The organism is Psychrobacter glacincola (genome assembly GCF_904846075.1).
Lineage (GTDB): Bacteria > Pseudomonadota > Gammaproteobacteria > Pseudomonadales > Moraxellaceae > Psychrobacter > Psychrobacter glacincola_C.
In genome coordinates this window covers 1,094,849-1,152,519 of the sequence record NZ_CAJGZH010000002.1, presented here as the reverse complement: position 1 = coordinate 1,152,519, position 57,671 = coordinate 1,094,849, and the positions used below count along the sequence as shown (strand labels likewise).

The window sequence follows — 57,671 nt, the reverse complement described above, 5'->3', positions numbered from 1 at the left end:
TGCCTATTTATTAAACCAGCTCAAGCGCTGGTTTTTTATTGGCGTAATTTTACTGAAAAATCTCGTCCAAGATTTTGACCTAATAAATCGGACAGTCACATTCTTAACATCTTACGAACACTTCTTTATAACTTGTAAAACTACTCGTTGTACATTTTGCTATGATAAATCCCACTTAAGAAAAAACACAAATACATAGCCTATTGTTAAGTTATACGACAGTATTGGATTTCATAAAATCGTTGATGAAGTTGTTCAATTTAACCAGATGCGTTTATAAAAATGACTATTCTTGGTTTATGTGTTTCTAAGTTTTCAGATGTTTAAGCGATCAATTTTTAAATCAATAAAATAGTTTAATAAATAAGGATAACAATCATGGCAGATATTACTACTATAAATCCAGCAACGGGTGAAGCGATCAAAGAATACAATTACATGAGTAATGATGAGGTGAACAATATTGTTGAATCCTCGCACCAAGCATTTACTGAGTGGCGTAAAACCAGCCATGAAGCGCGCGCAAAAGTTATCAATTCTATCGGTGAGACATTGGTCAAGTACAAAGAAGAGTTGTCTAAACTCATGACTGAGGAGCGTGGTAAGCTCTATAGTCAGAGTTTGCAAGAAATAGATTTGTGTAAAGCAATTTGTGACTATACAGCAGAAAAAGGGGTGGCTGCACTTGCTGACGATGAGCGTGATATTGAAGGCTTGAAAAAAGGTATTGTGACCTATCAGCCTATCGGTGTCATCTATGGCATGCAGCCATGGAACTTTCCTGCTTACCAAGTATTCCGTTATACCATCGCAAATTTGATGGCAGGTAATAGTATTTTACTCAAGCACGCGTCAAACGTGACTGGTTCAGGCTTGTTAATCGAAAAAATCTTCCATGAGTCAGAGTTACCAAACGATTTGTTCCGTACGATTTTAATCGATCACGACCAATCAGAAGCATTAATCGGTCATGACAAAGTGCGCGGTGTCACACTGACAGGTAGCGACGGCGCTGGTAGCATTGTGGGTCAGCAAGCAGCAAAAGCCATTAAAAAGGTGGTGCTAGAATTAGGCTCAAACGATGCCTTTATTGTCTTAGAAGATGCTGATGTAGAGTTAGCGGTAGAAACTTGTACCCAAGCGCGTCTCATTAATAATGGTGAAACTTGTGTCGCCGCTAAGCGCTTTATCGTCGTTGATAGCTTATACGATGATTTCCGTGAACGCATTGTCAAAAAATTTGCAGATGCTAAATCTGGTGATCCGATGGATGATGCCTCTGATCTTGGTCCATTAGCCCGCAAAGATTTACAAGAAAAATTGCATGAGCAAGTAGAAGACAGTGTGGCAAAAGGCGCAACGATTGCTGTTGGTGGTCAATTGCCAGAAGGTAAAGGCAGTTTTTATCCAGCAACTATCTTGGAGAATGTCGAAAAAGGCCAACCTGCCTATGATGACGAATTATTTGGTCCTGTCGCCTCATTAATACGAGCCAAAGACCAAGATGATGCATTACGCATTGCCAATGACAGTCGCTACGGTTTGGGCGGTGCCATCTTCTCTAAAGACGAAGACAAAGCCATTCGCCTAGCGCGTGAAGAGTTTGATACGGGCATGGTCTACATCAATGGTTACGGTCTTGCAAATCCAGCGTTGCCATTTGGTGGAGTGAAAAACTCAGGTCATGGTCGCGAGCATGGCGGTTTTGGTATCAAAGAATTTGTAAATATTAAAGGGCTACATGTTCATAAAAGTCAATAATAGCTGACGTCTTCGGGATTAATATGCTTTAGAAGATTTTAAAGGTAGCTATTAGAAAGCCCAGTCATTCATTGAGTGACTGGGCTTTTTTATGCGAAGAGTTTAAGTTTGACAGTTGGTGCCTGATAATTTGTGACTGTCGCTGTTTACTCAGTCGTTCAAATATAGTTTTAACGGTAGCGTTGGTAAAGACATACTTTGTTGATTGGCTGCTTGAGCATGGTCTAGCGAGAGTGCGCCTTCGGCCAATAATAAAATCGTCCAAGGGAGCAATTGATGCTCAAGCTTTTGCACGCGTGCTTGCAAGCTATCGGCAGTGTCTCTTTGATGTATCTCTAACAGCGCTTGGGTCAAAACAGTACCCGCGTCGAGCTCAGCGGTGACGACATGAATACTACAGCCATGATGTCGCTCACCTGCTTGTATCGCACGCTGGTGGGTATCGAGGCCTTTATAGATAGGTAGTAAAGAGGGGTGCAGATTAATCATCGGCGTTGGTGCATTATCGATAAAATCTGCACTCAAGACACGCATAAAACCAGCTAATACAATGAGATCTGGTTGCCATAAGGCTAGTTGGCTGCTGGCATGAGTCTCAAAAGTCTTGATTCCCATGCGTTTGCCGCTAGCAACATGTGACAATATTGCCACAGGAATGTCAGCGTCTTTTGCACGGGTGATGGCATAAGCATCCTCACGGTTACTAATGACGCCAACAATCTCAATCGGCAGTGCGCCAGCTTGCATGGCATCGATTAATACTTGCAAGTTGCTACCACTACCAGAGACCAAGACAGCAATGCGCAAAGGCTTGTTGGCGTAACTGGTGTTATTGGCTAGCATTAACGGTACACCACTGCATCCGCTTCGCGCTTCACCATTTCGCCTAGCTGCCATGCTTTTTCGCCAGCATCATTCAATGTATTGATAGCCGCTTCAGCTTTATCTTTAGGCACGACAATGACAAAACCAACGCCGCAGTTAAAGGTGCGGTACATCTCGCTTTGCTCGATATTTCCTTGGGTTTGTAACCAAGTGAATAGCTCTGAGAACTGCCAGCTAGTTGTATCAATGCTAGCAGCTAAATTCTCTGGTAATACACGTGGTAAATTATCGGTTAAGCCGCCACCGGTGATGTGTGACATTGCATGTAATGCTGAGCTACCAAGAGTATCTTGTAGCGCTTTAATCGCTTTAACATAGATGCGAGTAGGAGCCATTAACGCGTCTTGGATAGGCTGACCATCTAATTGCTCATCGCTGCTCGTCATATCAATGCCGCTGACTTCGAGGACTTTACGTACCAATGAATAACCGTTTGAGTGTGCACCACTTGAGGCAAGAGCGATCAATACATCGCCTTCCGCGACGTTTTCGCCAGTGATGACTTCTGCTTCTTCGACCACACCGACACAAAAGCCTGCCAAGTCATAATCGTCGTCTTGATACATACCTGGCATCTCAGCCGTCTCACCGCCGATCAGCGCACAATTTGATAGCTTACAGCCTTCGCCAATACCTGTGACCACAGTCGCTGCTACATCAATATCAAGCTTGCCAGTCGCATAGTAATCTAAGAAAAATAATGGCTCTGCACCGCAAACCAATAAATCGTTGACGCACATGGCGACCAAGTCAATGCCGATAGTGTCATGACGATTCAGCTGTAATGCCAGCTTGAGCTTAGTACCGACGCCGTCAGTGCCCGACACGAGTAGAGGAGAGGTGTAACCAGTTGGTATACGACAAAGCGCTCCAAAGCCGCCAAGTCCGCCCACAACCTCAGGACGAGAGGTGGCTTTTGCCACTGATTTAATACGTTGTACCAACGCATCGCCAGCATCAATATCAACACCAGCATCTTTGTAGCTTAAAGAAGGCTTGTTACTCATGGTCATCTCACAAATTTTATAGGGAATGAAGGTCTGTCAGTAGAAAATCGAGTTGGTCGTGTTAATTCTGAATATAGTGCGCGCATTATACCCAAAAATGACCCTTACTCGCAAAGCAACTTGCGGATATTTGGCGGATATTTCACGAAGACTGACTTTAAGTGGTAAATAAAAAGTTAAGAAACAAAAAATGACGGATTTTTTGCTGTACTCTGCGATAATGGAACGCTAAATTTATTGTCGATAACAGTTCGCTATTATACTTTTGTTGTACGATAAGACGTATCATTTCTTTCAATTATACCTCCATCTTAAATCAGCCTATCATAGGATTCCTTGTCATGATGAACCAACCAATAGATCCTTTTTTTCGGCGCTTATTTATTGTCGTTGCGATGGTGGTGGGTATAATATTACTGTATTTGATGATGCCAGTCATTATACCGTTTGTCTTTGCTTTCGTACTGGCTTACTTGTTCAATCCGCTGGTCAAACGCTTATCGAAGTATATCAAACGCTGGATGGCGATTATCATTGTCTACTCCACCATCACTTTAGGAATGGTGCTACTGCTTTGGTGGTTGATACCGACCTTGTGGCATCAGTTGCAAGCGGCGTGGGAGTATCTGCCTAAGGTCTTAACTTGGTATAATGAAGTCGTACGTGAATGGTTCGTTAACAACAGTCGTATCAATCTGCCAGAGTTGGAGTCTAAAGGGTTTTCTGAGACATTGGTTGAATACATGCAGACCAATTATAAGTTTGAAGATGCCAGTACCATGATGAACCAAATATTGGTGTCGAGCATGAACTTTATCAATAATGCTGGACTCATTGTGCTAGTGCCGATTCTTACCTTTTATTTTTTGTTCAATTGGGATCAGCGTCTGCAGATATGGAAGCTGGCAATTCCCGCTGCGTATAGCAAAAAAGTCATTCAGATTGCTCGAGAGTGTGACCTTGCATTGATGGCATTTATCAAAGGTCAGCTATTGGTAATGGTATTATTGGGTGCTATTTATGCGGTGCAATTACAGCTTATTGGGCTTGAGCTTGGGCTTATTATTGGTATGGTTGCCGGTATTGCCAGCTTTGTTCCTTATTTGGGTTTTGGCATTGGTTTTATCGCTGCCATTATCGCATGCCTGTTCCAGTTTGGGCTAAATTGGACGTATTTGTCGCTGATTGTCGGAGCGTTTTTAGTTGGGCAAGCCGCAGAAGGTTATATTCTACAGCCGTTACTATTGGGTGATAAGATAGGTCTATCGCCGCTTTGGGTGATTTTTGCAGTATTGGCAGGCGCAAGCTTATTGGGTTTCGTTGGTATGCTAATTGCTTTGCCAGTGTCTGCCGTGCTTAATGTACTGTTTCGCCATTTATACATCTACTATCGTTCGACTGATTTTTATAAGGGTCGTAAGCAATTGGCTTTGTTTGAGAAGAGATAAGTATTTTATCGTTAGAGTAACGAGGTCATCATAATTGGATAGTAAAATTGATGACGGATAATAAATAGTGATTGATAAGGCTTAATAGGTAAAAGACTTGTCAGTCATTTTGCAAATATGTTATATATAGGCGCAGTATTGACAGTATCAGCCGTTATCCAGTTGGTCGTTAACAAGATGACTTTTGATTAGGTTATTCTCAGATATATTCCTGATTAAAACAACGAGATGCTAACGCAGCAAGTTTATATCAGGTAGTATAAGAGTACCTCGAAGACAGTTATTAATAATTTATCCTTTTATTTATTGCATTACGCAAAACGAGTTGATGATTCATGGCAGAAGCACAGCTAAGTCTCAATCTGGACATTAAGCATGATGCAAGTCTAAGTGACTTCGCCGGTCCTGGTTGGATGTCGATTATTGATGCAGTGCGGCAACTACATGTCGGCCTGATCGGTCAGCTGTACCTATTTGGCAGTCCTGCTACGGGCAAGTCGCACTTATTATCCGCTATCTGTGAGTCATTTATTGAGATGGACAAGTCAGCGATTTGTTTGTCACTCAATGAATTGATTCATACCGATGTGCACGTCCTCTCCTCTCTAGAAAACTTCGATCTAATCGCGATCGATGATCTAGAGGTGCTGGAGCAAAGCAGTCAATGGCAAGAAGCCTTATTTCATTTGATTAATCGCAGTCGTGAAGGTCAGCGTCAATTGTTGTTTGCAGCCAATAAGCCTGCTGGTGATTTGCCCTTTCAATTGAGGGATTTGCTGACTCGTTTGGCACAAGCACCTACGTTTAAAGTACCCAATGGTCATGACTTAGCTGACCGTCAGGCGTTATTACAATCTATCTTGCGTCGACGTGGTTGGCAGTTTGATGATCGAATTATTGATTATTTGCTTACTGAAGGACCACATCGCATCGGTGCGATGATGGAAGTACTCAATTATATTCAGCCGATGTTTTCGAACCTTGGGCGTAGCAATATATCCAAAGCCGTCATCACTGACGCATTGCGTACCATTGATGAGCAGACACTAGCAGCAGAGCTTGCTGATATTGCGCAAGAGACACAAGTAGATAATGATTCAGCGGAACAAGATCAACATACGATGCCACTCGATTTTTAGCATTAAAAACTAAAGTCTTTTATCCAAAGCGCTTTTACTATTGCCAAAACGTTTTCACTATTAATGGAATCACTTATGAAATCCAATGCTTCTTTGCTAAAAAAACTGACCATCAGCACGTTGCTTATTGGTGCAGGCTCTGTCTCTATGCTGTCGCATGCTGAAGTAACGCTACTGGTTGATGACCATATCAAAGTCACGGCTATCAATGGGCAAGAAGTGCAGCAGAGCGCTTTTCAACCATTGACTAAAAAGTTTACGCTTCAGCCGGGTCAACATGCGATTACTGCGAAGTATGATCGCTTATATGACTTGCGCCGTGATGAGCATGACTATTTACGTTCGGGTAATGTGAGCGTGACGGCAGAATTGGCGGACAATCAAACCTATCGTCTGACCATGCCGAATCAGCCAGAAGAGTATGCAGCAGCTAAAGAATATGCCAAACGTCCGATACTGGCAGTAGAGAAAAACAATACTGTGGTTGCAAGTCAGCAAGGTATCGCTGGTAATCAAGGTGGATTGTTGTCAGGTTTAGGCAAGGCGTTCGGCGGTGTGTTTGGCGGGGCAGATGATGCAGAGCTACAGAATCAGCGTGCGATTGCCGCATTAGATCAACCAAGTGTGAATACGGGTACGGTAGCGACTACTAAGCAAACCACTAGCGTGAATTCATCTGCTAATACCTTAGATCAATTTATGCAAATTTGGTTACAAGCCACGCCTGCTGAGCGCGAAAAAATGCGTCAATGGATGCAAAAGTAAGGTTTCATTAGCAACAGCAAGCACAAAAAAAGCACCTAAAGTAGGTGCTTTTTTATGATCTAGATTTTAGTGATGTACTGTTTTTTTAGCAATGATTAACCCAAAAAGGCGTTATACATCCAGATGAGCTTTTCTTGCTCTTGTACATAGGCATCTACGAGGTCAGCTGTCCCTTGATCTTCACTGTCTGCTGCTAGAGCAGATACTTTACGCTGCTCTGTAATTAAAGCTTGTAAACCAGTTACCACACCTTTCACACAAGCATTGCCATCTTTGACATTTTTATCTTCTTGAATGCTAGTATGCTGAGTAAAATCGCTATAAGCATGCAGCGGTGTGCCGCCCAAAGTTAAGATACGCTCAGCAATTTCATCAATTTGTAACTGTAGCGCGGTATACAGTTCTTCAAACTTTGGATGCAAAGTGAAAAAATGCTCACCTTTTACATTCCAGTGATAGCCACGGACGTTTAAATAAAAGACGTGATAAGTTGACAATAAATTGTTTAGTTGTGCAATGACTTCGCTCATGTCAGCTTTTTCTAGACCGATTTGATTAGTAGCGTTACTCATAATATTATCCTTATAGTTTGAGTGTTGAGATAAAACATTAAGTGAAGAAGATGAGAAGTGTAGCAACTCGTGTGCTGCATTACTATGCTCTTTAATATATTAACGCTTTTCAGCCTTAAAAAGTAACAATCTTAGAAAATAGTATGATAAAACTGCCATATAGAATGGCCTCAGCTTAAGCTAAAATCATAACTATACATTCATATAATTTAGAGCAGTTATCACCTTGCTTTTGATAGCTATTATAATAGCAGAGCACCATCGATAAGTTAATTTCAATAAATTTATAATTATGATTGGTTTTGTAAAAAGCATTTTTTATTGCTCATTTCTTTATCGCTCATATAGTAAGCGATAAAGAAGTCTTCTACTATTTTATGCTGGCGGCTGTAAGTTTTCAGGGTTTAAACCTTTAACGGGGATAACTTCTTGCAAATGCTGACGTACCGTATCGATCGGAAACTTCTGTGCTTCTAAGCGCTTTGGCACAATTTGGCTGCCTTGTTGACCTTTCATCTCAAACATCATAAAGATATAGTCGTCCGTCTCATCCCAGCTTTTGACAGCTGACCATGGAATGACGGCTTGCTGGGTCGTGCCTGCTCGCATTTGCATGCCGCGCATTTGGTTGTTATTAAATGTGTCAGGCTGATTCACTGGCATCGCCATGACGAGGCCATGCTTTTGTACGCCCAATTTCATCTGACGCATCTCGTCTGGCATTTCTTGGTCAGCCACCTGCTTGTCAAACTCTCTTTTCACATACCATTTAAAGCCAAGGGTACGAACCAGTAAATAAATGACGACTGAAACTAGCATCAGCCAAAAGATAATGGTTGAGTAGCCGGTGACAAAAACCAACCCTGCGATCGCTAGTACCACGGTTACCGCCATAATGATCCATTCTTTCATTTTGATACTTTTTAGACCGAAAGAAGGGCTAGCACTGGCAAATAGCTCGTATTGTGCTTGGTGAAATTCTGCCTCAGTTAGGTTTAAGGCGACAGGTTGTAGCGTATAGGGGTACAAGGCCATAAAGGTTTCTCAAATACTTGTATTGAAAGTGTTGGGTTTAAATCGACAAAACGTAGCAGCTACGTCGTACTTGGCTAGAAGTCGAATAAAAGGTATGCGCTTATCTTACCGAAAAGTACCCCTAAATGAAACATATAAGCCGCTCTGTTCGTTGATAGAGGTGATATTAATGGTTTTAATAAAGATGGGCGAGGCTTATTGAGGTAAGCTGAACTTTGAGAGATGCATTTAAAGTAAATGTAACTGGCTACAGATAATGAAAGTAATAAATGAAAATTCAATCAGCAGAGGTCAAAACATGGTCAAATCTGCTGTGTCTTGGTATTATAGCGGCTATCACTTATTTTGATAAAATCAGCACCTTTAAAAATAACACTTTCGAACCTCTTCCTCACTTCTAGCGTTACAGGCAACTATTATGATTGATCCAAAACTCTTACGCGGCGATTTAAGCGATTTACAACAGCAACTGGCCACTCGTGGTTATGCACTTGATATAGATTTTTGGCAAACAGTTGAGTCAGAACGTAAATCTTTGCAGATCAAAACCGAAGAGTTGCAGTCGAGCCGTAATGCGGGTGCTAAGCAAGTGGGTGCTTTGAAAAAATCAGGCGAAGATGCCAGTGAGCTATTGGCTGAGATGCAGAATGTCAGTGGTGAGATTAAAACAGCCGAAGACGAGCTGCGCACTCTACAAGAGCGTATCAACAAAGCTGCTATGCAAATTCCAAATATTCCAGCAGCCGATGTGCCAGTGGGTACGTCAGAAGATGATAACGTAGAAGTGCGCAAGTGGGGCACGCCTCGTACTTTTGACTTCGAGATTCAAGATCACACTTATATTGGCGAGACACTTGGTATGCTCGACTTTGAAGCCGCGACTAAGCTGACTGGCAGCCGCTTTAATGTACTAAAAGGACAATTAGCACAGATGCATCGCGCGTTGATTCAATTTATGCTCAATACCCATACCATGAAGTACGGCTATCTTGAGACCTATGTGCCTTATATTGTGAATTCAGACAGCCTCAAAGGTACGGGGCAGCTGCCAAAGTTTGAAGATGATTTATTTAAGCTGAAAAATCACACAAACAATGAAGACATGGACTTCTATCTCATTCCTACTGCTGAAGTGCCAATGACCAATTTGGTACGTGGCGAGCGTTTGGACATCAGTGAATTACCGCTTAAGTTTACTGCGCATACGCCTTGTTTCCGTAGTGAGGCGGGCTCTCATGGGCGTGATACTCGTGGTCTGATCCGTCAGCATCAGTTTGAAAAAGTCGAGATGGTTAACATCGCTACCGCTGAGCAATCTGATGACTTACTAGAGGCAATGACAGGGCAGGCTGAATACATCTTGCAGCAGCTTAATCTACCATATCGCACCGTGCAGTTATGTACGGGTGATATGGGCTTCGCCGCGCAAAAAACTTATGACATCGAAGTATGGTTACCGAGCCAAGATACCTACCGTGAAATCTCAAGCTGCTCTAACTGCGGTGATTTCCAAGCGCGCCGTATGGGAACACGTGTCAAAGATGGTAAACAAACCAGCTTGGCTCATACGCTAAACGGTTCAGGTTTGGCCGTTGGTCGTACGCTATTGGCAGTCATGGAAAACCATCAAAATGCTGATGGTAGTATCACCATTCCAGAAGTATTGCGTCCGTTTATGGGCGGTGCTGAGACTATTTCAGTTTAATATCTATATTGCTTGTACTAGCTGTGAGTTACTAAGATGACTCACAGCTTTTTAATATAGGGTAGTTTGATAAAACTGATATGAATAATTATTAAACACAAACGATTCTGTCATACCATTTCTTAGCTAGCCCTATAGCAAATATGTTAATATTGCACTTTGATTTTATAGTCTATAACTTGGGGGCGCATTTGGCGTCCTTATGCTTATACTCCTTTGAGTAAACTCTCCTCTTAGCCCAATACTAGGACACTCTATGCCAGCTCCAATTAGCGAACGTAAATTAGCCAATGCCATCCGTGTACTGTCGTTTGATGCGGTTCAAAAAGCCAACTCTGGACATCCAGGCGCGCCAATGGGTATGGCTGATATTGCCGAAGTTTTGTGGCGCAAGTTTCTGAAGCACAACCCAACCGATCCACAATGGCACAACCGTGATCGCTTTGTCTTATCGAACGGCCATGGCTCAATGCTTATTTACTCATTGCTACATTTATCTGGCTATGACGTCAGCGTTGATGATCTGAAAGGTTTCCGTCAGTTGCATTCAAGAACCCCAGGCCATCCTGAGCTTGGCTATACACCTGGTGTCGAAACAACTACTGGTCCACTAGGACAAGGTATTGCTAATGCCGTTGGTTTTGCTATCGCTGAAAAAACCTTAGCCGCACAGTTCAATCGTGATGGCCACAACATCGTTGACCATAATACCTATGCATTCTTAGGCGATGGTTGCTTGATGGAAGGTATCAGTCATGAAGTGTGCTCACTGGCTGGCACGTTAGGTCTTGGCAAGTTAGTGTTCTTCTATGATGACAATGGCATCTCTATCGATGGTAATGTCGAAGGCTGGTTCACTGATGATACGCAAGCGCGCTTTGAGTCATACGGCTGGCAAGTTATCAAAGTAGATGGTCATGATGCGGATGCGATCACGCAGGCAACTGAACAAGCGCTTAAAGAAACTACCAAACCAAGTCTTCTGATTTGTAAAACCACAATCGGTGCTGGTAGTCCAAACAAGCAAGGCTTAGCGGCTAGCCATGGTGCGCCACTTGGTGATGACGAAATTGTCTTGACCCGTGATGCGCTATCTTGGAAGCATGCTCCATTTGAATTAGATGACGAAATCTATGAAGCGTGGGATGCTAAAGCCAAAGGCGACGTACAACAGAAAAACTGGGAAGCTGACTTTGACGCGTATAAAAAAGCCTATCCTGAACTGGCGTCTGAGCTATTACGCCGTTTAAATGGTGACTTGCCAGCTGACTTTGATAGCCAAGCACAAGCTTATATTCAGCAAACGCAAGAAGCAGGTGGTGATGTTGCCAGTCGTAAAGCCAGTCAAAATGCGATTAATACCTTACAGCCATTATTGCCAGAATTGCTAGGCGGTTCAGCGGATTTAGCTGGCTCAAACCTGACGCTATTCAAAGGCGCGAAAGGCATCGAAAAAGATGCTGACGGCAACTATATCTATTACGGCGTACGTGAGTTCGGTATGACTGCGATTGCCAATGGTATTGCATTGCATGGCGGCTTTATCCCTTACGTCGCGACTTTCTTAATGTTTATGGAATACGCACGTAACGCGGTACGCATGGGTGCACTCATGAAGCAGCGTGTGATTCATGTCTATACTCATGACTCAATTGGTTTAGGTGAAGATGGCCCGACGCACCAGCCAGTTGAGCAGTTGACTAGCTTACGTACTACGCCAAATCTACGCACATGGCGTCCTTGTGATGCGACCGAATCTGCCAGTGCTTGGGTTGAGGCCATTAAGTCTGAACATAATCCATCAGCATTGATTTTTAGTCGTCAAAGCTTGCCACATCAAGCCCGTGATAGCGAGCAAGTAGCGAACATCACGAAAGGTGGTTATGTACTTGCAAAAGAGCAAGGCGAGCTACAAGCCATCATCATCGCTACTGGTTCAGAAGTTGGCCTAGCGATGGAAGCGTATGAAGCACTAAGCGCAAATGCTGTTGGCGTACGTGTCGTTTCTATGCCATGTGCAGAGATTTTCGTTGAGCAAGATGCTAGCTATCGTGAAGCGGTATTGCCTGCCAATATCCGTGCTCGTGTAGCAGTCGAAGCCGCGCATGTAGATTACTGGTATAAGTTCGTTGGTCTAGATGGCAAAGTCATCGGTATGACCACTTATGGCGAATCTGCTCCTGCAGACCAGTTATACAAAGAGTTTGGTATTACGACTGATGCTGTGGTTGAAGCGGTGAATAGTTTGGTGTAATCCGTTAAAAAAGTTATAAATAAAAAAGCTGCTAGAGAAATCTGGTGGCTTTTTTTATTGGCTAAATAATCAGTGTATTCATAGTGGTATTTAGTCCATAATTAAAAAAAACAGAGTACGGAATAATTATGAACTGGGATTTGTTGAGTATTTTTATCACGGTCGGCTTGGCGCATTTTCTTGCACTATTGAGTCCTGGACCAGATTTTGTATTGATCGTAAAGAGTGCGATTAAGAACGACAGTAAAGACGCAATAGGGGTTGCGCTCGGTATCACCTTTGCTAATGCAGTGTACATTGGTCTATGTCTAATTGGTGTTGGCTCAATTTTAGCCGCCTCTGCACCTATTATGATTACGCTAAAAATCATTGGTGGGTTGTTTTTAATGTACCTTGGGATACAGGCGTTACGCGCACGAAAAGATGCGTATGACCAATTTCAGGTAGCCCAATCAGCCCATTCAAATATACCTAAGACAACTTTTTTAAAGGAATTTACTGCAGGGTTTTTGTCTGGAATATTTAATCCTAAAAATCTACTCTTTTATCTCAGTTTATTCACTGTAGTGTTGACACCAGAAATAAGTTTTGTGTTCAAATTGGGCTTAGGTGTTTGGATGACTGTTGTGGTATTCGCATGGGACACTGCCGTCATATTTCTATTGTCGACTCGCAAAGTACGCGCTAAATTTACCCAAGTTGCTTATTACATCGATAAAGTTACAGGGGCGTTGCTTGGCGTCATTGGTTTAACTATCGTCAGAACAGCAATTGTAGATCGGTAATTTTAACCAAAAGTAATTAGTATATTGATATTGAACGTTATTTATTTTTTCATAACCACTTTCAAGAAAAAAACCATGTCCCTCAAATCCACTTTCAAAGGCTTTCTAGGCGAGACCGTTATCAATGTCGCCATGTGGCTAAAACTTGAAAAAGATGTCTATCACCGATTAAACGGTATTACCTTGCCACGAGCTAATGGTGGCAGTACCCAAATCGATCATATCATCGTTTCTGTATACGGCATCTTTGTGATTGAAACCAAAAATTATAAAGGCTGGATATATGGTAGCGAGAAGCAAAAGCAGTGGACGCAAGCTTTCCCAAATGGAAGTAAGTTTAAATTTCAGAACCCATTGCGTCAAAACTACTTGCACATTAAGACGCTCGCGGATCTATTAGGCTTGGAGCTGAGCTACTTCCATTCGATGATTGCTTTTATCGGGAAGTGTGAGCTAAAAACTCGTGATGAGTTGCCCGAACACGTATTGACAGGTGGGATGGTCTCTTATGTGAAGAAGAAACAAGATGAGATACTGACTGAAGACGAGGTCAAGTCTATCGTTGAGCAGATTAATAGCAACAGATTCAGCAAATCTTGGCGCACCAATAGAGAGCATAAAGCCTATCTAAAAGACAAGCATAGCCTCTCAAACAAACAGCCTAGCAGTAACTCCACTGATAAAACAATTGCTAAAACTGCCAGTAAGCCTACACTCGAGCCAGTAATAAAAGAAACCGCTAAACGAGCCACGCTGAAAAGCCGAGAAGTGCTGCAATGGTCTGGTCAAACTGAAATTGAATCTAGCGATTTACCAATTGATAGTTTTAGTACTCAGCAGACAAATACACCATATGATATGGCTAATAAAGTGTTTCTTACACCGTTTGAGGTTGTAGAGTCTGAGCTATTGCGCAATGACCTTAAAACTAATGAGCGTGAGACGAGCAAGTCTAGTGCAACCAATCATACAGTTGTTCCAGAGCAAGTACCTACCTGTCCAAAATGTCATGGAGAAATGGTTGAACGTGTTGCAAAAAAAGGCCTGAATCAAGGTCAGGCCTTTTTTGGTTGTAGCAAATTTCCTAAATGTTGGGGCGTGGTAAATATTGATTAGTCGTTAATGGTCTTATCCATAGATTTCTTCTAAACGTAAACAAGCAACCAATCGACCGTCCCACTCTCGCAGTTGCGGCTCTATCTCGCTGCATTGCTGCTTGGCATATGGGCAGCGTTTGTGCAGGGCGCAGCCACTTGGTGGATTGAGCGGGCTTGGTAGCTCACCTTGTAGCGTTAAATCGTTCTTATGACCATTTACTGTCGGTGCAGCAGCCAACAGAGCGATGGTATATGGGTGTTTTGGCGCATTATAAATCGCTTCTTTCGGGCCGTGTTCGACAGCCTGACCTAAATACATGACCATCACATCATCAGCGACGTGGCGTACGACAGATAAGTTGTGCGAGATAAAGACGTAAGCAGTATGATACTCATCCTGTAAATCCATAAATAGATTCAAGACTTGTGCCTGAATGGATACATCGAGCGCAGAAGTTGGCTCATCAGCGACGACAATTTTAGGATTGAGCATCATGGCGCGGGCGAGGGCAATACGTTGGCGCTGACCCCCTGAAAACATATGTGGATAGCGGCCAGCATGTTCGGGGCGCAGACCAACATTTCGCATCATCTCATTGATTTTGTCACGCTTGTCGTCTTTAGAAAGTTTGGTATGGATATCCAATGGTTCAGTCAATTGATAGCCGATGGTATGACGCGGATTGAGGCTGCCATAAGGATTTTGAAAGACCATTTGGATTTCGGTACGTAGCTCTTTGAGCGCTTTTCTGCTATAGCCAGTGGTGCCTTCATCGTTGATAAATAGCTCGCCATCAGTAGGCTCTTCAATCAGTGTCAACTGGCGGGCAAGGGTAGACTTACCGCAGCCTGACTCACCAACGACGGCCAGCGTCTTGCCAGCCTCAAGCTCGAATGAGATACCATTGAGTGCTTTGACATATGCTTTTGCTTTACCCAACCCTTGGGATACTGGGTAGTGTTTATGTAGATTGTCTGCTTTTAGGACCACTTTATTACTCATACTTGGGACTCCAAAGTAGCAGGGTGAGGGGTAGAAATGCGAGTAGGTGAGCTTGGTAGGTCAGCGTGAATACAGCGCACTTTGCCATTGGGCGTATCTAAAATGGGCGGTGGAACCTCACAAGCGGCTTCTTTATACGGACAACGAGGAGACAATAAGCAACCACTCGGGCGATCGTATTGGCTGGGTACGACACCGGGTAAGCTGTTCAGACGGTCTTGACCGATAGCCAGCTCTGGAATGGCTTGCAGCAAGGCCTCCGTATAAGGGTGAGCAGGCTTTTGAAAAATCTCCGGCACGGTACTGGTTTCGACCACTTGTCCGGCATACATGACCGCGACATCACGCGAGTTTTGCGCGACCAAACCCAAGTCGTGGGTAATCAGTATCATCGCCATTTGTTTTTCGCGTTGCAATCGGCTTAGCAAGTCCATGATTTGCGCTTGTACTGTGACATCGAGCGCGGTGGTAGGTTCATCGGCGATGAGTAGTTTGGGCTCACAAGCAATTGCCATCGCAATCATAACTCGTTGACTCATACCGCCTGATAGCTGATGCGGATAAACCTTGAGTCGATTTTTGGCATCGGGCATCTCGACCAGCTCTAACAGCTCTAGGATACGCGCCTGTACGGCTGAGCCACGCAAGCCTAGATGCTTACGTAATACTTCGCCCAGTTGCATCTCAACCGTGAAGCTTGGATTTAGACAAGACATGGCATTTTGAAAGATCATTGAGATGTCTTTGCCAATGATGCCGCGTTTTTCTTTGGCTGACATACTGAGCATGTCTTTATCATCGAACATAACGCGCTTGGAACGGACAGTTGCAGAGGGTGGTAGTAGCCCCATCAGTGCCATCATCGTAACTGACTTACCCGAGCCAGATTCACCCACGACAGCGATGACCTCACCTTGTGTAATCTTTAACGACACATCATCGACTGCACGAAAAGCGCGCACACCTTGCCCGAAAGTCACTGAAAGATTTTCAATATCTAACAGCAATGGTGATTCTTTTTTTGATGCGTCATTCATAGAAGTGTGAGTGATAGGCGTTTTAATTAATGGTTCAGTCATCTTAGGTCACCTGCTTTAATTTGGGATCTAGCGCATCGCGTAGGCCATCACCAGTCAAGTTAATCGACAATGCGGCTAAGAAAATAGCGACACCGGGCCAAATCGCTAGCCAAACATTACTTTGAATATATTGACGCGCCGTACCAAGCATTGCACCCCATTCAGCATCGGGTGGCTGAACACCAAAGCCTAAGAAACCAATCGCACCTGCTTCTAAAATAGCAGAAGAGAAAATCATCGTCGCCTGCACGATGAGCGGGGCCATACAGTTGGGCAAAATAGTGATAAACAATAAGCGCAACACGCCAGCACCCATCACTTGCGAAGCGATAAAGTATTCACGCTGTAGCTCTACCATCGCGGTAGCACGAGTCAAACGAATAAAAGGTGGCGTACAGACCAGTGCAATCGTAATGATCGTATTGGTCATAGAAGGACCTAGGATAGCGGCAATGATGATGGCTAATAGTAAGCTCGGATAAGACATCAAAATATCATTGGCCAGCATGACCGCTTTGCCCCAAACCTTGGGCCAAAATGCAGCACTAAGTCCCAATGAAACACCGACTAACATGGCAAGAGTCGTCGCGCTCAGACCGATAAATAGAGAATAACGCGCGCCATACATTACCCGAGACAAGGTGTCTCGTCCAGCATCATCCGTGCCTAGCCAAAACATGGTATTGCCGCCATCCAGAAAGGCAGGCGGCAACTGCTCTTGACCAGTAAATAACTCGTAAGGGTCATGGGGCGCAATGGCAGGCGCAAGGATGGCAATAATGACCATCAATGCCAGTACAATAAAACCAAGCACCGCGCCTTTATTTCGGCAGAATGTCGATAAAAATAGCTGCCAAGATGACGGCGGTGTGGCGGCCATAAGATTGACATCAGAGGGAAGAACAGAAGGCTTCATGAGCAGTTCCTATAGTGGCTAACGCGTTACAAGTATGTAGAGTTCCATTTCTAGCAATCATTTAAAATGTGCTAAAACTCACTCAAGACCGTACAAACACCAATAACCACTATTTATAATATGAGTATTTATCAATGTTAAATTAAGAAGTATGTCGAATACGCGGATTAATAAGACCATACAAAATATCAATAAATAAACTAACCAAAATCAGGGCGGTGGCGACCAATAAAATACCGTTTTGCACAATAGGATAATCACGAGTGAAAAACCCATCGAGCAGCCAATTACCAACACCTGGCCAACTAAAGATAGTCTCAGTGATAATAGCCCCCGCGAGCAAGGTCGCCATCTGTAAGCCAATTACAGTCACCACAGTAATCAAGGCATTGCGCATGACGTGTACCAATATCACGCGGCGCGGCGATAGGCCTTTGGCGCGCGCTGTACGCACGTAGTCCTCATCTAACACCTCTAGCATCGCCGAGCGTGTCATCCGTGCAATCATTGCGAGTGGTATGGTCGATAAGGCAATAGACGGTAGGATAAAGTGTTTCACCACATCCCAAAATGCGCCAGGTTCTCCTGATGTTAAAGAGCCAAGTAGCCATGATCCATATAAAGGTTTGACGTCTAAAAACTGCGCGACAGATATGACACCAGCGACGGGCAACAGGCCGAGATAATGGGCGAATATACCAGTCAGGATAGGCCCCAATAAATAGATGGGCATAGAGTAGCCAGCCAGCGCCCCTGACATTAAAGTGTAGTCAATCCATGTACCACGTCGTAGCGCGGCAAAGATACCTAAGCTCACACCGACAACACTGGCAATGACAATGGCACACAAAGCCAGCTCTAAGGTTGGTACAAAATGAGCAAAGAAGTCTTGTAATACCGGAGTACGAGTACGAAAGGATTGACCAAAATCACCGGTCAATATTCCGGTTAAGTAATCCCAATATTGGACAATGAGGGGTTTGTCTAAGCCAAGTCTTTCTAACGCTCGAGCATGTAGCTCCGGATCGACCATACGCTCACCCATCATAATCTCGACGGCATCTCCAGGGACGAGCCGAATTAGGGTAAATGTCGATAGCGTTAAGCCAAGATAGACAGGAATTAGAATGGCAATGCGACGCAAAATATAAAGTAGCATGGGCTGCTCAATTCAATAGTTGTGGTTCATCGTTTTAGATCGATGAGTAGAATGTTGGCAGAGATGAGAGAGTCGGTGACAAAATGCTTAAAAAGTGCTTAATAAGGTGCTTAACTCATATAAATACGGCTGGAGCAGAGTGTCTGACCCAGCCGAATATAAATTAAACAATCATGCATGTCTTACCGGACGTCATCAGCTCAGGTTATTCAACCTTTACACCATCGAAGCGTATTGAGCCAAGCGGACTAATTTTATAATCGACGACGTTTGGTGCGGTGAATACCGTGACCACCGAATGCGCCATTGTCGTCCAAGGCAATTGCTCTTTGAATATCTGCTGAGCTTGTACATAGTCGTTGACGCGCTCATCTTGATTGGTAATCTGACGGGCGTTAGTCACCAAAGTGTCAAAGTCTTTATTACACCAGCGTGAGTAGTTATTGCCACCGACCGCATCACAAGATAGCAACGTACCTAGCCAGTTGTCAGGATCCCCATTATCACCAGTCCAGCCTGCTAGAATGACATCAGGCTCACCTTTAGCAGCGCGGTTTAGATACTCGCCCCATTCATACGTCACAAGCTTGGTATCGACACCAATTTTTGCCCAATCTGCTTGTAGCATTTCAGCCATGAGTTTGGCATTAGGATTGTATGGGCGTTGAACGGGCATATACCATAGATTAATGGCAAGTTTGTCCGCGCCTGCTTCTTTTATAAGGGACTTGGCCTTTTCCACATCATAAGGCGCATCTTTGATAGATTTATCGTAGCCCCATTGTGTGGGCGGCATTGGATTGGTGGCTTTTAATCCTTCGCTTTGATAAACCGCATTGATAATAGCGTCTTTATTAATGGCCATGTCTAATGCTTGGCGAACTTTAAGGTCGCTAAGCTTCGGTTTTTCAACGTTATAGCCGACATAGCCGACATTAAAGCCGGGTTGATCGAGAACGGTGGCCTTACCAGATTTTTTGACAGAGTCAATTTCGGCCGGTTTTGGATAAGCGGACACATGACATTCACCTGCTTGCACTTTTTGCGCACGCACTGCTGAATCTTTGGTGATGACAAAGACTAGATTATCAATATGAATATCATCTTTGTTCCAGTAGTCTGGATTTTTGGTATAACGAATTTGCGCGTCTTTTTGATAAGAGGTAAACACGAAAGGTCCTGTACCCACAGGTTTGGTGTTGATATCAGCAGCATTACCAGAAGCCATTAACTTTTCTGCATACTCAGCAGAATCGATATAAGCGAAGGGCATCGCTAGGTTCTGTAAAAATGGTGCATTGGTTTCACTTAGGGTGATTTTTACGGTATTGTCATCAACTTTTTCGATATTGGAGATAATATCAGGTAGCCCCATACCGACCGAATAAGGGAACTCAGCAGGATAAGCTTTGTTAAATTCAAAGTCTGGATTGGTGATACGCTCTAGGGTAAAGACAATGTCATCTGCGTTGAAATCACGGGTTGGGGTAAAGTAATCGGTCTTACCATATTTAACCCCTTTACGTAGGTTAAAGGTATAAGTCTTGCCGTCTTCACTAATATCCCAGCTTTCGGCTAAGGCTGGCTGAATCTCAGTACCATCTCTTTTGAATTCTACCAAGCCGTTGTAGATGGGAAAGGCGCTCGCATCAAAATCGGTACCTGCAGTGTACTGTGCTGGATCAAATCCAGCCGGACTACCTTCTGAGCAATAAAGTAAGGTTTTGGCTGCTTTAGCATCTGAGCTGGCAGCAGATTCATCGGTGGTTTTGTTGTCGCCGCTACAGGCACTGATGCCTAGAATTACTGTCGCCAACATCGTCAGTTTGAAGAGTGATTTTTGCATTATTACATCCTATGTAATGATAAATAGTCGCCAATATATTTATAAGATCGTTTTTGACCTATAAATATAATGAGCGTGCTTTTAATTCCCTTTAAAGCAATTGTTTATATCGTGTTTCTAATATGCAAAATAAAAAATATTTTAGGTTGTATTAGCCATTATTCAGATTTGCAAAAAATACCGATATAAATAAGTGGTTTAAATATACTCTGTTCAACAGTGGTAATGCAAGACATCCGTAAGCTAATTTGATAGAAAACGTTCTGTTTTACTATCTTTATTGCCGAATTCGTTAGAGTTTCTCCTTGTTTTAGAAATGCTGATAAAATAACCACGAAAAAATATGGGTTAAACTTTTATACAATCTACTTATTTTCATTTTATTGAATATAAAGTTTTAGTAAATAAGTTTCTTAAATAAGAATACTAATTATAAGACGCTTAGCTTCCCATGTTTTATGGCGTGATTCGTTCGATATGACCGTGGTTTGCTTTGATAAGATCTGCGAGTTTTTCAGCAATCATAATCGTTGGCGCATTGGTGTTACCGCTGATGAGAGTCGGCATGATTGAGGCATCGATGACCCTTAATCCCTTTACACCGCGTACTTTTAATTGCAAATCAACCACGGACTGGTCATCTGAACCCATACGGCAAGTGCCGACAGGATGATAAATGGTATCTGACTTGTTGCGAATATAGCCGAGCATACCGTCTTTTTCGATATAGGGGGCAGGGTAGTCTTCAGTAATATATTTGGCGATGGGTGATTCTTGCATGATGGCGCGCGTACGCTCCGCGCCTGCAATCATATATTCCACATCTTTTGGGTGCGAGAGGTAGTTTGGATCAATCAATACCGCGTCTGAGGGGTCGGCGGAGTCCAGTCTGACCGTACCGCGGCTTTCAGGGCGTAGGTAGCAACTGTGACAAGAGACCGCAAAGCCACGTCTGAGATCACGACCGTGCTCAATCACGCGGGATATGACAAAGTGCAGTTGGGTATTTGGCCACTCTTTTGGGTCGTCACCGACACTAAAGAACGCGCCCGCTTCAGCATAGTTGGTAGACAAAAGGCCTGTACCATCCTTTCTCCACTGCCGAATACTTTTGGTCAATGTCGAAATCGTCGCCATACCAATACCGATGACGTCAGTGGTATTGACTTCGTAATCAAAAACGACATCCAAATGATCTTGTAGATTACCACCAACATCGGGCGCATCTACCACGACGTCGATGCCATGCGATTGTAGATGCTCAGCAGGTCCAATACCTGACAACATCAGGACTTTGGGCGAGCCAAAAGTGCCCCCAGATAATATCACTTCATGACGCGCCATAACCGCATGCTCGACGCCATCTTTTTCATAAGCGACACCAACGGCTTGTTTGTCTTCAAAGATGACGCGGTTGGCTTGGGCGTGGGTGATGACGGTCAGATTTGATCGGTTTTGTACTGGATGTAGATAAGCGGCCGCCGCAGAGCAGCGTTGACCTTGTTTTTCGCCATGAAAGTGGGTGACTTGATATAGCCCTGTACCGTCTTGCTTTTCGCCATTAAAATCTTGATTATGATCTAAACCATTGGTGATGGCGGCTTCTACGAATGCTTTGGAGATATCACGCGGACTCAGTAAGTCGCTGACATGCAGCGGTCCGCTATCACCATGCAGCTCGCCGCTACCATGAATATTATTTTCTGCTTTGATAAAGTAGGGCAGTACATCATCAAATCCCCAGCCAGTACAGCCTTGTTCTACCCAACGTTCATAATCGAGCGCACTACCACGCGTATAAATCATGGCATTGATAGCGGATGAACCGCCTAAGCATTGACCACGTGGTTGGAAGCCACGGCGGTCATTCAGGTGCGTCTGCGGCGTGGTGTGAAAGCACCAATTATTCAGTTTCAGCGGCTTGCCTGGCACCATCAAAATCAGTCCGGCAGGGACACGGACAGCAAGGTCTTTGCCTTCACCGCCATATTCTAATAAGCAGACACTAATGTCTGGGTTTTCTGTTAATCGGCTAGCAAGTACGCAGCCAGCTGAACCACCACCCACGATGACGTAATCAAATTTTTTATCAAATTCCATTTTATATTCCTTCTAGCATCCATGCTGAGTAAAACGTGCTCGTTAAAACGCGTTTATTGAAATAGGGTATGCATTACAGTATCTATTATTTTGCTGGAATAATAAAATAAAAATGACTAAGGGGTACTTATCAATCAACATATGGCATGGCAAAACAATACTAGGTCGTTAAAACGCTGGTATAGGCTATTTAAACTTATATAGCACATATCTCTGAACGTACGATAAAGCGCTTACCTTCAGGTATTTCAAGCGAAAAACTGGCTCCGCGTCCATCGACCACATCTATTGTTAGATCGGTATGTTGCCAGAGCTTATGCTGAGCTTTACCCATATAAAATGGACAGCCAACCAGCTCGCCGATGAGTACGTCTTGTCCGCCTACTTTAAATTCGCCTAATGGATAACACATGGGTGAACTGCCATCGCAGCAGCCGCCTGATTGATGAAACATCAGCTCACCGTGCTTAGATTTTAGTAAGTCGATTAATGCTTTGCAGGACTCTGTCGCTGTGACGTTCATAATAACTTCCTTATCGTTAGACCCGAACGGATGTCTTTCATAATCATACTGAGTAGAAAATAAAGGGTCGCATCATATTCACTCACATCATTTATCATATGTGGTTGAAAACGATACGACCCTTTACTGATGATTACTCTAGCCAGTCATTGAGACGATGTTATGAATCTCAAAATATCATAAAGCATGTGGCTAGATAATTGTTGCTACAGACTATAGTCAATGACAATGCGACCTTCGATTTTGCCATCACGCATACGATCAAAGATATCATTGATATTTTCTAGTGGCTCAGCGGCAACGGTGGCTTTTACTTTGCCTGCTGCTGCCATGTCTAGCGACTCTTGCAAGTCGAGACGCGTACCAACGATTGAGCCACGAATGGTAATACCGTTTAAAACAGTATCAAAAATAGATACTGGGAATTCGCCCGTTGGTAGACCATTACAGACCAAAGTACCACCGCGTCGTAACATGCCCAACGCTTGATCAAAAGCTTTTGAAGATACTGCTGTCACGAGCGCACCGTGAGCACCGCCGATTTCTTTTTGTAGATATTCAGCAGGGTCAGTATTTTTCGCATTGACAGTGACTTTGGCGCCCAATTTTTTAGCGAATGCCAGTTTTTCGTCATCAATATCCACAGCAGCAACGTTCAATCCCATTGCAATGGCATACTGAACAGCCATATGTCCCAGTCCACCGATACCTGAAATGACAACCCAATCGCCTGGCTTGGTGTCGGTCATTTTAAGACCTTTGTAGACCGTGACGCCTGCACATAACACTGGTGCAATTTCAATAGAGTCAACGCTTTCAGGAATGATACCGACATAGTTGGCATCTGCTAGGACGTATTCTGCAAAGCTGCCGTTTACCGAGTAACCAGAGTTTTGTTGGCTTTCGCATAATGTTTCCCAACCACCTAAGCAATGGGTACAGTGTCCACAAGCAGAGTAGAGCCAAGGGATACCGACTCGGTCGCCTTCTTTGACATGATGGACATTTTCACCAACGGCGGTGATAAGACCAACGCCTTCGTGGCCTGGGATAAACGGTGGGCTAGGTTTGACTGGCCAATCGCCCTCAATGGCATGCAAATCGGTATGACAGACACCTGATGCCTGCATTTTTACGACAATTTGACCAGCACCTGCGGTTGGGATATCTACTTCTTCAATTTCTAAGGGTTGTCCGAATTCATGCAGCACGGCCGCTTTCATTTTATTACTCACGTTGTAACTCCTTGTCATCGTTCTTTACATTAAGATGCTCGGCGAGCATCGAGGTCGCACTTTACAGTTTTGCCATAAAGTGCTTTGAAAAACAGAATTAAAAGAAGCCCATCGCTTTAGGACTATAAGAGACCAGCATGTTTTTGGTTTGTTGATAATGATCAAGCATCATCAGATGGTTTTCGCGGCCAATACCAGATTGCTTGTAACCGCCAAAGGCTGAATGCGCAGGATAAAGGTGATAACAGTTGGTCCAAACGCGACCAGCTTTAATGCCACGACCGAAACGATATGCGCGAGTGCCGTTACGCGTCCAGACGCCAGCACCAAGACCATATAAAGTATCATTGGCGAGTGCCATCGCTTCTTCATCGTCTTTAAAAGTGGTGACAGCGAGTACGGGGCCAAAGATTTCTTCTTGGAACACGCGCATATCATTGGTGCCTTCAAAGATCGTTGGCTGCACATAATAACCGTTTGCCATATCGCCATCATGTTTAGCAAGTTCACCGCCTACAAGGACTTTTGCACCTTCTTTTTTACCAATATCAAGATAAGATAGGATTTTTTCTAACTGATCTGAGCTGGCTTGCGCGCCAATCATGGTGTCGGTATCAAGTGGGTTGCCCATTTTGATAGCTTTTACGCGAGCGATACAGCGTTTCATAAATTCATCGTAGATGCTTTCGTGTACGAGGGCGCGTGATGGGCAAGTACAAACTTCACCTTGGTTTAGCGCAAACATGACCAAACCTTCAACCGCTTTATCTAAGAAGTCATCGTCTTCGTCCATGATATCAGCAAAGAAGATATTTGGACTTTTACCGCCCAGCTCTAGCGTGACCGGAATGATATTTTCACTGGCGTATTGCATGATTAAGCGACCAGTGGTGGTCTCACCCGTAAAGGACACTTTATCGATACGCGGGTTGGAAGCGATTGGTTTACCAGCTTCTACACCAAAGCCGTTAATGACGTTTAGTACGCCTTTTGGTAAAATATCCGCCGCGCCTATGACGTCAAGCATGTATAAAACAGACGCAGGGGTTTGCTCGGCAGGCTTGAGGACGATACAGTTACCCGCAGCAAGGGCTGGGGCGATTTTCCAAATCGCCATTAGAATAGGGAAGTTCCAAGGAATGATTTGACCAACGACACCAAGCGGCTCATGAAAATGATAGGCAACCGTATCTTCATCAATTTGGCTAATGCCGCCTTCTTGTGCGCGGATAACGCCCGCAAAATAACGCAAATGGTCAATGGCGATTGGAATATCAGCGGCGAGGGTCTCACGTACTGGTTTGCCATTCTCATAGCTTTCAGCGATAGCGATTGCCTCTAAATTGGCTTCGATACCATCGGCAAGTTTGAGCAACATATTGGAGCGATCAGTGACACTGGTTTTGCCCCATGCGTCTTTTGCAGCATGAGCGGCATCTAGTGCAGCTTCAACATCGGCAGCTTTAGAGCGCGCAATCTGACAGAAGGTTTTACCATCGATTGGACTTGAGTTGTCAAAGTATTCACCATTGATTGGCGCGACCCACTCACCATTGATGAAGTTGTCATATTTTTTGCGGAATTGAACAGGACTATTTTCAGTATTGGGATAGGCGTATAACATTAACGACTCCTTGTTGTGTATTATGGCTATTTAAGAACAAACGACTTAAGCATAAATATTTGGCCATCCTGACCAAGCTATGACCCTATCGTACTGAGCTTTAGCGATGAGCGATAATGACTTTTTATAATGATATATTTCGTATCGTATAACTTTAAGTTATGTGGCTTATCAGGGTTAAAGTCGTCCGCGAAACGGATGTAGCTGCTATAATTGTTAGCAGCTTTTTCTCTTATTATTTGCTCTTAAGCTGTTTTTCTTATTACTATTAACTTAATTGGTTTAGATATATGCGTCAATCTTCTGCTCTTGATATCTTAAAAACGGGTCAAAATGTCTTTTTGACTGGCTCAGCAGGTTCAGGTAAGACTTATACTCTCAATCAATATATCGACTACCTGCGTGCGCGCCGTGTGCCTGTGGCCGTTACTGCGAGTACCGGTATTGCTGCCACACACATGAATGGCACAACGATTCATAGCTGGTCCGGCATCGGTATCAAAGATGAGTTAAGCGACCGCGACTTGACTACGTTATCACGCAAGCAGTTTTTGGCAGACCGACTAAAAGACACCGCGGTATTGGTCATTGATGAGATATCGATGTTGCATGCTAAGCAGCTCAATTTGGTTAGCCAAGTACTCAAGCATGTCCGTAAAAATGACAAAGCCTTTGGTGGCATTCAAGTGGTCGTGGCGGGCGATTTTTTCCAGCTGCCGCCGATTGGTAGTAAGGGTGAAACCAACCGTGAAAAATTTGCCTTTATGTCTGAAGCGTGGCTTGATGCCAAGTTCCATATTTGCTATCTGTCTGAGCAACACAGGCAGGTTAGTGAAGCGGCAAATGGCGGGCTTGATTTGGACGATATTCTCAACCAAATTCGCCGTCAGGAAGTCACTTTTGAATCGATTGCCGCGCTGGAGGCGACTTTTGATCAAAATGTCGATATCAAACGTACCCGTCTTTATACCCACAACCTCAACGTTAATAGCATCAATGATAAAGAGCTTGCCGCGTTAGAGGGCGAGATGATGCGCTTTACCGCCACATCTACGGGCGACAGTAAATTGGTTGAGACCCTTAAAAAAACGGTACGTACCCAAGATGATTTGGTACTAAAAGTCGGTGCCAAAGTGATGTTTATCAAAAACAATACCGAACTTGGCGTGTCCAACGGTACGATGGGTGAGCTGATTGGCTTTGCTGCTGTTAAAATCGATGATAGCAAAGACAGTAGTGATGATTTAATCGAAGACGATGACGACAGTGCTGAAAGTGAGACTGATAAGAATGTAAAAGGCAAAGGTAAAAAAGCCATAAAAGAGAAAGCCAAAAAGCCAACGACGCAAAAAATGCCCGTGGTTCGGCTCAATTCAGGGCGTGAAGTCATCGCTGAGCCTGAAGAATGGATCATCGAAGATGAGACCGGTGACGTGCTAGCAAGCTATGAGCAAGTACCGCTTTGTCTGGCATGGGCAATTACCATTCATAAGTCACAAGGCATGACCCTCGATGCTGCTGAGATTGATTTATCACGTACTTTTGAGTTGGGGCAGGGCTATGTGGCATTGTCACGGTTAAAGTCGCTGGCAGGTTTGCAGCTGCTCGGTATGAACGACATGAGTTTGCAGCTTGATCCGCTAGCACGCGGCGCGGACAAACGGTTTTTGGTGCTGTCAGAAGAAGCCGATGCCAATTATGCGATGCTTGATGAAGAGAGCATGACGCAGGCACATGAAAAATTTATTTTAAAATCGGGCGGTACGCTGAGTAAATCAGTGATTGATGCTTATGCCACTTTGCAAAAAAAGCGCCGCGAGCAACAACAAGCGCAAATATATAAAAAACAGAAACTGGGCAATCAAGTTTCTGATAAGTCGGACAGTACCTTGCTTGCGACCAGAGTGTTGTTAGAAGAGAGCTTGTCGATTGCAGAAATCTCGCAAGCCCGTCAGCTATCACAATCAACGATTATGCGTCATATTGCTGACCTAAAATCACAAGATCCAAGTCTCGCTTGTGATCATTTGCGGCCAGAGGATGAGGTGATGACGGCGGTTGGCAATGCCTACGTCGCGATTAAAGTCGCCAATAATCCAAATGATTTCAATGATGATGGCAGTATTAAATTGCGTCCAATATTCGATCATCTTAAGCAAAGTATTGATTACAATGCCATTCGTTTGGCACTGATTTTTATAACGCCCTAATACTGAATGGCGTCTTGATACTGAGTATAACAATTCAGGGTTCAAGCATTCACCAAAGCCATTTAGCTTTTATATAACAATCCTTAGAGCCGATTAACGACTTGTTGGTTTTGTCTCATTGTAGCGCTGACTTTGTAGTGCTCAATTTTTTTATCACTTTATAGCGATATCCTTTTATGCCTGATTTTTCGAGCGCCACGTATCAATTAACGTCTGACCCAGTAGCAGCAGCGGCGTTTCATGCATCTAGTAAGCATACACAGCCACTGAGGATTGCTATCAATGGTTTTGGACGTATAGGGCGCAATGTGTTGCGGGCATTGCTAGAGCGCTTTGAGGTATTAGGCCGTGCGATCCATGTGGTGGCAATTAATGATTTAGCACCAGCGGATATTTTGCTGCATTTATTAAAGTTTGACAGCACGCATGGTCGCCTAAGTCGCCTTGGGGTCAGTGCTGATATTGTGGCGAGTAGCAACGATGAAGCGAGCGATGACGGTAACAATAATAGCGCCACACAGCTTTGTCTCACAAAAAACAATTATACCTACTGTATCAATTTATTCTCGGAACCTAACCCTGCGCAGTTGCCTTGGGAGGCGCTGGGTGTCGATGTGGTACTAGAATGTACCGGACATTTTCGCTCTTATGAGCAAGCACAACTGCACATAGAGGCTGGCGCGCAGCAGGTGATTATCGGTGCTGCACCATTCGATGATGTCGATGCTTGTATCGTTATGGGCGTTAATACTGATGAGCTAACACGTGAGCTGCCGATTATATCGAGCGTTTCTTGTACCACGCAGGCCTTGGTTCCCTTGATTGCGACGCTTGATACCGCATTTGGGGTAAAGTCAGCGATGATGACGGAGATTCATGCTGTCACCGCTGATCAGACAGTGCTTGATCAAGCGCACCGTGACCCAAGACGCGCACGAGCTTCTGGTTACAACATTATCCCGACCACCTCTAGCAGTATCGCGGCGACAGAGCGTGTGCTACCTGCTATGGTAGGCAAGATAAATGGCCATTCGATACGAGTGCCTACCATTGATGTAGCCGCTATTGATGTGACCTTTGTTTTTGATAAGCCCGATGTGTCTGTCGAGGCAGTCCGCGAGGCACTCAAATCTGCCAGTCAGGCACATTTGCGTGACATCATGGCTTATACGGATGAACCATTGGTATCCAGTGATTTTATCCATCAGACAGAGTCTTTGATCATTGATGGTCAGCAGCTCATGCAAGTGGGTAGCCAGTACAAGGTTTTTGCATGGTATGACAACGAATGGGGTTATGCCAATAGACTACTAGATATGTGTCTACATCTGGCATCTCATAAAAAACATATCGTCAATTCTCTATAATAGAGTGACCGCGCTAACCTCGCGGCAAGCGTCATATATATATCTGCATGCAGTTGCCTTGACTCTCTTTTAAACTGAATCAACGATAGCATCAAAATAATTTAAATTCATGCAATTAATTGCTTGCATTCTTATGTTATATCGCTATAATAACGCACAAATGGAGACGTGGCAGAGTGGTTGAATGCACCGGTCTTGAAAACCGACAAGGGTTTGTAGCCCTTCGAGAGTTCGAATCTCTCCGTCTCCTCCAAATTCGAAAGCCGCAATCATTATTAATGATTGCGGCTTTTTTTGTTGCATTTTTATTTTATATCGCTATAATAGTCCACCAATGGAGACGTGGCAGAGTGGTTGAATGCACCGGTCTTGAAAACCGACAAGGGTTTGTAGCCCTTCGAGAGTTCGAATCTCTCCGTCTCCTCCAAATTCGAAAAAAGCCCCAATCAGTGATGATTGGGGCTTTTTTTATGCTGGATATTTATCCTATAATTTTATAAATACTTTGCAGCACTTTTTTATTTCATTAGCGACTCATCAAACTTAATTTCCTGCCCATTCTCCAATATCAATGTGCCTTTACTGATCATGATGGTCAAGTCTTTGGTGTTTTTAATGGCACGCATAACGTTGATGTCTTCAATACTGCTCTCGATGATGATCTTGCCAGACTGCTCTGGTTTAATAGGCGGGTCAAACTGTGTTAGTGGTACGTTAAAGCTTTTGCCCTGCGCCAAGTTAGCATCTTGCATGGTCAGTGTGCCCTTAAAGCTTTGAATGGCGACCTTGCCGTGATTAGAGAGCATAAACTGCAGTTTTACTTGATTTAAGCTGTCACTATCGCTGGTTTTGACTGGTAGTAGAGCGACAGGGTAGTTCTGCGCATTGGCACTATAAGCTGGCTGGCTGCTGACGATGGGGCTTTTTTTACCTGTTGGATTGTTTGGATGTAATCGTTCGTATTCACGCTGTTGCACAAGGGCTTGCTTGATAGTGGTACGCGGCATCGCCCCCGACTCATAGGCACCGCTGAGTTTCATTCGCAACATGTAGCGGCTGAGTAATTGCTGCTCAGATTGAGGCAACTGCTCAAAAGTGGTGCCGAGTTTTTTCTGCCACTGATCTGAGTTGGTCGGTATGGTTTTTTTGGTTGGATCCGCGGTTGGCTGTGAGCAACCAGAAACGATTGGTAGTATCGCTAAGGCAATCGTCAATAACAAAGCTTTATTCAAGCGTTGATGTAAACTCGCCATCGTACACCTCCTTAAAAATCTTTATGGATAATAAAGAATGACAACAAAATAATGAGCGTTTTCTTAATATACCTCGTTTGATGAGAGGTTGTGTTTAATTATCGCTAAATGCTGTATCGCAAGCAAAATAGGCATATTTTTGTTATATGACAGCAAAAAAGGGCAGGAGACGTACTATTTATAATAAGTTCTGACAAGCAATCATGATCGGTATTTTTATTCACAATAGCTATTTTTATTACGCCCACAAAAAAAAGACTGAGTGCCGTTAAGCAAACTCAGTCTTTTTTATTGACAGCAGTAACAGCTAACGACTGTTTGAATGGTTAGTCATGAGCTTGGTCATTTTCTTGCAGCTCAGATAGTGAGTGAGTAATATTATTATTGTGGGTCACAACAATGGCCTCATCAATAATACGCTGGCTGACTCCGCGTTTACGCAGGCTTTCGATGAACACCTCGTCATGGGCTAGGGTGTAGTCTTGATGATCGCGGTCAAGCCCTTGGCGAATATATAAACGAATAAGCCCTTGGATGCGTTTAAACCCCAACTCTTTTGAAGTGGCTTCTAATAGCGAAATCATCTCTTCAGACAAACGAATACTGATCGGGCGCATGATTTTTTGCGGATGATCAGAAAACTTATTTTTCACACGTACAGGTATCATAATAAACCATTATTTTTAGTGAGTAAGAGTGAAGCACTCAGACAAAAATTAACCCAATCAAAACTATCTTTACCATACAACAAAAACGCCTAAAAGAACACCGTAGCCATGCCAATCGTACTAGGACGTGTCCTCAATTCAATCGATTAACCTCTAAATGGGATAAAAATGGCTAAATTTTGCCAAACATCGTCAAATAGCTTATTAATATCTCGATATTATTTGTGCTACTGTCCTTGTTTGACGGCAATTTATCTCATTTTTGTCACCACTTTTAAAATGAGGACACGCCCTAAGATTGCGGCTATCCTCTTAATTGAAAACGGCAACCATAAAAAAACCTTCATCAAATAATGATGAAGGTTTTTAGTATATGGCTCTCCAACCTGGGCTCGAACCAGGGACACACGGATTAACAGTCCGTTGCTCTACCAACTGAGCTATTGGAGAATAAGTTGGTATAACGATAAGTTAGATAAGCGCTATTGCTTGTCTTGTTTGCGTTATGTGGGGCACATTTTAGCCAAGTTGTTATAGGCTGTCAACCTTATTATGCCATTAATTATAAATATTGTTGTTAACTGTGAAAAATAACCAGTAATCCCTTATAAAGCGGGCTGTTTTGGCAAATTTTGACCGCTAAAATATTATTTTTTGACTAGGGCGTGTCTTCAATTCAATCGATAAATCTCTAAATGGGCTAAAAATGGTCAAAACCCTTATTTATGTAAGTTGGATATAAAATCTAGCGCTAATTTGATTAGACAAGTCGGCTATCTTTTTGAATAGTAAAACAATCTGTACCTCCCTCGAAACAAAAAAATCAGAAACAGCCCTTCACATGGCTAGAATATTTCTATAGAATACCGACCGTATGGTTTCTTTAATGTATATACATTATTAATATGTGATCAATCTGAGACAGGTAACCTAATTATGAGTCCCACCACTATTGCCTACGGTTATCTAGCCATCGCCATTATTTGCGAAGTGGTTGGCACGACCTTTTTAGTCAAGTCAGAGCAGTTTACGCGTTTGGTGCCGACCCTGATTATGGGTGTGCTTTATGCCATCTCGTTTTACTTATTAACACAAACCATCAAAACCATACCGCTTGGTATTGCTTATGCACTGTGGGGCGGGTTGGGGATTGTGCTGACATCGCTCGTTGGCTTGGTGTTTTTTAAGCAAAGTCTTGATACAGCAGCTGTGGTTGGTATCGCTATGATTGTGGGCGGTGTCGTGGTGATGAACTTATTCTCTAATTCTGTGGTGCACTGATATGGAAATGGAAAACGCTTACAAACGTAAAAAACAGCCCGAAGTTGTCCGTCGTGCGCTACTCGATCAGGCAGCGCGAATCACGTTAGAGCAGGGCTTATCAAAAGTGACCTTTCAGGCGGTCGCTGATGCGGTCGGGGTGACCAAAGGCGGGGTGATGCATCATTTCACCACTAAAAATGCACTCATCCTTGAAGTGTTTCATGATGCGATGGCGAGGTTTGAGGCAGAAGTTAATCAAGCCATGGCAGAAGACCCTGTGCGTTATGGCTCTTTTACTCGTGCCTATATCAATGCCACGATTAGCTTAGGCGAAAAAGGGCAGGAAGAGCTCGATAGTCAAGCAACCTTATATGCATTGATGCTAGGCGATAGCGAGTTACGTGAGTTGTGGGCCAAGTGGGCAAATGCACAATTAAAGAAACATCAAGCAACCGACAATACCGAAACATTATGTATGGTGCGTCTGGTGGCTGATGGTATTTGGCTCTCTGATTTTTCGGGGATTAATATCTCAGATAAAGCATCCATCCATAAGCGCTTGATAAAAATGACGCAACCTGAGAATGAATAAAATATTGTTCTTAAATGATTGATCAAATAAGCATTTTTTATCAAAAAATTATTGAAAGACAGGCTTGTAGCAATAGGCTATATAAATTTATTTTAAACATTTAACCCATGACGACATTATTCGGTATTAACTTTTTTATAGAGCTTTTGCCAGTCGTTAATAGGAGCACCACATGACAGATTCAAAAACAGACCTCAACAACTTAACAGACATCATCGATTTAAAACAAATACAAACTGCTTATATTAATGGTCGTTACTTAGCAATCGACGAATCGCTTGCTACTTTTGAAGACATCAATCCAGCCACGGGTGAAGTGTTAACTACCGTTCAGCAAACGACCAGTGAACAGATTGATGAAGCCGTAAAAGCGGCACAAAAAGGTCAAAAGGTTTGGGCGGCGATGACTGCCGTTGAGCGCAGTCGTATTTTGCTAAAGGCGGTTGCGATATTACGTGAGCGCAACGATGTACTCGCGTTACTTGAAACCAAAGACACGGGCAAAGCACTCTCTGAAACCAAATATGTCGATATCGTGACTGGTGCTGATGTCGTTGAGTATTATGCAGGGCTTGCGTCGATGATTGAAGGTCGTCAGATTCCATTGCGTGATACTAGCTTTGTCTATACTCGCCGCGAGCCACTTGGCGTCGTCGCAGGTATCGGTGCGTGGAACTATCCGATTCAAATCGCGATGTGGAAAGCAGCACCAGCATTAGCCGCTGGGAATGCGATGATTTTTAAACCCTCAGAAGTCACACCGTTAACCGCGCTAAAACTGGCAGAAATATTGACAGAAGCGGGCTTACCAGACGGCGTATTCAACGTCGTGCAAGGGGATTATAAAGTCGGCGAAGCGTTAACACAGCATCCTGATATCGCAAAGGTATCGTTTACGGGCGGCGTACCAACGGGTAAAAAAGTGATGGCGAGTGCGGCATCATCATCGCTTAAAGACGTGACCTTGGAGCTTGGCGGTAAGTCGCCACTGATTATATTTGACGATGCCGATATCGATATGGCGGCGGACATCGCTATGATGGCGAACTTCTATAGCACCGGTCAGGTCTGTACCAATGGCACGCGTGTCTTTATCCCTAAAGCGCTACAAGCTAAGTTTGAAGAAGCCATCTTAACGCGTGTCAAACGTATCAAACTCGGCAATCCGCTGGACGAGAGCATCAATATGGGGCCATTGGTCAGCTTCCCACATATGGAAAGAGTGCTTGATTATATCGAGCAAGGTAAGGCTAGCGGTGCACGTCTATTGACGGGTGGTGAACGTATCACAACAGGCAAATTGGCAAATGGCGCATTCGTCGCACCGACGGTATTCACTGATTGCACCGATGAAATGACTATCGTGCGCGAAGAAATCTTTGGTCCAGTGATGTCAATATTGACTTATGAGACTGAAGAAGAAGTGATTCGCCGTGCCAATGATACCGAGTATGGTTTGGCAGCTGGGGTCGTGACTGCTGACTTGACCCGAGCGCATCGAGTCATCGCTCAAATTGAAGCGGGTATTTGCTGGTTAAATACGTGGGGCGAGTCGGCTGCACAAATGCCAGTGGGCGGTTATAAGCACTCAGGTATCGGCCGCGAAAACGGCATTGAAGCCCTTGAGCATTATATGCAGACCAAGTCTATCCAAGTAGAGCTTGGTAAGTTTGAATCGGTATTTTAATCACTTTTGCTGTGAAATTTTTAAAACGGTAAGGCTGAATTATTAGGACTAATTTGTCCTTTTGGCACCGCCTTACTGATATGAAATGATGGATTTTTTAATATTATGGAGCGTTTTATGACATCAACCACACCTGAATATGACTACATCATCGTCGGCGCAGGCTCAGCAGGCAATGTGCTGGCCACCCGCTTGACCGAAGATGCCAACATTAAGGTGTTGCTGTTAGAAGCAGGTCGTCCAGACCATCGCTTAGACTTTCGTACGCAGATGCCAGCAGCGCTCGCTATGCCGTTGCAAGGAACGACCTATAACTGGGGCTACAAAACCGATCCTGAGCCTTATATGAATAACCGCGTCATGGATTGTGGTCGCGGTAAAGGGTTAGGTGGCTCGTCTCTGATTAATGGGATGTGTTATATCCGTGGTAATGCCTTGGATTTTGACGATTGGTCTCAAATCAAAGGTTTAGAAGATTGGACCTATTTGGACTGCTTGCCGTATTTCAAAAAGTTAGAAAATCGCGACGCTGGCGAGAACGACTATCATGGCGTCGGTGGTCCCGTCGAGATGACCACTTCAAAGCCAGGAGTCAATCCGCTGTTCCAAGCGATGATCGAAGCAGGCGTGCAAGCAGGCTATCCAAGCACGGATGATTTAAACGGCTATCAACAAGAAGGCTTTGGGCCGATGGATCGCTTTGTGACGCCTAATGGTCGCCGCGCATCAACAGCTCGCGGTTATCTTGACCGCGCCAAACCGCGTAGCAATATCACCATTTTGACGGGTGCATTGACTGACGTGATTTTGTTCGATGGCAAACGTGCTGTCGGCGTTAAAGTCGCCCATCAAGGTCAAACCAAGAATTTTTACGCGTCTCGTGAAGTGATTGTTTCATCAGGTGCGATTGCGTCGCCGCAATTATTGCAGCGCTCTGGTATTGGTCCTGGTCAATGGCTCAAAGATTTGGGTGTCAATGAGATTTTAGATTTACCGGGTGTTGGTAATAATCTACAAGACCATTTAGAGCTGTATATGCAGTACGAATGTAAGTTGCCAGTGTCGATTGCGCCTGCCAATAAATGGTGGAATAAGCCTGCCATCGGTGCCGAGTGGTTGTTCAATGGCACAGGACTTGGCGCGTCAAATCAGTTCGAAGGTGGCGGTTTTATTCGTACCGATGAGAAGTTTACCCATCCTAATATCCAGTACCACTTCTTGCCATTAGCAGTGCGCTACGATGGTCGTAGTGCCGTGAAGTCGCACAGTTTCCAAGCGCACGTAGGCTCATTGCGCTCGCCAAGTCGTGGTCGCGTCAAGCTGACCTCAAAAGACCCAAGCGCGCATCCGAGCATTTTGTTTAACTATATGTCTCACGACCAAGACTGGCACGAGTTCCGTGCGGCAATGCGCATCACTCGTGAGATTATGCATCAGCCAGCGCTCAACCCTTATCGTGGTCGCTCGATTGCGCCAACCGATGATTTGGTGACCGATGCGCAGCTAGACGAATATGTTCGTAATCATAGCGAAACAGCTTATCATCCGTCGTGTACTTGTGCGATGGGTGAAGGTAATGATTCGGTCGTCAATGGCGAAGGACTCGTACACGGCATCGATGGCTTGCGCGTCGTTGATGCGTCGATTATGCCAAATATCATCAGTGGTAATCTAAACGCTACCACCATTATGCTGGCAGAAAAAATCGTCGATAAGATGCGTGGCAAGCAGCTACCACGCTCGACCGTAGATTATTACGTTGCCAATGGTGCACCGCTTAGAACTGAGCCGATGCGCGCATATGGCTCTGCTGTCTAAGCGACTGATGAACTATTTATTCAATAATCATATAAGAGAATCTCATTAAAAAGACCTTTCCACGCAAAGGTCTTTTTCATCAGCGCTAACGTATTAAGTATTTTTAATACTGTTGTGGCTGCCTTTGATTGTCATTTAAATTTTTATTTACATAGCAATTTTTATTTATTGGTACTGCTTTGTGCGTCATACAGTCCTCAAGTTATGACGGACAAATCAATATCAGACCCTGTTTAATTTACCTATTGAGGTCTTTTATGTACAGCTCGCCATCAAAAGATGCGACGAAACCCCTGACTCTAAACAAGACGGTTTTTTTAGGTTCAGCTATTATTTCTATTTTATTAATTATCTGGACGATTGCGTTTCCAGATTATAGTGAGACATTGTTAAGCTCAAGCATGGCATGGGTATCAGAGAGTTTTGGCTGGTATTACATGCTGGTGGTTGCCGCTTACAGTATATTTGCACTATTTGTTGGTTTTTCTAAATACGGCGATATCAAGCTTGGGCAAGATCACGAAAAAGCCCAGTTTCCTTTCCTAGCATGGGCCGCGATGCTGTTCTCTGCGGGTATCGGTATTGATTTACTGTTTTTTGGTGCCTCTGAGCCATTGATGCATTATTTAACGCCGCATACGGGGCTGGAGCCTGCCAGTGCAGAAGCCATGCGCGAAGCACTTGCGCAAACCTTTTTACATTGGGGTCTACATGGTTGGGGTATTTATGCACTCATCGGTATGGCATTGGCGTACTTTGCGTATCGTAAAAACATGCCATTGGCGCTGCGTTCACCACTGACGCCTATCTTTGGCGAGCGTTTAATCAAGGGCTGGCTTGGTGATGGTATTGATACCTTTGGTGTTGTTTGTACCTTGATGGGTATCGCCACCAGCTTAGGCATTGGGGTATTGCAGGCCAATGCTGGATTGACCCATGTTTTCGGTATTGAATCTAGCAAAACAGTCCAGACGCTTATTATTGTAGGTGTCGTTGCTGCTGCAGCTATTTCGGCGATGACAGGTGTGGAAAAGGGCGTCCGCCGCTTATCTGAATTTAATATGCTATCGTCGATATTACTATTAATCGCCATATTGGTGATGGGTAATACGGTGTATTTGCTGAATACCTTTACCCAAAATATCGGTCAATATTTCCAAACCATTCTCTTTAAAACTTTTGATGTATATGCCTATGACGGTACTGCTGGTGCCGATTGGAAATCAGGCTGGACGATATTTTTCTGGGCATGGTGGGTCGCTTGGGCACCGTTTGTTGGTCTATTTATCGCGCGTATTAGCCGTGGTCGTACCTTACGTGAGTTTGTCTTTGGTGTGATGTTTATTCCGCTTGGTTTCATTTTTGCCTGGTTCTCTATCTTTGGTAATTCGGCGATAGACTTGGTTGCTAATGGAGCTACTGAACTTGGTGAAATCGCTGTTAATGACGCCGCCATGGGTATGTTTGCCTTGTTTGAGTATTTTCCTTACAGTGACGTTTTATCATTCGCTGGTGTGGTTATCGGGCTAGTATTCTTTGTGACCTCAGCGGACTCAGGCGCGTTAGTATTAGCGAATTTGAGCTCACGCGGCATGACCAATGACACCGATGCACCTGTTTGGTTGCGTCTGTTTTGGGCAGCAGCAACAGGTCTTATCACTTTAGGATTATTATTTGCAGGTGGCTTTGCCTCATTGCAGTCAGTATCTGTGATTGCTGGTTTGCCATTCTCACTCATTCTTGTGCTCTATATGATGTCAATGTGGAAGTCGCTAAAAGAGGAAGGCAATAAACGTAAGGCCAGTACGATTGGTACGGCTAATGTGCTGGATAGTGGTAAGAGCTGGAAAGCACGCTTGCAACGTATCGTCAGTTTCCCTAGACATGCACAAGTTGAACGCTTTTTACAAAACGTGGTTAGACCTGCCATGACGGAAGTTGAAAAAGAATTTGCGGCAGGCGGTCTAAAAACCTCTTTGGACATCCGTAACCCTGAACATATCGGACAAGATATAGATGAAGGCATGGATGAGAGTAGCGGTCAAATAGATGGTCTAAAATTGCGAGTTGGACATGGCGATGAAGACGACTTTATTTATGAAGTGAATTTGATTAAAGCTGAGCGTCCTAACTTTACATTGAGCACCTCAACTAAGAATGCAGAGTACTATTATCGTGCCGAAGTGTTCTTGAGCGAAGGTTCGCAAGAGTATGACTTGGTAGGTTACTCCAAAGAGCAAGTATTGGTCGATATCTTAAATCAGTACGAGCGCCATTTGCAGTATCTACATTTAGAGCGTTAATTGATTTATCAACACGTCCTGAATATTTAAGTAAAAACACTTAAGTAAAAACATCGTAACAAACAACCCCATAAGTTGAATGCAGCTTATGGGGTTATTTTATGAAAAATAAAATAAGTAGATATAGGGTAAAATATATAAAGATACGTTTCGGATTATCAGTTTCGAAATATTAGCAAAGGATAAGTTTGTGACCACATTAAAGTATATCGCTCATTATTCTGAGCAAGTTCAAACCCAAGCGGCATTGCTGATTAGCGATGGTAAATTGGGCGCGTATCTAGAAAAAAAGTATCCCACTCAGCACCAAATAAAAAGTGATAAGGCGCTTTATCAGTATATCAATGAGATAAAAAACCAATATATGCGCAAAGTGGGACAGCTATCGAATGTCAGCTATAGCAGTAAATTAACGATCCTCAAACATGCGCTAGGTATTCATACCACCCAGTCTCGCATACAGGGCAGCAAGCTCAAATCGCATAACAGCATTACCATGGCCAGTTTATTTCAGGAAGCGCCGCCTGAGTTTTTGCGCATGATTGTTGTGCATGAGTTGGCGCATTTTAAAGAGCACGACCATAACAAGGCGTTTTATCAATTATGCTGTCATATGGAGCCTGAGTATCATCAGTTTGAGCTTGATACGCGGTTGTGGCTGCACTGGCGCGAACTGAGTTGATCGCAGTGCTGTATTCTTTTCTTCTCAAAATGAGGATACGCCACAGATTGTATTTCTTATCATAATTTTCTTATCATAAATAATATTATACATTTTTTTAATATATTTTAGTGTATAGTTTAATAACGATGATTTTAATGATTGTTGATAAATGGAGAAGACGATGAAACGGATAGTTGCTACTGCACTTGCTATAAGCGCCGCCTCACTAATGGTTGGCTGTACAGCGACCAATGCCATGTCACAAAAGAGTGACGTCATTCCAGAGAATAAAAAACCGACGCCATCGGTGTTGATAAATGTGACATCAGAGGATGCTCAAGTGCAGCTCATGTCGATGGTGCTAACTATGCAATCCGCGCAGCAAGGTGCCAATACTTGAGTATTGCTCTGCGGTCCAGCCGGTGATATGGCACTCCGTGATGCACCTAAAAGTGTGACCACAGCGCAACCGCCTAAAAATATGAGCTCACAGGGTTTGATGCAAATGGTCATGAAGAATACCAATACCAAGGTTGAGGTTTGTGCCCTTTATCTACCGGGTAAGGGAATTGACCAGTCGGCACTGATTGACGGCGTGAGTGATGCTGATCCTGCTGATATCGGGGCGCTAATGGTCGATCAAACCACCAAGATAATGAGCTTTTAAGCAGATAAAAAATGATTAGTAGTTTGATGAATAAAAAGGGTGTGATATCGACTATCGCATCCTTTTTTTGTGTCAGTCATTTTGGCTAGTGGAATTGCGTTATAATCCCAGCTAAGCACTGTTTACCAAGTAATATTCGCCAAGTACTCTTGGCTGAAAAACAAGTACCATAGATCCTAATTCATAAAAGGTTATGAGCAATGATTAATACCAAAATTTATAAAGCAATTTATACTTTAGCTGAAGAGTTATTGGAAGCTGATCGTATAGGCAATCAAGCAGCATTTGATGGGTTTTATGCTGAATTAGAAGCCATTTGTAATGATAATGAAAATACCGATAAAGACCATCCAGAACAGTGGGAAACGCTTGCTGACTTTACAGAAGATTTGGATGAAGCCTTAGTTATTTATGACAAAGCGCTAGTCAAAGCCACGGCGATCAATTCAAAAGATCATCTGTCGTCGATTGCTTTTTCTATGGCGGTACTACAGCTTGAGACAGGTAACAAAGAAGCGGCTATTCAAAGTCTACAGAATGCTAAAATTACGGCTAATAAGATTGAAGATAAAGAGTTTAAGGTTGAGATAGACGAGCTGCTTACCAAGTTGTTGGCTGAATAATCTCAATACTGAATAGCTTCAACTAAGCAGGAATGATTTGTTATGCAAAACCTACCTATTGCAATTATCGGTGGTGGTTTGAGTGGCTTATATGCAGCGTTTTTGTTAGAGCAACAAGGTATTGATTATATATTGCTTGAGGCGCGTGATAGATTGGGCGGGCGCATCGCTGTTGCGAAATCATCAGTAGATCAGAATGCTAGTAGTCACAGTGTCGATCATGAAGAATCAAACGATGGCTTTGATTTAGGGCCATCGTGGTTTTGGCCAGAGTATCAGCCGCAGTTGAGCAGTCTTATTGAAACGTTGAATTTAACATGTTTCGCTCAGTTCGAGGACGGCGACATGATGGTGGAACGTGCCGCCAATGAGCTGCCTATCCGTACCCAAGGCTATCAAAGCTCGCCACCGTCTATGCGCCTCGTCGGTGGTATGGCAGCGCTCATTGATGCTATGTATGCGCGCTTAAATCCTACGCGCATTATCACGGGGCAAATCGTAAAGTGTGTAATCAAGACTGAGCGCTGTATCAGCATAGAGAGCGAGAGCAGCGCTGAACAGATGACAGCTGGTCAAATAACTACTTATCAAGCGCAGCATGTGCTTCTTGCGCTACCGCCTCGTTTGGCGGCGAGTAACATCAAGTTTGAACCGACTTTACCGCAGGATTTGGTGGCAGAGTTGCAAGAGACCGCGACATGGATGGCGCCACATGCCAAATATGTGGCGGTTTATGATTCACCCTTTTGGCGCAATCAAGGACTATCGGGTTCAGCGAGAAGTGCAATAGGGCCACTTGCTGAGATTCATGATGCGTCCTTGGTAGAGGGAAAAGGTGCATTATTTGGCTTCTTTGGCGTTCCTGCTCACGTCCGTCAAAGCGTCTCAGAGATGGAGCTAAAAGCCCATTGCCGCGCGCAGTTGGTACGTTTATTTGGCGGACAGGCAGAGACGCCAACGGCTGAGTATCTGAAAGACTGGGCGCAAGATTCATTGACCGCGACGCCTGCTGATGCCAGTGGCGCTGGTCAACATGCTGGCGCACCGAACGCTAAGCCGAATACAGGTGCATGGCAAGACTGCCTAACGGGCAGCGCTAGTGAATGGTCAGAGTCATTCCCCGGTTATATTGCTGGTGCTATCGATGCAGCACATAAGGCAGTACAAGGTTTAGATTTAGGTTTGTCTGATGAGCTATCGTCATCAGCGTCGCTACCCAATAGGATAGTTGATGAGTGAGTCTTTAGAACAGCAAGCTTCTCGCAACACCAGCACATGGCTCATCCCTTTTGCTTGCTTGTTAGGCGGAGGAGGTCTGATTGGTATTTCTACCAATTTGGCAAAATATGCTGGTGAGATAGGTATTACACCACTGGCATTTCTCTTGTGGTCCATCACGGGCGCTGCTGCTATTTTATTGATCGTTGCATTAATACGGCACGAATTACCTCCCTTAAATGCGCGTAGCTTTGAATACTATTTTGTGGCGGCGCTCATCAGTGTTGCTGGTTCTAATTTACTACTGTTTTCGGCTATTCCACATGTGGGTGCAGGTTTCGTCGCGCTCATTATCTCGCTTCCACCATTGTTGACTTATCTTGGCGCATTGGCACTGCGGATGGAGCGATTTAATATCGTCCGCGCTTTGGGTGTGGCCGCGGCGCTTCTTGGCGCAGGAGTATTGGCAGCGCGTAAGTTTACAGCACCCGATGCCAGTACTTTTTGGATTTTGATCGCGCTTTGCGGGCCAGTATTACTGGCTATTGGTAATATATATCGCACCTTACGCTGGCCTGATAAGGCATCACCTAGTGCACTCGCGCCAGGTATGCTAATCGCGGCGTCGCTGTTGCTGCTGTCATTTAGTGTATTGCCTAATTTTTCAGTTAATATGCCACTAGACTGGTTGCCGCTAGGTTTGATTGGCATACAAGCCGCCGTATTTGCGGGTCAATTCTTATTATTGTTTTTACTACAAAAAACCGGCGGTCCTGTTTTATTAAGTTTATTAGGCTCGGTCGGTGCAGTTGTCGGTGTGCCAGTGGCTATTTTTTTGCAGGGTGAGATGCCGCCAGAAGGGTTGTTTTTGGGTGCTTCATTGATCGCACTGGGCGTTGGTTTGGTGACATGGGGCGGGGTGAAAATGGCGACCACATCGATAGAAACTACGTAAAGATGACCGTTAGGGTATAGCGCTCATAAATACGCTAACCTATAGACTAATGACCCTACTAGAGCATATGTTTGTACTGCAACTATCCAAAAGTGTAGCCATGGAAAAATGTCACTATATAGAAATGCTACTATGCAACCCTCACAATAATCATTTTTTATCTAATCCAACCTCACAAAACCTCGTTAGAACGTAAATATTACCGTTACTGCTAATCTATAATTTATCTACAACCATTTTAGCAATCAGCATGGCTAGGTATGAGTGTTCAACAGGGCATCATAATTGGTTACGATTATCTAAAATCAGTTTTTGTGAGTAACACAAAAAAGGAGTATAAATATCGTGGTTATTCCTATCATGGATTAGGGCGATGCATGCAGCCAAGCGTTATCGATTGTTAAATAATGTCACGATTGTCATTAGTATTATCGGCGTAGCCATTGCTTTATTAGACAGTGGTTTCACGCTGCCGATGTGGTTACAACAGGTTTTCCATATTTTTTATCTTGCGATTATTTTTTTAGGCTTTGTTGTGACGGCAGGGCGTTACCTCTATAGCAAAAAGCCGCTGACCCTAAATAAAGTCGCTGTCTTTGACTTACTGACCAGTATCGCGATTGTTATCCTATTGGTAGCACATTTCACTGATTTGGTGCGCTCTGGGATGTCGGTCGCTGTTGATGGCTTCGTTGCCATCAAAATTGCCGTCTTTGTGACCTTTATTCGTGAAATATCTGACCATGATTTTAATCTCAATCGTACCTTTCTAAACCCTGCGCAGTTTTTTATCTTAAGCTTCCTGTCATTGGTATTGGTCGGTGCATTGCTACTGATGATGCCCAATGCAACGACGCAGCCGCTGTCTTTCATTGATGCGCTCTTTACCGCGACCAGTGCTGTCTGTGTGACTGGTCTTATCGTGGTAGATACGGCGACTTATTTCACAACTTTTGGGCAAGTCATTATCATGGGGCTGATACAGATTGGCGGCTTGGGTATTTTGACTTTTGTGACGTATTTTAGTTATTTCTTTAAGGGCGGTGTCAGTTATGAGACGCAGGCGAGCATCAGTGAGATGTCTTACATGCGCGGCATGGGTGATGTGGTATCGACCCTCAAATCCATCTTATATGTGACATTTGCCGTTGAGGCAGTGGCTGCGGCACTCATTTATATCAGTATTTATGACATACCAGATATGGATTGGTCTGAGCAGTTATTCTTCTCTGTTTTCCATGCAATTTCTGCGTTCTGTAATGCTGGATTTTCTACATTTAGCGCTGGCATGTATGATGACGCGCTACGTTTTAATTACCCATTACAACTGATTATCGCTACGACCTTTATCTTTGGTGGTATGGGTTTTGTCATTGTGGTCAATGTGCTGCGTTATTTGCGTGATCGTGCCGAGCGCCTGATCTATCGCCATGATCAGCGTTATATTTATCGACCATGGTTGCTCAATATTAATAGCCGCATAACCTTGATTACGACGGGCGCTTTATTGTTGGTAGGTCTCATCGGTGTGATGATATTTGAATATAACAATGTGCTGGCAGACCATCGCAGTTTTTTCGGTAAGCTTGTCACAGGGCTGTTTACTGCTGCCACGCCGCGAACCGCAGGATTTAATACCATCGACATGGGGGAACTCGCGTTTCCCACGATTATGTTGACGATATTTTTGATGTGGATTGGTGCCTCGCCAAACTCGACGGGCGGTGGTATCAAAACCAGTACGTTTGCGATTGCCCTGTTAAACACTTTGAGTTTGGCACGTGGTCAGACCAATGTTGAGGTCTTTAAGCGCCAGATTGCTGACATCTCGATTCGCCGTGCATTTTCTATTATGTGGCTGTCTTTATTGGTCATCGGTATGGGGGTGACGCTCATCAGCTATGATCAACCAGAGCTTGATTTAATCAAGGTGGTTTTTGAATGTTTTTCAGCTTACAGCACGGTGGGATTAAGTTTGAATTTGACGACAGAGTTATCAGATTTTAGCAAAATGGTGGTGTCAGTCATTATGTTTGTTGGGCGTGTCAGCATGTTGACCATCTTTATTGCCCTGCTTAAAAATAGACGCCAGCGCAATTATCGCTATCCAACTGAAGAGATTACGATCAATTAAATGGTCGTAAATAAGCCATTTCATCATTAAAAAATACTGAAAAAGGTTAATAAGGTTATGAAATATATCATTGTAGGGTTAGGGAACTTTGGCTCATCGCTAGGCATGGCGTTGACCCGTCAGGGGCACGAAGTGATTGCCATTGACAGCAGCATGCAAAAGGTTGAGGCATATAAGGAAGTCATCTCTCATACCATCTGTATGGATGCTACGGATGAATATACCGTCAATGGTTTACCGATTGTCGACACCGATATCGTTATTGTCGCAATCGGTGAAGACCAAGGCGCAAACGTCATGGCGACGGCATTATTTAAAACTCTCAAAGCAAAACGTTTGATCAGTCGTAGTATCAATCCACTGCACGAAAAAGTGTTGCAAGCTATCGGCGTTGATGATTTGATTCATCCTGAAAAAGAGGCGGCCAATCGCTGGGCCAAACGGCTGTCGCTACGTTATTTCGTCGACTCGTTTGAGCTGAGTGATCATTTCAGTATGGTGGAGATTAGCATTCCCAAGTCGTTGATTGGTCAGACTGTTGATGATTTGCAATTGGAGCAAAAGTTCAATATTCGATTGCTTAGTACCCTGCGCTATGAGTATTATGAAGACAGCTTTGGTCGTACGCAAAGTAAGCCTAGTATTAAAGGTTTGGCGGCGCCTGAGCAAGTATTGCAAGATAAAGACGTATTGGTCATCTACGGTGCTAACAAGCATATCAACGAGTTTCTGCGTAGTGTCGGTGTGAAAATCAAATAAACATTTGCAACAGCCGTGACATGAAAAGGCAAAGGGGAAACTTATGAGTAAGCGCACTATATCCATCTTGTTGCTTGCGACGATGGCATTGTTGTCAGGTTGTGACCAGACGCCGCAAGACCCGAACGTGTTGTATTCAGAAAAACATCAAGACCCCATTCAAGAGCTGGAGATGACAACAGCGGTTGATCGTAGCCAGTTTGCCTATAAACAAACCTTTTATGTGCCCATTTATTCTGACATCTATACCGATAGAGACAATCGTAAAGTCTTGCTATCAGCGACTTTGAGTGTACGCAATACCACGCTAAAAAAATCGCTGTATATCAATAAAATTGATTACTATGGCACTGATGGAACCTTTATAAAATCCTATTTAAACAAACCGATTGAGCTTCCAGCAATGGCCACGCTCAATTATATCGTCGAAAAAGAAGAGGATAAAGGCGGATCGGGCGCCAACTTTATCATTGAAGTCGAAGGGATAGACGAGACGGTCAAGCCCGTCATTGAGGCGGTGATGATCGGTAATTTTAGCAATAAAGGCTTTGCATTTAGTACAGAAGGTACGCCAGTGGTGCATTGATTAAGGATAATAAAATCCAAGGAAGGGATATGTCTGCAACAAAAGAAGAAATTGTCGCCTTTATGGCGTTGGAATTTCCACAAACTAAATGTGTCATCGAGTCAGTCGGTGACAATCGCTCGACCTTATCACACGATATTGGTATCAATGAATTGCGTCCCGGTGGTACGGTCTCTGGACCAGTATTGATGAGCATCGCTGATGTGGCTCTCTATGTGGCGATACTTGGTAAAATAGGTATTGTGCCATTAACAGTGACGACGAGCTTGACCATTAACTTTTTGCGCAAACCCTCAGCAGAAGCACGTATTATCGCTGAGTGTACGTTGATAAAAGTAGGTCGCACGCTAATCGTTGGCGAGGTTGCGCTTTATTCTGAAGGCTCTCGCGACATGGTGGCTCACGTAGTTGGCACGTATTCCGTACCGCCTCAGCACGTTTAGCTATTTTTAGCCCACTTTTAAAATGAGGATAGGCTCTAAAAAAACAGTGCTATAAAAATTAATGTCATAAAATTAATGCTGATAAGGACTGCTACTGTTTGGTTGCCTCGACCTGAATGTTTAAATGAAGGTTTTTAGTGACGCCAAACCACGCATATTTATCGATATTCCATTTGGTGCGATCAATCATCGCCGTAAAATCCCCACCACAAATATCTTTTTTGAGCATGGCGTGTAGATAACAGTCAAACTTAGTCGCTGTTAAGCTAATAGGATGGGTTTCGCCATGCAGCGTTAGATGACCGTCTACTTTTGTGACCATTGGGCGTGATTTGTCTTGGCTAAAATACCATTTGTTAGAATCAAAGCGTGCCAACGGAAAGCGCTGCATATCAAAGAATCTAGGGCCTGTCAAAGTCTGGTTAAATGCTTTATTTCCCGTATTTAGAGAGCTGATCGGAATGACCAAGGAGATATTGCCAGTTTTTAAACTTGAGTCATATTGCAGTTGACCTTGGACATTATAAAAGCCGCCCGCAGTGGCAGGGGATTGGAAGCGTTCAATGGCAAAGCGCACATGGGTGCCAGCAGGATTGATGGTATAACTGGCGGCATGGCTGCTATGTGCAGCGCTTATTATTAATAATGGCAGTGTCAGTGCCAATGTCAGTAAAGGGTAGAGATGTGATCTTTGTAGAATAAAAGATAGGATGCTCATAGCTACATTCCTTTGCGGGCTATTGATAAATAAAGAACGTCGTCGACGAGCGCAATCCATGCTGTTACTCAATATTAAGTCAGTCAGCAATAACTATTTATACATTATTTATCAAATGCTTAGTAGCTTTATTTTCATAAGGGTATCATTGTTAATTTGGCTATTATTCAACAGTTAAGATTGGGTTTTCGACGATTTTTGAAAGCTTGCCGCATCAGTTTTTTTGCCATTAGCATTGATACTGTTGGCTTTATTCGCTACTGGATATTTAAAAAATAGCGTTGCAAGTGCGCAGGTTATGGTCAATGACAGTAGCATCGATACCAATGTATGACTAAAAAAGTGATCACCAAACAGCATTTTATACAGTCCCATCGTCCATCCTACGACCGTGACTATTTCAAATATTCTATAGCGATACTGATGCAGAGTGGGTAAAAAGGCCAAGCCATATAGAGAAAATCCGGCACTGGCATGAGCCGCTGGGAAGCACTTGGCAGGCGTGTTAGCGACTATATTTTGCCAAATATTTAGATAAGGCAAGTCGCCACCAAACAGTATTAAATGATTGGGGCAACTGACATGAGTGACACCTTTGAGTAGCGCAATCATACTGGGAACGGCAATTAAAACAAGCAGTAGATAACTTATTTCACGCGTGGATAAAGGCGTGAGCCGTTTATTGTACTGAGCACTTTTTATTGCCAGATTGATATCTGAATCCTGTTTATGTCTCAGGATTAGAGCGGCTATAAGATAAATGCCAAGCAAGATGAGTAGCAATTTAGGCAAGTCATAAAAAATAAAGGCAAAAGGTTGTGTGCCTTTTTCTAGTAGCCAGTATCCATTAGTGTAAAAAAGCTCACTAATACGAATGTCTAATTGGCTGTGCTCAAACAGCAGTGTCGCTATGATGGTTAAACATAGGAGTTTAAGCCAGACTCCATTGGCTGAATATGTTTTCAAAATACAACACTCAATAATGCCATCATCCACAAGATAAATAGCAGCAGTAATGCCAAAAATTGTGCCGCAGAGCCAACATCTTTGGCTATCTTTGCCAGTGGATGCTTGGCGGTCGATGTGTGATCGACACTGGCTTCGATTCCCGTGTTAATGAGTTCGACGATTAATGATAAGAAAGAAGCAACGACCAGCAGCATTTTGATGCTGATAGTGAAAGGGCACAATATAATAGCCATGAATAATATGAGATTGAGCCAAAATACTTGTCGAAAAGCCGCCTCAAATTTGTAAGCTGCTTTAAAGCCGTCCAGAGAGTAACCAGCGGCTTTTATAATACGGTAAAATCCTGTTTTACCCTTGGCTTCACTGGCATAGCTATGGGGTAGCAGTTGTTTTTTGCCTGTTATTGGGCTTAAAACCCCACGACTGGCCGACTGGTTTTCAAGATTAATAGGATTTGCTTTATTCATGTCAAATGCTTCACAGTCTATTAATATCAAGGTATGCGATAAATGTTAATCATTTAATCATGGTCGAATGTTCAATATGCCCTAAGTATAAGCGGGTAGGCATTAAGAAAACGTTAAGCTTTTTTAAAATAGAGATCTGCTCTAATGATAATTGATGATAAAGGTACTGCCACCTAACGGATTGACTTGATGGGTAAGCTGCCAGCCCATATGTGTCATGATGCGCTGTACGATACTGAGTCCCAAGCCTGTGCCTTCTGCTGGATAATGGGCGTCAGCTGCCGATGACGATTCTGTATCCAATGAGATGTCTTTATAATGCTGCTCTAGACGCTCAAATCTCTCATATAGCAGCGGCATCATCACCTCAGGAATACCTAGACCAGTATCAGTGACGGTGATTTTTTCAGCATCGATAGTGATGATGACCTCACCCTCATCGGTGTACTGAAACGCATTTTTTATCAAATTACCCAGTGCCATTTTTAGCAGTTCAGGTCGTACGTGTGCGACATACAGCTGTTCTGCGACTATTTTACAAGTGACTGACTTATGGCGAAGCAAGTAATTTAAGCGATGTACTTCATTTAACGCGATGTCATTGATAGACGTTGGCGGTGCATCCAGTTTTTCAGGAGCACGAGACAGCAATAATAAGGCGCTGATAATCTCCGAGGTTTCTTTGGCGGTCGTACTGATACGAGTGGCAAATGCGCTCAAGTGAGGGTCGTTTTCTAGTTGTGAGGACAATACTTCTGATGCCCCCATGATAATCGTCAAAGGCGTGCGCAGCTCGTGACTGACATCACCAGTAAATAGCTGCTCGCGTTTGAGGTACTGCTCAAGTTTGTGGTTTTTTTCATCGATTGCGCGTGCTAACACGCCAACCTCGGAGGGCAGATGCGTCAATTCCGTCAAGTTGTGATGATCTGTTTCTACGGCTTGCTTTAAGTCTAATAAAGGTTTAATGATTTGCTTGGAGGACAGCGATGAAAATATCGCTGCAATCAATAAGCTCAAAATGACTGCTACTTTTAGGGCGTTGGCAAATATGTCTTCTAAATGCTCAAATATGGCCAAAACAGGGTAATTCCCCATCACCATTTCAGTATTTTCTAAGTAAGTTAAAATGTAGTTTTCTTTGTCTTTTTTATAATTAAAAAAATGTAACTCTGTCGTCGATTGACCATTTTTAGTGGTGACAGTGACGGGCATCTCTTGTACGGTTTGGGTGGCCAGTTTTTGCAGATTGCTCGGTGCGTTATCGAAGCGATAAATTTTAATACCCGGTTCAGCGGTATAAATAGGCTGATCGCCTTCTTTTTCTTGGCTAAGCTCTAACTGTTGCAATAAGCGAGCTTTGACCAGCTGTGGCTCCATTCTGACTTCGGCATACATAAAAATACTGACGAAAGTGGCACACAGTAATAGGGCAAATAACAAGTAGGAGAGTCGAAACTTATTGGCGATGGAGTCGATATTAAACATGGTATTTACTTCGTTGTGAAAGACGATATGAAAGACGTTGAGAGTCAAATAAGGACATCAGACGATTGTTTTTTAGGCTTTATCAGGATCAATAATCTGATAACCGACACCGGGCAACGTGACTATCATGATTTTATCGAACGGCTTATCTACCTGCGCACGGACCCCATGCATGTGAGTGCGCAGTGCATCACTGCTTGGTATGTCTTCGCCCCATACTTTTTCTTCCAGCTCGGTTTTGCTAACCACGCGCGGCGCGGCGCTCATTAAGGTATGTAGTATTTTGAAGCCTGTGGGTGTGAGTTTTAGCGACTTACCTTCACGTGTAATCGTATGCTCACTATGATTTAAAGACAATGTGCCAACAGTTAAACCATGCTCAAAATGATCATCTTTATATCGGCGTATGAGAGCCTTAATACGAGATTCTAATTCCACCAATGAGAAAGGCTTAACCAGATAATCGTCAGCGCCACTATCGAATCCTGCCACTTTATCTAAAATCGTATCGCGAGCGGTCAGCATCAATACTGGCGTTTTGTCATGCAGCTCTTCCCTGAGCTTTTTGCACAGTTTAGTGCCGTCCATACCCGGCAGCATGACATCTAACAAGATGACGTCATATCGATTATTCGATGCGAGCGCTAAGCCACTAATGCCATTATGGGCATTGTCTAGCTCAAAGCCTTTCGGCTCAAAAAAAGCATAAATATTGGCGACGATATCGGGATTGTCTTCAATGATGAGTATCTTGTACATGAGTATTATTACCTAAAAAGGCGGAGCGATGATAAAGAGTTCAATTAGCCACTTTAAAAAAGGTGGGTGCTGCTTTGGTTTCGTCAGTGGTGATACCAAAAAACTGAAGCAAGGTTGGCGTAATAAAATCATGTGATACGGGCTGATCAATCATGTTAGCTAGGCTAGTCTTAGCAATAGTGCTGCTATCCATGCCGTTGCCATTCGGTGACCAAATAATCACTGGCACGTGCTTTTGAGCATTTGGCGCAATAGCGTATGGCAGACCATGCAAGTAAATATTGTTTTCGCCCAAACTTTCTCCATGATCACTAATATATACCATCACCACCTCATAATCTTGCTCATAAGGTTTTAAGATGTCGATCACGCTATTTAAAAAATAATCTGTATAACGAATGGCATTGTCATAACCATTGATAACCGATTGGTTGTCGCATTTTGATAGCTCATTGGTCATACAGACGGGCTGATATTCTGCAAAATCTTTAGGGTAACGCTTAAAATAAGCGGGTCCATGATTGCCCATTTGATGCAGCAAAACAAGTGTGTCTTTAGGTGTCTCTTTCTGTGAGCTGCCTGACTTAACCAGTTTATCAAAACCATCAAGCATGCCTATGTCTCGACACTCAATATCACAATCTGGATTGAGCGCGGCTGTTTTATAATCCTCAAAAGTTACGCGGTCAGCCACCCCTTTGGCGCTAGAGTTATTGTCTCGCCAAACGACATTGACGCCTTGCTTATGTAGCGTATCGAGCACGTTTTCATTATAGCTAGCGCTATCAGGGTCATAAGTTTTTCTATTGGCGTAGCTAAACATGCAGGGTACTGAATAGGCGGTGGATGTGCCGCATGACGAGGCGTCTTTAAAACTGTAGATGTCTGATTGTTTTGAAAGCAAAGGCGTGGTGTTGCGCGCATAACCGTTTAAGCCAATATGGTCAGCGCGAACGGTTTCACCGACGACAAATACCATCAACTTAGGTTTTACAGCGCTGTTGCTAGTGTTGCTAGTGTTAAAAGAAATGCTACGCTTTGCATCTGTGGCATGAGGGATTAGCGTATCGGGACGACGGCGCTCAGCGATATAATCAGTACCCAGTTTGATGACAGAATAAACAGGAGTAATAGGATTGACATAACTACGGACTATTTTGTGCTGGCGAAAAAAGCTGGCGTATTGGTCACCAAATGGCACCAGACACACCGCTATCAATACGATAGATAATAATAGGGTGACTGATTTTTGAAGGACCGCTCGTTGCCAAGACAACCGCTTTAGACGAATGTTACCAATCATAAAAGCAGGCACTATACCTAGTAAAAATAGGCGAATAAATAGACTGGGTGCCATCAATCCCATGGCTTCTGCTTGATCGGTTTGTAAGCCGTTAATGAGCATATCACGATTAAATATCGTCCCGTAGGCGTCGGTAAAGTAACCACAGATAGCTGCAATCAGCACCATTATGATAAGCACTACTTTTGCTGTTGAGCGATAACACAGCAGTGATAACACCAACCATATCAGCCCAAATAATAAGCCTATGATGGAAAAAATAAAGCCCGCGTTTGTGCTAAATGGATAAACGCTGAGTGCTTGCTCAAAAAAGCCAATATTCGCCGACGCTACTAAGTACAGAGCAACGACTATGATCAGATGATTGAGATTAATCTCGCGATTATAAAGCTTACTTAGGGAGCGGCTTTTTTTATTGGCTTTGGGCGCAGCGATTTTGGCGGCTTGAGATATTGACATACAAGTACTTCTCAACAGGATGGTAAGGAGTGTAATGCCTTACAGTAACAAGTACGCTGTTAAGAAGATGTTAAGATAGTTGAATTCAATAAAATATTAGGACATATTAGGGTCTGTTGAACATTCACAAATAGGCACTGCTGATTGATCAAATCGTTTCAGACAAGGCGCAAATTGAAGATAATGCTCGTGCCTTAGCTAGACTTGCAACACAGTATGAAGCGATTTTAACATCAGCTCAAAGAGACAGGACTCTTTTTTGCCGCTTCGTCATTAAAAACATCCGCTTAGAACGACTAAACTAGATATTTTTAATCTAAAATCGACTAAAAAATAGTCACTGTCAGTGCCGTAGTCGAATGTTCAACAGACCCTAATAACCTAAACGATGACACATCCTAATTTAATCCTGTGCGAAAGAGCGTACCAACGACAACAAAGGCGGCAGAAAACAAAGTGACCAATATGATATTGATTGAAAATCCTTTCAGGGTGTGAATAGACAATCTGGGTATTCGATAGAAACGAGCGTGCAGGGCAACCAGAACAGTCATTAGCAATAATAGTAATTTGAGACTAATAAGAATACTAAAATCATTATCAAGTTTAAACCATGCAGCAATGTTGGGTAATAGCTGGTAGGCCATCCAAAGTCCAGTGATTATTTGCAGCACCAAAGCTGTCATTCCAACCCTCTCAAACAGCTGCTCAAATTGCATCAGACCATCAATATTTCGGGATGATAGCGCTTTTGGTAAGACCACCAAGGTCAAAATCAGATGCCCACCTGTCCAGACAGTAGCGCCTAACAAGTGTAGTATGAGTATATAGTTAAGCATAGATAAACATCCTTAAATGCCACTGACATAGGGCTTTATGTCGATTAACTGAGGTACTTAATCATGAAACGCGCCGCACAATTACAACCATTATCTCGTCAACATCATCTAGGTCTAAATCTATCTCGCCATGCTAAAGAGTGTGCTGATGAACCTAACGCAATTGCCGAGCATTGGCTAAATATCACGTCTTATATTAACGAGATGCAACAGCATTTTCAGATTGAAGACAATCTAATGGCTCATGCCTTACAGCCTCATAGCAGCTCCAAGCCTGAGGTGGCATCGGTACTAAATACACTTGATGCGCAGCACAAGTCCCTGCATGCATTCATGGCAGAGGTTCAAGATTTGCCGCACTCTCAAAGCAATCACGTCACCGTTGGACAAGTCAAAAAACTCGCCACCTTGCTATACGATCATATTCGTTTTGAAGAACGAGAATTGTTTCCTATCGTTGAGCGCTATCTGACAACAGAAGAATTAGAGGCTATTTATGATGCCAGTCCAGACAGTATCAAACGCTCAGATGAGAACCGCTAAAGCGCATTTTTTATCAAAGTTGTCTTAATCTATAGCGAGATAACCTGCGTCAGAAAAATACTGCTGTCCAGTAGGTGAGCGCAGATAGTTTGAAAAATCGGTCGCGGCAGTAGTATCACTAATTACCAACCCGTCTTGCAAAATAGGGGGATAAGCGTCTGGCGCCAACGTATAGAACTGCTCAGGCGTGGCTTTAATCGCTGTCAGTTGTGATTGAGCGACAAAGCCATAATCGACATTGCCAGTGTGCGCATATTGAAACGCTTGCCCGATATTTTCAGCTTGAATAATACGACTTTGCTCAGTGAGCGTGTCAAAGATATTTTGTGATTGCAGGTACGCTTGTGCCGACTTGCCATAAGGGGCGAGTTCTGGATTGGCAATGGTGATTTTGCTATCAGATTCAGACATCAATAATGCATTTAAAGTAGTAGTATTGAGTCCTTTAAGGGATTTGTTAACACTATAAAGTGCCAGCTGACCTTGGGTATAAGTAAAGGGCTCGTGGGTTGCTTCGTCAGCAGATTTTACGTTATCTAGTTTTTCTGTGGCAAGCTTGGCAGGAAATTCTTGATTGGCGGATAAAAATATATCGTAAGGTGCGCCAGAGGTAATCTGCGCATATAACTTACCTGAAGAGGCATAAGTCACGTCAATCGCTTGTGCAGGCGGGGTTTTATCCGCTTGATAAGCAGCAATAATCTCAGGCAATACATCTGATAAGTTGGCAGCCGCTGCGATGCGCAGTGTTTGACTTTGCTCAGTGGTGTTATCGACATCTGATTGGACTGGCTGAGTGGTTTGCTCTTTGCTACAAGCGGTTAGCGTTAACACTAAGCAAGCTGATGATATTGTTATTAGTTTAATCATTATTATAAAACCTTCTTATTATTGCTCGCCAGTGTCGCTCACTGTTATTGCTAAAGGTTAGCTATCGCTTTAAGTAGTCATTTGAAGCGCATTATTACCCATTATTACTAAGCCACTTAGATGAATCGTCTTGGTAATATTCTTGCTTCCAAACTGGAATGTCGGCTTTAATAGTATCCAATATCCAGCGACAAGCATCAAAGGCAGGATAGCGATGCGCTGAGACGACGCCAACCCAAATAGCGACATCACCAATTTCTAATGCACCGATACGATGGATGGCAATGGCATGGGTAATCTCAAAGCGCTTTTTGGCTTCTTCAATAATGGCGCGACCTTGATTGATGGCAAGATCTTCGTAGCCATAATAAGTCAAACGATTGACGCTACTGGCATTATTGTGATTGCGTACCCGTCCTTCAAAGCAGACAAACGCGCCGCAACTGTCATTATCAAGGGTGCTTTTAAGACGATTTTCATCAATATCAGTATCTAACAGCGCAAAACCATCACGTTCAGCGATGAGGTACGCCTCATCAATGGTACGTTTAATGCTCATCGATTGACCGTGTACATTGTCTGTCATATACCTTTTCTCTTATTGTTTTTAAGATTCTTAGTGATGCAAATGATAGTGTGGTTTTAACCACCAGCCACTGGGGTGATAAAAACCACACTATCACCCTCATAAATCTCATCTGTCCACTTGGCAAAATAGTCATTGACCGCCACGCGTAGCTCCGACTGCGGACGACTGAAGCGATGTTTTTGGCGTAGTTGTTCGTACAGTTCGGTCAATGAAGTCGACTGAGGCACAGTGATTGTTTCTTCATGACAATCGGCTTCATCAGCTAAGCTAGCGAAATATAAGACGTTAATATTCATCGTGGTGTCTAGCTTAGAATTTGTATTGCTTTCTACTAAAGTGCTCATAGAAATCTCCATTATTTATTCATTACTAAGCTTTTTGTAAATGATATGCATAAAGCCAATTTAAGCATGTTGATAGTCGGACTTACCGCCGGTTTTTTTCATTAAATGAATATTATCAATCACAATGTCATGCGAGATGGCTTTGGTCATGTCATAAATGGTCAAGCAAGCGACACTGACAGCGGTTAATGCTTCCATTTCTACCCCAGTTTTATGGGTGACTTTGACGGTAGCAGTCACAGTGATACTGTTCTGGTCATCATCGTATGTAAAGCTTAAGCTGATTTTATCTAAGGGCAGAGTATGGCAAAGTGGAATCAAGTCATGGGTGCGTTTGGCTGCCATAATGCCAGCGATATGAGCAGTTTGGGTGATGCTGCCTTTTTTGGTCATACCGTCCGCGGCTTTGATTTGCGTATAAATGTCTGCAGGAAAAACCACTTGTCCGCTTGCATGTGCTTCTCTGGTGGTGGGCGTTTTGCCACTCACATCAACCATGGTGATATCACCGTCGCTATCTAGATGGGATAAGCCGGATTGATTGTTTTTATTATTGTTGTTTACTTGGTCGCTATTCATTTTCATTTCTCTTAAATGGCCAGTTTTTATCAGATGGTCAGCTTCTCTCAATAAACCTTTTTATAAGTCGTTTAAAGCTAAACAGGCATGCTCAAAATCTTTAGGCGTATTAAAATTGGTCAAATACTGCCAATCTCTTGCGAAAGGGACGGGCTGCACAAGCGGCTTAATAAACTTCATCACTTGCCGCTGTCCATCGTCAATATAATCCTTTAAATCAGGTTCAATACTTAAACGATATAAACCTAATAATGGATGTAAATGGCTGTCATCGGTTAGGCAAATGACAGTTTTATCAGGATTTTTCGTCATATAAGGTTGCAGTTTTTGCCATAAATCGGTGACAGGAATTAAACTGTCACAGCTGATAACCATCAACCAAGATTGCTGCCAGCTTGCTTCTTTTGTTAATTGGTTTGAACTTGCCAAACTCTTTAATGCTTGCAACGCTGACTCAATCGCTACCAACGCGCCGCCTGTTTCAATCGGTTTATTATGGCTACTAGAAAGTTCATTGCTAGAAGCATTTTTAACCAAAACATTGTGAACCGAAAGATAGTCAGCAATATGGAAAATTGGCAATTTTGGATGTTTCT

The 57,671-nt window shown here is 43.5% G+C and carries 53 protein-coding genes and 3 tRNA genes (1 of these 56 cut by a window edge); 28 read left to right on the top strand and 28 right to left on the bottom strand.

Translation table 11 applies throughout. From position 1 onward, the window contains the following. The first annotated feature begins 378 nt into the window (after positions 1-378). Positions 379-1,761, top strand: coding sequence for an NAD-dependent succinate-semialdehyde dehydrogenase (locus JMW85_RS10995; protein WP_201581767.1), 1,383 nt, complete (start codon positions 379-381; stop codon positions 1,759-1,761). 150 nt (positions 1,762-1,911) lie between these two features. Here JMW85_RS10995 and purN read toward each other — a convergent pair whose 3' ends face one another. Next, positions 1,912-2,604: a phosphoribosylglycinamide formyltransferase gene (gene purN, locus JMW85_RS10990; RefSeq protein ID WP_201581766.1), complete on the bottom strand. Its 693-nt coding sequence runs from the start codon at positions 2,602-2,604 to the stop codon at positions 1,912-1,914. Continuing rightward, positions 2,604-3,653 carry a phosphoribosylformylglycinamidine cyclo-ligase gene (purM, locus tag JMW85_RS10985; protein WP_201581765.1) on the bottom strand — a complete coding sequence of 350 codons (1,050 nt, stop codon included), beginning with the start codon at positions 3,651-3,653 and terminating at the stop codon, positions 2,604-2,606. The genes purN and purM overlap by 1 nt, the downstream gene beginning before the upstream one ends. 341 nt (positions 3,654-3,994) lie before the next feature. Here purM and JMW85_RS10980 point away from each other — a divergent pair, with 341 nt between their 5' ends. From JMW85_RS10980 to JMW85_RS10970, 3 genes are all read left to right on the top strand, one after another. Further along, complete coding sequence (locus JMW85_RS10980; protein WP_201581764.1) at positions 3,995-5,101, top strand: AI-2E family transporter; 1,107 nt, start codon at positions 3,995-3,997, stop codon at positions 5,099-5,101. 335 nt (positions 5,102-5,436) lie between these two features. Further along, on the top strand, positions 5,437-6,240 hold the full coding sequence (gene hda / locus JMW85_RS10975; protein ID WP_060491634.1) for a DnaA regulatory inactivator Hda: 804 nt from the start codon (positions 5,437-5,439) through the stop codon (positions 6,238-6,240). Between the two features lie 75 nt (positions 6,241-6,315). After that, positions 6,316-7,005: a DUF2057 family protein gene (locus JMW85_RS10970; protein WP_087814453.1), complete on the top strand. Its 690-nt coding sequence runs from the start codon at positions 6,316-6,318 to the stop codon at positions 7,003-7,005. Between the two features lie 95 nt (positions 7,006-7,100). Here the strand turns inward: JMW85_RS10970 and JMW85_RS10965 are convergent, their stop codons facing one another. Beyond that, complete coding sequence (locus tag JMW85_RS10965) at positions 7,101-7,577, bottom strand: Dps family protein (RefSeq protein ID WP_045453127.1); 477 nt, start codon at positions 7,575-7,577, stop codon at positions 7,101-7,103. Positions 7,578-7,952: 375 nt separating this feature from the next. Beyond that, on the bottom strand, positions 7,953-8,612 hold the full coding sequence (locus JMW85_RS10960; RefSeq protein ID WP_055125130.1) for a YcxB family protein: 660 nt from the start codon (positions 8,610-8,612) through the stop codon (positions 7,953-7,955). Between the two features lie 418 nt (positions 8,613-9,030). On the opposite strand from JMW85_RS10960, the gene serS reads away from it, so the two are divergent. From serS to JMW85_RS10940, 4 genes are all read left to right on the top strand, one after another. After that, entirely contained in the window at positions 9,031-10,317 is a 1,287-nt protein-coding gene (gene serS, locus JMW85_RS10955; protein ID WP_201502673.1) for a serine--tRNA ligase, read from the top strand. Positions 10,318-10,573: 256 nt separating this feature from the next. After that, the gene (gene tkt, locus JMW85_RS10950; protein WP_201581763.1) at positions 10,574-12,571 is read left to right on the top strand and encodes a transketolase; all 1,998 of its coding nucleotides are present in this window, start codon (positions 10,574-10,576) and stop codon (positions 12,569-12,571) included. A 128-nt stretch (positions 12,572-12,699) separates the two neighbouring features. Then, positions 12,700-13,356: a LysE family translocator gene (locus JMW85_RS10945; RefSeq protein ID WP_045453120.1), complete on the top strand. Its 657-nt coding sequence runs from the start codon at positions 12,700-12,702 to the stop codon at positions 13,354-13,356. 75 nt (positions 13,357-13,431) lie between these two features. Further along, the gene (locus tag JMW85_RS10940) at positions 13,432-14,472 is read left to right on the top strand and encodes a nuclease-related domain-containing protein (protein WP_201581762.1); all 1,041 of its coding nucleotides are present in this window, start codon (positions 13,432-13,434) and stop codon (positions 14,470-14,472) included. Between the two features lie 12 nt (positions 14,473-14,484). Here the strand turns inward: JMW85_RS10940 and JMW85_RS10935 are convergent, their stop codons facing one another. From JMW85_RS10935 to exaC, 9 genes are all read right to left on the bottom strand, one after another. After that, a complete protein-coding gene (locus tag JMW85_RS10935; protein WP_201581761.1) occupies positions 14,485-15,456 on the bottom strand; it encodes a peptide ABC transporter ATP-binding protein in 972 nt (323 codons plus the stop codon). Then, positions 15,453-16,535, bottom strand: coding sequence for an ABC transporter ATP-binding protein (locus JMW85_RS10930; protein WP_265090744.1), 1,083 nt, complete (start codon positions 16,533-16,535; stop codon positions 15,453-15,455). Before JMW85_RS10930 ends, JMW85_RS10935 begins: the two co-directional genes overlap by 4 nt. 1 nt (position 16,536) lies before the next feature. Continuing rightward, the gene (locus JMW85_RS10925) at positions 16,537-17,451 is read right to left on the bottom strand and encodes an ABC transporter permease (RefSeq protein WP_201581760.1); all 915 of its coding nucleotides are present in this window, start codon (positions 17,449-17,451) and stop codon (positions 16,537-16,539) included. A 142-nt stretch (positions 17,452-17,593) separates the two neighbouring features. Further along, the gene (locus tag JMW85_RS10920) at positions 17,594-18,610 is read right to left on the bottom strand and encodes an ABC transporter permease (RefSeq protein ID WP_045453107.1); all 1,017 of its coding nucleotides are present in this window, start codon (positions 18,608-18,610) and stop codon (positions 17,594-17,596) included. Between the two features lie 205 nt (positions 18,611-18,815). Further along, positions 18,816-20,456: an ABC transporter substrate-binding protein gene (locus tag JMW85_RS10915; protein WP_087814460.1), complete on the bottom strand. Its 1,641-nt coding sequence runs from the start codon at positions 20,454-20,456 to the stop codon at positions 18,816-18,818. A gap of 456 nt (positions 20,457-20,912) precedes the next feature. Then, positions 20,913-22,556, bottom strand: a complete 1,644-nt coding sequence (locus tag JMW85_RS10910) for a GMC family oxidoreductase (RefSeq protein WP_201581759.1) — start codon at positions 22,554-22,556, stop codon at positions 20,913-20,915. Between the two features lie 196 nt (positions 22,557-22,752). Further along, positions 22,753-23,079 carry a DUF779 domain-containing protein gene (locus JMW85_RS10905; RefSeq protein ID WP_087814462.1) on the bottom strand — a complete coding sequence of 109 codons (327 nt, stop codon included), beginning with the start codon at positions 23,077-23,079 and terminating at the stop codon, positions 22,753-22,755. A 206-nt stretch (positions 23,080-23,285) separates the two neighbouring features. Beyond that, the gene (gene adhP, locus JMW85_RS10900) at positions 23,286-24,314 is read right to left on the bottom strand and encodes an alcohol dehydrogenase AdhP (protein ID WP_173936718.1); all 1,029 of its coding nucleotides are present in this window, start codon (positions 24,312-24,314) and stop codon (positions 23,286-23,288) included. 97 nt (positions 24,315-24,411) lie between these two features. After that, positions 24,412-25,938, bottom strand: coding sequence for an acetaldehyde dehydrogenase ExaC (gene exaC / locus JMW85_RS10895; protein ID WP_201581758.1), 1,527 nt, complete (start codon positions 25,936-25,938; stop codon positions 24,412-24,414). Between the two features lie 290 nt (positions 25,939-26,228). Here exaC and JMW85_RS10890 point away from each other — a divergent pair, with 290 nt between their 5' ends. From JMW85_RS10890 to JMW85_RS10875, 4 genes are all read left to right on the top strand, one after another. Then, positions 26,229-28,148: an AAA family ATPase gene (locus JMW85_RS10890; RefSeq protein ID WP_201581757.1), complete on the top strand. Its 1,920-nt coding sequence runs from the start codon at positions 26,229-26,231 to the stop codon at positions 28,146-28,148. A 176-nt stretch (positions 28,149-28,324) separates the two neighbouring features. After that, positions 28,325-29,515, top strand: coding sequence for a type I glyceraldehyde-3-phosphate dehydrogenase (locus JMW85_RS10885; RefSeq protein ID WP_201581756.1), 1,191 nt, complete (start codon positions 28,325-28,327; stop codon positions 29,513-29,515). Positions 29,516-29,677: 162 nt separating this feature from the next. Continuing rightward, positions 29,678-29,768: transfer RNA gene (locus JMW85_RS10880), tRNA-Ser, on the top strand. Between the two features lie 83 nt (positions 29,769-29,851). Then, a tRNA-Ser gene (locus JMW85_RS10875) sits at positions 29,852-29,942 on the top strand. A 91-nt stretch (positions 29,943-30,033) separates the two neighbouring features. Here the strand turns inward: JMW85_RS10875 and JMW85_RS10870 are convergent. The 3 genes from JMW85_RS10870 to JMW85_RS10860 form a co-directional block, all read right to left on the bottom strand. Beyond that, a complete protein-coding gene (locus JMW85_RS10870) occupies positions 30,034-30,768 on the bottom strand; it encodes a hypothetical protein (protein WP_060491620.1) in 735 nt (244 codons plus the stop codon). Positions 30,769-31,094: 326 nt separating this feature from the next. Then, the gene (locus JMW85_RS10865; protein WP_055125114.1) at positions 31,095-31,436 is read right to left on the bottom strand and encodes a hypothetical protein; all 342 of its coding nucleotides are present in this window, start codon (positions 31,434-31,436) and stop codon (positions 31,095-31,097) included. A 374-nt stretch (positions 31,437-31,810) separates the two neighbouring features. Beyond that, a tRNA-Asn gene (locus JMW85_RS10860) sits at positions 31,811-31,886 on the bottom strand. A 486-nt stretch (positions 31,887-32,372) separates the two neighbouring features. Between JMW85_RS10860 and JMW85_RS10855 the strand changes: the two genes are divergently transcribed. The 15 genes from JMW85_RS10855 (at position 32,373) to JMW85_RS10785 (ending at position 47,148) form a co-directional block, all read left to right on the top strand. Continuing rightward, on the top strand, positions 32,373-32,717 hold the full coding sequence (locus JMW85_RS10855; protein ID WP_060491619.1) for a DMT family transporter: 345 nt from the start codon (positions 32,373-32,375) through the stop codon (positions 32,715-32,717). Position 32,718: 1 nt separating this feature from the next. Then, positions 32,719-33,291, top strand: coding sequence for a TetR/AcrR family transcriptional regulator (locus JMW85_RS10850; protein WP_060491618.1), 573 nt, complete (start codon positions 32,719-32,721; stop codon positions 33,289-33,291). Positions 33,292-33,463: 172 nt separating this feature from the next. Then, complete coding sequence (betB, locus tag JMW85_RS10845; RefSeq protein ID WP_201581755.1) at positions 33,464-34,978, top strand: betaine-aldehyde dehydrogenase; 1,515 nt, start codon at positions 33,464-33,466, stop codon at positions 34,976-34,978. 117 nt (positions 34,979-35,095) lie between these two features. After that, positions 35,096-36,796 carry a choline dehydrogenase gene (gene betA / locus JMW85_RS10840; protein WP_201581754.1) on the top strand — a complete coding sequence of 567 codons (1,701 nt, stop codon included), beginning with the start codon at positions 35,096-35,098 and terminating at the stop codon, positions 36,794-36,796. 257 nt (positions 36,797-37,053) lie between these two features. Then, positions 37,054-39,099 (top strand): choline BCCT transporter BetT, encoded by a 2,046-nt coding sequence (gene betT / locus JMW85_RS10835; protein WP_060491617.1) that lies wholly within the window; start codon positions 37,054-37,056, stop codon positions 39,097-39,099. A gap of 190 nt (positions 39,100-39,289) precedes the next feature. Then, on the top strand, positions 39,290-39,781 hold the full coding sequence (locus tag JMW85_RS10830) for a M48 metallopeptidase family protein (protein ID WP_201581753.1): 492 nt from the start codon (positions 39,290-39,292) through the stop codon (positions 39,779-39,781). A gap of 163 nt (positions 39,782-39,944) precedes the next feature. Beyond that, on the top strand, positions 39,945-40,163 hold the full coding sequence (locus JMW85_RS10825) for a hypothetical protein (RefSeq protein ID WP_201581752.1): 219 nt from the start codon (positions 39,945-39,947) through the stop codon (positions 40,161-40,163). A gap of 27 nt (positions 40,164-40,190) precedes the next feature. Next, positions 40,191-40,430 carry a hypothetical protein gene (locus JMW85_RS10820; RefSeq protein WP_201581751.1) on the top strand — a complete coding sequence of 80 codons (240 nt, stop codon included), beginning with the start codon at positions 40,191-40,193 and terminating at the stop codon, positions 40,428-40,430. A gap of 200 nt (positions 40,431-40,630) precedes the next feature. Continuing rightward, entirely contained in the window at positions 40,631-41,053 is a 423-nt protein-coding gene (locus JMW85_RS10815; protein ID WP_201581750.1) for a tetratricopeptide repeat protein, read from the top strand. Positions 41,054-41,095: 42 nt separating this feature from the next. Beyond that, positions 41,096-42,292 (top strand): flavin monoamine oxidase family protein, encoded by a 1,197-nt coding sequence (locus tag JMW85_RS10810; RefSeq protein ID WP_201581749.1) that lies wholly within the window; start codon positions 41,096-41,098, stop codon positions 42,290-42,292. Next, entirely contained in the window at positions 42,285-43,226 is a 942-nt protein-coding gene (locus tag JMW85_RS10805; RefSeq protein WP_201581748.1) for a DMT family transporter, read from the top strand. The genes JMW85_RS10810 and JMW85_RS10805 overlap by 8 nt, the downstream gene beginning before the upstream one ends. 373 nt (positions 43,227-43,599) lie before the next feature. After that, positions 43,600-45,360: a TrkH family potassium uptake protein gene (locus JMW85_RS10800; protein ID WP_201581747.1), complete on the top strand. Its 1,761-nt coding sequence runs from the start codon at positions 43,600-43,602 to the stop codon at positions 45,358-45,360. Positions 45,361-45,417: 57 nt separating this feature from the next. Further along, the gene (locus tag JMW85_RS10795; RefSeq protein ID WP_045447178.1) at positions 45,418-46,119 is read left to right on the top strand and encodes a potassium channel family protein; all 702 of its coding nucleotides are present in this window, start codon (positions 45,418-45,420) and stop codon (positions 46,117-46,119) included. A gap of 43 nt (positions 46,120-46,162) precedes the next feature. Beyond that, positions 46,163-46,705, top strand: coding sequence for a DUF3124 domain-containing protein (locus tag JMW85_RS10790; RefSeq protein WP_087814475.1), 543 nt, complete (start codon positions 46,163-46,165; stop codon positions 46,703-46,705). 29 nt (positions 46,706-46,734) lie between these two features. Continuing rightward, positions 46,735-47,148 carry a PaaI family thioesterase gene (locus JMW85_RS10785; protein ID WP_201581746.1) on the top strand — a complete coding sequence of 138 codons (414 nt, stop codon included), beginning with the start codon at positions 46,735-46,737 and terminating at the stop codon, positions 47,146-47,148. 91 nt (positions 47,149-47,239) lie between these two features. Here JMW85_RS10785 and JMW85_RS10780 read toward each other — a convergent pair whose 3' ends face one another. The 7 genes from JMW85_RS10780 to JMW85_RS10750 all read right to left on the bottom strand — a co-directional run bounded on the left by JMW85_RS10780 (position 47,240) and on the right by JMW85_RS10750 (position 54,150). After that, entirely contained in the window at positions 47,240-47,866 is a 627-nt protein-coding gene (locus JMW85_RS10780) for a YceI family protein (RefSeq protein WP_201581745.1), read from the bottom strand. A gap of 174 nt (positions 47,867-48,040) precedes the next feature. Further along, positions 48,041-48,832: a PAP2 family lipid A phosphatase gene (locus JMW85_RS10775; RefSeq protein WP_227681798.1), complete on the bottom strand. Its 792-nt coding sequence runs from the start codon at positions 48,830-48,832 to the stop codon at positions 48,041-48,043. Continuing rightward, entirely contained in the window at positions 48,829-49,302 is a 474-nt protein-coding gene (locus tag JMW85_RS10770; protein WP_201581744.1) for a diacylglycerol kinase, read from the bottom strand. The genes JMW85_RS10775 and JMW85_RS10770 overlap by 4 nt, the downstream gene beginning before the upstream one ends. Before the next feature lie 141 nt (positions 49,303-49,443). Continuing rightward, a complete protein-coding gene (locus JMW85_RS10765; protein WP_201581743.1) occupies positions 49,444-50,790 on the bottom strand; it encodes a sensor histidine kinase in 1,347 nt (448 codons plus the stop codon). A gap of 72 nt (positions 50,791-50,862) precedes the next feature. Further along, positions 50,863-51,549, bottom strand: a complete 687-nt coding sequence (locus JMW85_RS10760; RefSeq protein WP_087814480.1) for a response regulator transcription factor — start codon at positions 51,547-51,549, stop codon at positions 50,863-50,865. 40 nt (positions 51,550-51,589) lie between these two features. Next, positions 51,590-53,311: a phosphoethanolamine transferase gene (locus tag JMW85_RS10755; RefSeq protein WP_201581742.1), complete on the bottom strand. Its 1,722-nt coding sequence runs from the start codon at positions 53,309-53,311 to the stop codon at positions 51,590-51,592. Positions 53,312-53,709: 398 nt separating this feature from the next. Continuing rightward, positions 53,710-54,150 carry a CopD family protein gene (locus tag JMW85_RS10750; RefSeq protein ID WP_201581741.1) on the bottom strand — a complete coding sequence of 147 codons (441 nt, stop codon included), beginning with the start codon at positions 54,148-54,150 and terminating at the stop codon, positions 53,710-53,712. A 63-nt stretch (positions 54,151-54,213) separates the two neighbouring features. On the opposite strand from JMW85_RS10750, the gene JMW85_RS10745 reads away from it, so the two are divergent. Then, positions 54,214-54,693 (top strand): hemerythrin domain-containing protein, encoded by a 480-nt coding sequence (locus tag JMW85_RS10745; RefSeq protein WP_201581740.1) that lies wholly within the window; start codon positions 54,214-54,216, stop codon positions 54,691-54,693. Positions 54,694-54,717: 24 nt separating this feature from the next. Here JMW85_RS10745 and modA read toward each other — a convergent pair whose 3' ends face one another. The 5 genes from modA to mobA form a co-directional block, all read right to left on the bottom strand. After that, positions 54,718-55,563, bottom strand: a complete 846-nt coding sequence (gene modA / locus JMW85_RS10740) for a molybdate ABC transporter substrate-binding protein (RefSeq protein ID WP_201581739.1) — start codon at positions 55,561-55,563, stop codon at positions 54,718-54,720. Between the two features lie 94 nt (positions 55,564-55,657). Further along, positions 55,658-56,149 (bottom strand): molybdenum cofactor biosynthesis protein MoaE, encoded by a 492-nt coding sequence (locus JMW85_RS10735; RefSeq protein WP_109589626.1) that lies wholly within the window; start codon positions 56,147-56,149, stop codon positions 55,658-55,660. Positions 56,150-56,205: 56 nt separating this feature from the next. Next, a complete protein-coding gene (locus tag JMW85_RS10730) occupies positions 56,206-56,496 on the bottom strand; it encodes a MoaD/ThiS family protein (RefSeq protein WP_045455098.1) in 291 nt (96 codons plus the stop codon). Positions 56,497-56,556: 60 nt separating this feature from the next. Further along, entirely contained in the window at positions 56,557-57,075 is a 519-nt protein-coding gene (gene moaC / locus JMW85_RS10725) for a cyclic pyranopterin monophosphate synthase MoaC (RefSeq protein ID WP_201581738.1), read from the bottom strand. A 60-nt stretch (positions 57,076-57,135) separates the two neighbouring features. Next, positions 57,136-57,671: the 3' portion of a molybdenum cofactor guanylyltransferase gene (gene mobA, locus JMW85_RS10720; RefSeq protein WP_201581737.1), read on the bottom strand. Its footprint extends 250 nt past the window's final position; 536 of the gene's 786 nt are visible here — the last part of the coding sequence; the start codon falls outside the window, past its right edge; its stop codon occupies positions 57,136-57,138.

Coding starts and splice junctions, on each gene's coding strand:
- JMW85_RS10940 (WP_201581762.1), top strand. CDS start 13,432: ATGTCCCTCAAATCCACTTTCAAAGGCTTTCTAGGCGAGACCGTTATC.
- JMW85_RS10865 (WP_055125114.1), bottom strand. CDS start 31,436: ATGATACCTGTACGTGTGAAAAATAAGTTTTCTGATCATCCGCAAAAA.
- tkt (WP_201581763.1), top strand. CDS start 10,574: ATGCCAGCTCCAATTAGCGAACGTAAATTAGCCAATGCCATCCGTGTA.
- JMW85_RS10995 (WP_201581767.1), top strand. CDS start 379: ATGGCAGATATTACTACTATAAATCCAGCAACGGGTGAAGCGATCAAA.
- JMW85_RS10890 (WP_201581757.1), top strand. CDS start 26,229: ATGCGTCAATCTTCTGCTCTTGATATCTTAAAAACGGGTCAAAATGTC.
- JMW85_RS10885 (WP_201581756.1), top strand. CDS start 28,325: ATGCCTGATTTTTCGAGCGCCACGTATCAATTAACGTCTGACCCAGTA.
- JMW85_RS10920 (WP_045453107.1), bottom strand. CDS start 18,610: ATGCTACTTTATATTTTGCGTCGCATTGCCATTCTAATTCCTGTCTAT.
- JMW85_RS10935 (WP_201581761.1), bottom strand. CDS start 15,456: ATGAGTAATAAAGTGGTCCTAAAAGCAGACAATCTACATAAACACTAC.
- JMW85_RS10870 (WP_060491620.1), bottom strand. CDS start 30,768: ATGGCGAGTTTACATCAACGCTTGAATAAAGCTTTGTTATTGACGATT.
- JMW85_RS10765 (WP_201581743.1), bottom strand. CDS start 50,790: ATGTTTAATATCGACTCCATCGCCAATAAGTTTCGACTCTCCTACTTG.
- exaC (WP_201581758.1), bottom strand. CDS start 25,938: ATGTTATACGCCTATCCCAATACTGAAAATAGTCCTGTTCAATTCCGC.
- purN (WP_201581766.1), bottom strand. CDS start 2,604: ATGCTAGCCAATAACACCAGTTACGCCAACAAGCCTTTGCGCATTGCT.
- JMW85_RS10805 (WP_201581748.1), top strand. CDS start 42,285: ATGAGTGAGTCTTTAGAACAGCAAGCTTCTCGCAACACCAGCACATGG.
- JMW85_RS10965 (WP_045453127.1), bottom strand. CDS start 7,577: ATGAGTAACGCTACTAATCAAATCGGTCTAGAAAAAGCTGACATGAGC.
- betT (WP_060491617.1), top strand. CDS start 37,054: ATGTACAGCTCGCCATCAAAAGATGCGACGAAACCCCTGACTCTAAAC.
- JMW85_RS10945 (WP_045453120.1), top strand. CDS start 12,700: ATGAACTGGGATTTGTTGAGTATTTTTATCACGGTCGGCTTGGCGCAT.
- betA (WP_201581754.1), top strand. CDS start 35,096: ATGACATCAACCACACCTGAATATGACTACATCATCGTCGGCGCAGGC.
- JMW85_RS10795 (WP_045447178.1), top strand. CDS start 45,418: ATGAAATATATCATTGTAGGGTTAGGGAACTTTGGCTCATCGCTAGGC.
- JMW85_RS10925 (WP_201581760.1), bottom strand. CDS start 17,451: ATGAAGCCTTCTGTTCTTCCCTCTGATGTCAATCTTATGGCCGCCACA.
- JMW85_RS10745 (WP_201581740.1), top strand. CDS start 54,214: ATGAAACGCGCCGCACAATTACAACCATTATCTCGTCAACATCATCTA.
- moaC (WP_201581738.1), bottom strand. CDS start 57,075: ATGAATAGCGACCAAGTAAACAACAATAATAAAAACAATCAATCCGGC.
- hda (WP_060491634.1), top strand. CDS start 5,437: ATGGCAGAAGCACAGCTAAGTCTCAATCTGGACATTAAGCATGATGCA.
- JMW85_RS10730 (WP_045455098.1), bottom strand. CDS start 56,496: ATGAGCACTTTAGTAGAAAGCAATACAAATTCTAAGCTAGACACCACG.
- JMW85_RS10770 (WP_201581744.1), bottom strand. CDS start 49,302: ATGAATAAAGCAAATCCTATTAATCTTGAAAACCAGTCGGCCAGTCGT.
- JMW85_RS10790 (WP_087814475.1), top strand. CDS start 46,163: ATGAGTAAGCGCACTATATCCATCTTGTTGCTTGCGACGATGGCATTG.
- JMW85_RS10855 (WP_060491619.1), top strand. CDS start 32,373: ATGAGTCCCACCACTATTGCCTACGGTTATCTAGCCATCGCCATTATT.
- JMW85_RS10735 (WP_109589626.1), bottom strand. CDS start 56,149: ATGACAGACAATGTACACGGTCAATCGATGAGCATTAAACGTACCATT.
- JMW85_RS10960 (WP_055125130.1), bottom strand. CDS start 8,612: ATGGCCTTGTACCCCTATACGCTACAACCTGTCGCCTTAAACCTAACT.
- JMW85_RS10760 (WP_087814480.1), bottom strand. CDS start 51,549: ATGTACAAGATACTCATCATTGAAGACAATCCCGATATCGTCGCCAAT.
- JMW85_RS10815 (WP_201581750.1), top strand. CDS start 40,631: ATGATTAATACCAAAATTTATAAAGCAATTTATACTTTAGCTGAAGAG.
- JMW85_RS10970 (WP_087814453.1), top strand. CDS start 6,316: ATGAAATCCAATGCTTCTTTGCTAAAAAAACTGACCATCAGCACGTTG.
- JMW85_RS10810 (WP_201581749.1), top strand. CDS start 41,096: ATGCAAAACCTACCTATTGCAATTATCGGTGGTGGTTTGAGTGGCTTA.
- JMW85_RS10750 (WP_201581741.1), bottom strand. CDS start 54,150: ATGCTTAACTATATACTCATACTACACTTGTTAGGCGCTACTGTCTGG.
- JMW85_RS10785 (WP_201581746.1), top strand. CDS start 46,735: ATGTCTGCAACAAAAGAAGAAATTGTCGCCTTTATGGCGTTGGAATTT.
- JMW85_RS10820 (WP_201581751.1), top strand. CDS start 40,191: ATGGCACTCCGTGATGCACCTAAAAGTGTGACCACAGCGCAACCGCCT.
- JMW85_RS10850 (WP_060491618.1), top strand. CDS start 32,719: ATGGAAATGGAAAACGCTTACAAACGTAAAAAACAGCCCGAAGTTGTC.
- serS (WP_201502673.1), top strand. CDS start 9,031: ATGATTGATCCAAAACTCTTACGCGGCGATTTAAGCGATTTACAACAG.
- JMW85_RS10905 (WP_087814462.1), bottom strand. CDS start 23,079: ATGAACGTCACAGCGACAGAGTCCTGCAAAGCATTAATCGACTTACTA.
- modA (WP_201581739.1), bottom strand. CDS start 55,563: ATGATTAAACTAATAACAATATCATCAGCTTGCTTAGTGTTAACGCTA.
- JMW85_RS10800 (WP_201581747.1), top strand. CDS start 43,600: ATGCATGCAGCCAAGCGTTATCGATTGTTAAATAATGTCACGATTGTC.
- JMW85_RS10910 (WP_201581759.1), bottom strand. CDS start 22,556: ATGGAATTTGATAAAAAATTTGATTACGTCATCGTGGGTGGTGGTTCA.
- betB (WP_201581755.1), top strand. CDS start 33,464: ATGACAGATTCAAAAACAGACCTCAACAACTTAACAGACATCATCGAT.
- JMW85_RS10930 (WP_265090744.1), bottom strand. CDS start 16,535: ATGACTGAACCATTAATTAAAACGCCTATCACTCACACTTCTATGAAT.
- JMW85_RS10780 (WP_201581745.1), bottom strand. CDS start 47,866: ATGAGCATCCTATCTTTTATTCTACAAAGATCACATCTCTACCCTTTA.
- JMW85_RS10980 (WP_201581764.1), top strand. CDS start 3,995: ATGATGAACCAACCAATAGATCCTTTTTTTCGGCGCTTATTTATTGTC.
- purM (WP_201581765.1), bottom strand. CDS start 3,653: ATGAGTAACAAGCCTTCTTTAAGCTACAAAGATGCTGGTGTTGATATT.
- JMW85_RS10825 (WP_201581752.1), top strand. CDS start 39,945: ATGAAACGGATAGTTGCTACTGCACTTGCTATAAGCGCCGCCTCACTA.
- JMW85_RS10915 (WP_087814460.1), bottom strand. CDS start 20,456: ATGCAAAAATCACTCTTCAAACTGACGATGTTGGCGACAGTAATTCTA.
- JMW85_RS10755 (WP_201581742.1), bottom strand. CDS start 53,311: ATGTCAATATCTCAAGCCGCCAAAATCGCTGCGCCCAAAGCCAATAAA.